Source organism: Geobacillus uzenensis, assembly GCF_002217665.1.
In the GTDB taxonomy this organism is placed as follows: domain Bacteria; phylum Bacillota; class Bacilli; order Bacillales; family Anoxybacillaceae; genus Geobacillus; species Geobacillus subterraneus.
The window spans coordinates 230,306-286,451 of sequence record NZ_NEWL01000010.1 but is presented as its reverse complement, the minus strand read 5'-3'; the positions used below and the strand labels follow the sequence as shown (position 1 = coordinate 286,451).

At 51.2% G+C, this 56,146-nt stretch carries 56 protein-coding genes and 6 pseudogenes (1 of these 62 only partly in view); 9 read left to right on the top strand and 53 right to left on the bottom strand.

Features of this window, described 5'->3' with window-relative positions; all coding sequences use genetic code 11:
* Positions 1 to 214 precede the first annotated feature (214 nt).
* Complete coding sequence (locus B9L21_RS16920; RefSeq protein ID WP_063167241.1) at positions 215 to 712, top strand: L,D-transpeptidase family protein; 498 nt, start codon at positions 215 to 217, stop codon at positions 710 to 712.
* 170 nt (positions 713 to 882) lie between these two features.
* A complete protein-coding gene (locus B9L21_RS16915) occupies positions 883 to 1,788 on the top strand; it encodes a hypothetical protein (protein WP_063167240.1) in 906 nt (301 codons plus the stop codon).
* Positions 1,789 to 1,931: 143 nt separating this feature from the next.
* Here B9L21_RS16915 and B9L21_RS17995 read toward each other — a convergent pair whose 3' ends face one another.
* Complete coding sequence (locus B9L21_RS17995; RefSeq protein WP_225995682.1) at positions 1,932 to 2,312, bottom strand: hypothetical protein; 381 nt, start codon at positions 2,310 to 2,312, stop codon at positions 1,932 to 1,934.
* Positions 2,313 to 2,604: 292 nt separating this feature from the next.
* The gene (locus tag B9L21_RS16905; RefSeq protein WP_063167239.1) at positions 2,605 to 4,371 is read right to left on the bottom strand and encodes a DUF262 domain-containing protein; all 1,767 of its coding nucleotides are present in this window, start codon (positions 4,369 to 4,371) and stop codon (positions 2,605 to 2,607) included.
* A 253-nt stretch (positions 4,372 to 4,624) separates the two neighbouring features.
* Between B9L21_RS16905 and B9L21_RS16900 the strand changes: the two genes are divergently transcribed.
* Complete coding sequence (locus tag B9L21_RS16900; protein WP_063167238.1) at positions 4,625 to 5,077, top strand: N-acetyltransferase; 453 nt, start codon at positions 4,625 to 4,627, stop codon at positions 5,075 to 5,077.
* Between the two features lie 464 nt (positions 5,078 to 5,541).
* Here the strand turns inward: B9L21_RS16900 and B9L21_RS16895 are convergent, their stop codons facing one another.
* The 4 genes and pseudogenes from B9L21_RS16895 to B9L21_RS18215 form a co-directional block, all read right to left on the bottom strand.
* Positions 5,542 to 5,799, bottom strand: coding sequence for a DUF2283 domain-containing protein (locus B9L21_RS16895; RefSeq protein ID WP_011888351.1), 258 nt, complete (start codon positions 5,797 to 5,799; stop codon positions 5,542 to 5,544).
* Positions 5,768 to 6,019 carry a hypothetical protein gene (locus B9L21_RS16890; RefSeq protein ID WP_225995681.1) on the bottom strand — a complete coding sequence of 84 codons (252 nt, stop codon included), beginning with the start codon at positions 6,017 to 6,019 and terminating at the stop codon, positions 5,768 to 5,770. Before B9L21_RS16890 ends, B9L21_RS16895 begins: the two co-directional genes overlap by 32 nt.
* Before the next feature lie 259 nt (positions 6,020 to 6,278).
* On the bottom strand, positions 6,279 to 7,538 hold the full coding sequence (gene ltrA, locus B9L21_RS16885; RefSeq protein WP_020961418.1) for a group II intron reverse transcriptase/maturase: 1,260 nt from the start codon (positions 7,536 to 7,538) through the stop codon (positions 6,279 to 6,281).
* A 549-nt stretch (positions 7,539 to 8,087) separates the two neighbouring features.
* Positions 8,088 to 8,234 (bottom strand): annotated as a pseudogene (locus tag B9L21_RS18215) (RNA-guided endonuclease TnpB family protein); the annotation flags it as partial.
* A 126-nt stretch (positions 8,235 to 8,360) separates the two neighbouring features.
* Here B9L21_RS18215 and B9L21_RS16875 point away from each other — a divergent pair.
* Positions 8,361 to 8,771 (top strand): annotated as a pseudogene (locus B9L21_RS16875) (transposase); the annotation flags it as partial.
* A 64-nt stretch (positions 8,772 to 8,835) separates the two neighbouring features.
* On the opposite strand, the pseudogene B9L21_RS16870 reads toward B9L21_RS16875, so the two are convergent.
* The 7 genes and pseudogenes from B9L21_RS16870 to B9L21_RS16840 all read right to left on the bottom strand — a co-directional run.
* Positions 8,836 to 8,952 (bottom strand): annotated as a pseudogene (locus tag B9L21_RS16870) (glycosyltransferase); the annotation flags it as partial.
* Between the two features lie 17 nt (positions 8,953 to 8,969).
* Positions 8,970 to 9,830, bottom strand: coding sequence for a dTDP-4-dehydrorhamnose reductase (gene rfbD, locus B9L21_RS16865; RefSeq protein ID WP_063164747.1), 861 nt, complete (start codon positions 9,828 to 9,830; stop codon positions 8,970 to 8,972).
* Positions 9,827 to 10,840 carry a dTDP-glucose 4,6-dehydratase gene (gene rfbB / locus B9L21_RS16860; RefSeq protein ID WP_063164746.1) on the bottom strand — a complete coding sequence of 338 codons (1,014 nt, stop codon included), beginning with the start codon at positions 10,838 to 10,840 and terminating at the stop codon, positions 9,827 to 9,829. The genes rfbD and rfbB overlap by 4 nt, the downstream gene beginning before the upstream one ends.
* On the bottom strand, positions 10,837 to 11,400 hold the full coding sequence (gene rfbC / locus B9L21_RS16855) for a dTDP-4-dehydrorhamnose 3,5-epimerase (protein ID WP_063164745.1): 564 nt from the start codon (positions 11,398 to 11,400) through the stop codon (positions 10,837 to 10,839). The genes rfbB and rfbC overlap by 4 nt, the downstream gene beginning before the upstream one ends.
* A 6-nt stretch (positions 11,401 to 11,406) precedes the next feature.
* Positions 11,407 to 12,162, bottom strand: coding sequence for a sugar phosphate nucleotidyltransferase (locus B9L21_RS16850; protein WP_063164744.1), 756 nt, complete (start codon positions 12,160 to 12,162; stop codon positions 11,407 to 11,409).
* Between the two features lie 24 nt (positions 12,163 to 12,186).
* The gene (locus B9L21_RS16845) at positions 12,187 to 13,299 is read right to left on the bottom strand and encodes an aminotransferase class I/II-fold pyridoxal phosphate-dependent enzyme (protein WP_063164743.1); all 1,113 of its coding nucleotides are present in this window, start codon (positions 13,297 to 13,299) and stop codon (positions 12,187 to 12,189) included.
* 195 nt (positions 13,300 to 13,494) lie between these two features.
* Positions 13,495 to 14,127, bottom strand: a pseudogene (locus B9L21_RS16840) (IS21 family transposase); the annotation flags it as partial.
* An 83-nt stretch (positions 14,128 to 14,210) separates the two neighbouring features.
* Here B9L21_RS16840 and B9L21_RS16835 point away from each other — a divergent pair.
* Positions 14,211 to 15,159, top strand: a pseudogene (locus B9L21_RS16835) (transposase).
* A 60-nt stretch (positions 15,160 to 15,219) separates the two neighbouring features.
* Here the strand turns inward: B9L21_RS16835 and B9L21_RS16830 are convergent.
* Positions 15,220 to 16,044 (bottom strand): annotated as a pseudogene (locus B9L21_RS16830) (RNA-guided endonuclease InsQ/TnpB family protein); the annotation flags it as partial.
* A 175-nt stretch (positions 16,045 to 16,219) separates the two neighbouring features.
* Here B9L21_RS16830 and B9L21_RS16825 point away from each other — a divergent pair.
* Positions 16,220 to 17,410 (top strand): ISL3 family transposase, encoded by a 1,191-nt coding sequence (locus B9L21_RS16825; protein ID WP_063167236.1) that lies wholly within the window; start codon positions 16,220 to 16,222, stop codon positions 17,408 to 17,410.
* A gap of 167 nt (positions 17,411 to 17,577) precedes the next feature.
* On the opposite strand, the gene B9L21_RS16820 is transcribed toward B9L21_RS16825, so the two are convergent.
* The 6 genes from B9L21_RS16820 to B9L21_RS16795 all read right to left on the bottom strand — a co-directional run bounded on the left by B9L21_RS16820 (position 17,578) and on the right by B9L21_RS16795 (position 23,533).
* A complete protein-coding gene (locus B9L21_RS16820) occupies positions 17,578 to 18,228 on the bottom strand; it encodes a sugar transferase (RefSeq protein WP_063167235.1) in 651 nt (216 codons plus the stop codon).
* 14 nt (positions 18,229 to 18,242) lie between these two features.
* Positions 18,243 to 19,127, bottom strand: a complete 885-nt coding sequence (galU, locus tag B9L21_RS16815; protein ID WP_063167234.1) for a UTP--glucose-1-phosphate uridylyltransferase GalU — start codon at positions 19,125 to 19,127, stop codon at positions 18,243 to 18,245.
* Positions 19,128 to 19,646: 519 nt separating this feature from the next.
* Positions 19,647 to 20,327 (bottom strand): hypothetical protein, encoded by a 681-nt coding sequence (locus tag B9L21_RS16810; RefSeq protein ID WP_063167233.1) that lies wholly within the window; start codon positions 20,325 to 20,327, stop codon positions 19,647 to 19,649.
* A 47-nt stretch (positions 20,328 to 20,374) separates the two neighbouring features.
* The gene (locus tag B9L21_RS16805) at positions 20,375 to 20,938 is read right to left on the bottom strand and encodes a hypothetical protein (protein ID WP_013146577.1); all 564 of its coding nucleotides are present in this window, start codon (positions 20,936 to 20,938) and stop codon (positions 20,375 to 20,377) included.
* Positions 20,931 to 22,301: an AAA family ATPase gene (locus B9L21_RS16800; protein ID WP_063167232.1), complete on the bottom strand. Its 1,371-nt coding sequence runs from the start codon at positions 22,299 to 22,301 to the stop codon at positions 20,931 to 20,933. The genes B9L21_RS16805 and B9L21_RS16800 overlap by 8 nt, the downstream gene beginning before the upstream one ends.
* 467 nt (positions 22,302 to 22,768) lie before the next feature.
* Positions 22,769 to 23,533, bottom strand: a complete 765-nt coding sequence (locus B9L21_RS16795; RefSeq protein ID WP_063167231.1) for a tyrosine-protein phosphatase — start codon at positions 23,531 to 23,533, stop codon at positions 22,769 to 22,771.
* Between B9L21_RS16795 and B9L21_RS17460 the strand changes: the two genes are divergently transcribed.
* Both B9L21_RS17460 and B9L21_RS16790 read left to right on the top strand, forming a co-directional pair.
* Positions 23,523 to 23,753 (top strand): hypothetical protein, encoded by a 231-nt coding sequence (locus tag B9L21_RS17460; protein ID WP_143424864.1) that lies wholly within the window; start codon positions 23,523 to 23,525, stop codon positions 23,751 to 23,753. The genes B9L21_RS16795 and B9L21_RS17460 overlap by 11 nt on opposite strands.
* Positions 23,754 to 23,766: 13 nt before the next feature.
* Positions 23,767 to 24,705 (top strand): LytR family transcriptional regulator, encoded by a 939-nt coding sequence (locus tag B9L21_RS16790; protein WP_063167230.1) that lies wholly within the window; start codon positions 23,767 to 23,769, stop codon positions 24,703 to 24,705.
* A 33-nt stretch (positions 24,706 to 24,738) separates the two neighbouring features.
* Here B9L21_RS16790 and B9L21_RS16785 read toward each other — a convergent pair whose 3' ends face one another.
* The 10 genes from B9L21_RS16785 to spoIIID form a co-directional block, all read right to left on the bottom strand.
* A complete protein-coding gene (locus B9L21_RS16785; RefSeq protein ID WP_063167229.1) occupies positions 24,739 to 25,524 on the bottom strand; it encodes an SGNH/GDSL hydrolase family protein in 786 nt (261 codons plus the stop codon).
* Positions 25,525 to 25,588: 64 nt separating this feature from the next.
* A complete protein-coding gene (locus B9L21_RS16780; protein ID WP_063167228.1) occupies positions 25,589 to 26,281 on the bottom strand; it encodes a CpsD/CapB family tyrosine-protein kinase in 693 nt (230 codons plus the stop codon).
* The gene (locus B9L21_RS16775) at positions 26,271 to 27,014 is read right to left on the bottom strand and encodes a YveK family protein (RefSeq protein ID WP_063167227.1); all 744 of its coding nucleotides are present in this window, start codon (positions 27,012 to 27,014) and stop codon (positions 26,271 to 26,273) included. The genes B9L21_RS16780 and B9L21_RS16775 overlap by 11 nt, the downstream gene beginning before the upstream one ends.
* A gap of 146 nt (positions 27,015 to 27,160) precedes the next feature.
* A complete protein-coding gene (locus tag B9L21_RS16770) occupies positions 27,161 to 27,559 on the bottom strand; it encodes a hypothetical protein (protein WP_063167226.1) in 399 nt (132 codons plus the stop codon).
* Positions 27,560 to 27,718: 159 nt separating this feature from the next.
* Positions 27,719 to 28,156, bottom strand: coding sequence for a 3-hydroxyacyl-ACP dehydratase FabZ (gene fabZ, locus B9L21_RS16765; RefSeq protein WP_063167225.1), 438 nt, complete (start codon positions 28,154 to 28,156; stop codon positions 27,719 to 27,721).
* Between the two features lie 47 nt (positions 28,157 to 28,203).
* Complete coding sequence (locus B9L21_RS16760) at positions 28,204 to 28,575, bottom strand: DNA-directed RNA polymerase subunit beta (protein ID WP_063167224.1); 372 nt, start codon at positions 28,573 to 28,575, stop codon at positions 28,204 to 28,206.
* 12 nt (positions 28,576 to 28,587) lie between these two features.
* Positions 28,588 to 29,409 carry a flagellar hook-basal body protein gene (locus B9L21_RS16755; RefSeq protein ID WP_063167223.1) on the bottom strand — a complete coding sequence of 274 codons (822 nt, stop codon included), beginning with the start codon at positions 29,407 to 29,409 and terminating at the stop codon, positions 28,588 to 28,590.
* 18 nt (positions 29,410 to 29,427) lie between these two features.
* Positions 29,428 to 30,258, bottom strand: coding sequence for a flagellar hook-basal body protein (locus B9L21_RS16750; RefSeq protein WP_063167444.1), 831 nt, complete (start codon positions 30,256 to 30,258; stop codon positions 29,428 to 29,430).
* A 275-nt stretch (positions 30,259 to 30,533) separates the two neighbouring features.
* Entirely contained in the window at positions 30,534 to 31,535 is a 1,002-nt protein-coding gene (locus B9L21_RS16745) for a rod shape-determining protein (RefSeq protein ID WP_063167222.1), read from the bottom strand.
* Between the two features lie 104 nt (positions 31,536 to 31,639).
* Positions 31,640 to 31,903, bottom strand: a complete 264-nt coding sequence (gene spoIIID, locus B9L21_RS16740; protein WP_008880665.1) for a sporulation transcriptional regulator SpoIIID — start codon at positions 31,901 to 31,903, stop codon at positions 31,640 to 31,642.
* Positions 31,904 to 32,212: 309 nt separating this feature from the next.
* Here spoIIID and B9L21_RS16735 point away from each other — a divergent pair, with 309 nt between their 5' ends.
* On the top strand, positions 32,213 to 32,722 hold the full coding sequence (locus B9L21_RS16735; protein ID WP_063167221.1) for a BsuPI-related putative proteinase inhibitor: 510 nt from the start codon (positions 32,213 to 32,215) through the stop codon (positions 32,720 to 32,722).
* Positions 32,723 to 33,002: 280 nt separating this feature from the next.
* On the opposite strand, the gene B9L21_RS16725 is transcribed toward B9L21_RS16735, so the two are convergent.
* From B9L21_RS16725 to B9L21_RS16615, 23 genes are all read right to left on the bottom strand, one after another.
* Positions 33,003 to 33,536 carry a chromate transporter gene (locus tag B9L21_RS16725; RefSeq protein WP_063167220.1) on the bottom strand — a complete coding sequence of 178 codons (534 nt, stop codon included), beginning with the start codon at positions 33,534 to 33,536 and terminating at the stop codon, positions 33,003 to 33,005.
* The gene (locus B9L21_RS16720; protein ID WP_063167219.1) at positions 33,533 to 34,117 is read right to left on the bottom strand and encodes a chromate transporter; all 585 of its coding nucleotides are present in this window, start codon (positions 34,115 to 34,117) and stop codon (positions 33,533 to 33,535) included. The genes B9L21_RS16725 and B9L21_RS16720 overlap by 4 nt, the downstream gene beginning before the upstream one ends.
* A gap of 25 nt (positions 34,118 to 34,142) precedes the next feature.
* Positions 34,143 to 35,747 carry a gamma-glutamyltransferase family protein gene (locus tag B9L21_RS16715; protein ID WP_063167218.1) on the bottom strand — a complete coding sequence of 535 codons (1,605 nt, stop codon included), beginning with the start codon at positions 35,745 to 35,747 and terminating at the stop codon, positions 34,143 to 34,145.
* 12 nt (positions 35,748 to 35,759) lie between these two features.
* Positions 35,760 to 36,737: an ABC transporter ATP-binding protein gene (locus B9L21_RS16710; protein ID WP_063167217.1), complete on the bottom strand. Its 978-nt coding sequence runs from the start codon at positions 36,735 to 36,737 to the stop codon at positions 35,760 to 35,762.
* A complete protein-coding gene (locus tag B9L21_RS16705; protein WP_063167216.1) occupies positions 36,709 to 37,713 on the bottom strand; it encodes an ABC transporter ATP-binding protein in 1,005 nt (334 codons plus the stop codon). The genes B9L21_RS16710 and B9L21_RS16705 overlap by 29 nt, the downstream gene beginning before the upstream one ends.
* Before the next feature lie 8 nt (positions 37,714 to 37,721).
* A complete protein-coding gene (locus B9L21_RS16700; RefSeq protein WP_020961484.1) occupies positions 37,722 to 39,281 on the bottom strand; it encodes a glutathione ABC transporter substrate-binding protein in 1,560 nt (519 codons plus the stop codon).
* A 28-nt stretch (positions 39,282 to 39,309) separates the two neighbouring features.
* On the bottom strand, positions 39,310 to 40,212 hold the full coding sequence (locus B9L21_RS16695; RefSeq protein WP_063167215.1) for an ABC transporter permease: 903 nt from the start codon (positions 40,210 to 40,212) through the stop codon (positions 39,310 to 39,312).
* 25 nt (positions 40,213 to 40,237) lie between these two features.
* Complete coding sequence (gene nikB / locus B9L21_RS16690) at positions 40,238 to 41,179, bottom strand: nickel ABC transporter permease (protein WP_089135021.1); 942 nt, start codon at positions 41,177 to 41,179, stop codon at positions 40,238 to 40,240.
* A gap of 232 nt (positions 41,180 to 41,411) precedes the next feature.
* Positions 41,412 to 41,861, bottom strand: a complete 450-nt coding sequence (locus B9L21_RS16685; protein WP_063167213.1) for an Lrp/AsnC family transcriptional regulator — start codon at positions 41,859 to 41,861, stop codon at positions 41,412 to 41,414.
* A 177-nt stretch (positions 41,862 to 42,038) separates the two neighbouring features.
* Positions 42,039 to 42,932, bottom strand: a complete 894-nt coding sequence (locus B9L21_RS16680; RefSeq protein ID WP_063167212.1) for a M23 family metallopeptidase — start codon at positions 42,930 to 42,932, stop codon at positions 42,039 to 42,041.
* A 128-nt stretch (positions 42,933 to 43,060) separates the two neighbouring features.
* Positions 43,061 to 44,089 carry a stage II sporulation protein D gene (gene spoIID, locus B9L21_RS16675; RefSeq protein WP_063167211.1) on the bottom strand — a complete coding sequence of 343 codons (1,029 nt, stop codon included), beginning with the start codon at positions 44,087 to 44,089 and terminating at the stop codon, positions 43,061 to 43,063.
* Positions 44,090 to 44,472: 383 nt separating this feature from the next.
* Complete coding sequence (gene murA, locus B9L21_RS16670) at positions 44,473 to 45,777, bottom strand: UDP-N-acetylglucosamine 1-carboxyvinyltransferase (RefSeq protein ID WP_063167210.1); 1,305 nt, start codon at positions 45,775 to 45,777, stop codon at positions 44,473 to 44,475.
* A gap of 31 nt (positions 45,778 to 45,808) precedes the next feature.
* The gene (locus B9L21_RS16665; protein WP_063167443.1) at positions 45,809 to 46,564 is read right to left on the bottom strand and encodes a YwmB family TATA-box binding protein; all 756 of its coding nucleotides are present in this window, start codon (positions 46,562 to 46,564) and stop codon (positions 45,809 to 45,811) included.
* A gap of 311 nt (positions 46,565 to 46,875) precedes the next feature.
* Positions 46,876 to 47,115, bottom strand: coding sequence for a DUF1146 family protein (locus B9L21_RS16660; RefSeq protein WP_063167209.1), 240 nt, complete (start codon positions 47,113 to 47,115; stop codon positions 46,876 to 46,878).
* Between the two features lie 137 nt (positions 47,116 to 47,252).
* Entirely contained in the window at positions 47,253 to 48,746 is a 1,494-nt protein-coding gene (gene nuoN, locus B9L21_RS16655) for an NADH-quinone oxidoreductase subunit NuoN (RefSeq protein WP_063167208.1), read from the bottom strand.
* A 5-nt stretch (positions 48,747 to 48,751) separates the two neighbouring features.
* Positions 48,752 to 50,329, bottom strand: coding sequence for an NADH-quinone oxidoreductase subunit M (locus B9L21_RS16650; protein WP_063167207.1), 1,578 nt, complete (start codon positions 50,327 to 50,329; stop codon positions 48,752 to 48,754).
* Positions 50,326 to 52,185 (bottom strand): NADH-quinone oxidoreductase subunit L, encoded by a 1,860-nt coding sequence (gene nuoL / locus B9L21_RS16645; RefSeq protein ID WP_063167206.1) that lies wholly within the window; start codon positions 52,183 to 52,185, stop codon positions 50,326 to 50,328. The genes B9L21_RS16650 and nuoL overlap by 4 nt, the downstream gene beginning before the upstream one ends.
* Positions 52,186 to 52,203: 18 nt before the next feature.
* The gene (nuoK, locus tag B9L21_RS16640; RefSeq protein ID WP_020961496.1) at positions 52,204 to 52,509 is read right to left on the bottom strand and encodes an NADH-quinone oxidoreductase subunit NuoK; all 306 of its coding nucleotides are present in this window, start codon (positions 52,507 to 52,509) and stop codon (positions 52,204 to 52,206) included.
* Positions 52,506 to 53,027: an NADH-quinone oxidoreductase subunit J gene (locus B9L21_RS16635; protein ID WP_063167205.1), complete on the bottom strand. Its 522-nt coding sequence runs from the start codon at positions 53,025 to 53,027 to the stop codon at positions 52,506 to 52,508. Before B9L21_RS16635 ends, nuoK begins: the two co-directional genes overlap by 4 nt.
* Positions 53,024 to 53,443 carry an NADH-quinone oxidoreductase subunit NuoI gene (gene nuoI, locus B9L21_RS16630; protein WP_063167204.1) on the bottom strand — a complete coding sequence of 140 codons (420 nt, stop codon included), beginning with the start codon at positions 53,441 to 53,443 and terminating at the stop codon, positions 53,024 to 53,026. The genes B9L21_RS16635 and nuoI overlap by 4 nt, the downstream gene beginning before the upstream one ends.
* A 116-nt stretch (positions 53,444 to 53,559) precedes the next feature.
* Positions 53,560 to 54,561, bottom strand: a complete 1,002-nt coding sequence (nuoH, locus tag B9L21_RS16625; RefSeq protein ID WP_063167203.1) for an NADH-quinone oxidoreductase subunit NuoH — start codon at positions 54,559 to 54,561, stop codon at positions 53,560 to 53,562.
* Positions 54,558 to 55,658, bottom strand: coding sequence for an NADH-quinone oxidoreductase subunit D (locus B9L21_RS16620; protein WP_063167202.1), 1,101 nt, complete (start codon positions 55,656 to 55,658; stop codon positions 54,558 to 54,560). The genes nuoH and B9L21_RS16620 overlap by 4 nt, the downstream gene beginning before the upstream one ends.
* Before the next feature lie 3 nt (positions 55,659 to 55,661).
* Positions 55,662 to 56,146: the final stretch of an NADH-quinone oxidoreductase subunit C gene (locus B9L21_RS16615; RefSeq protein ID WP_063167201.1), read on the bottom strand. It continues 1,165 nt past the right edge of the window; 485 of the gene's 1,650 nt are visible here — the last part of the coding sequence; its start codon lies beyond the right edge, outside the window — the gene reads right to left on this strand; the stop codon is at positions 55,662 to 55,664.

Sequence of the window (56,146 nt, the reverse complement as noted above, 5' to 3'; positions counted from 1 at the left end):
CGTTTTGACAAGAAACACCCGTTAGGCAGCGCTCCCTGTCAAGTATAGACTAACACACAGCACGTTCATGCGCCTAGCAGCCGCACCGTATTCCCATGCCATGCACATGAGACTCTCTTCCTATTGCAGCAACCTCATCCGAATCTTCTCATACACTAATGTATCATCAATCGGAGCTGGTTTCTCCATCCAGCGAAAAAAGGAGCGAACTGCCATGTACGCACATATCGTCAAACGTGGGGAAACGATCGCTTCCATCGCCCGCGACTACCGTACATCTGTTGAGGCGCTCCTTCGCGCCAATGGGTTGACCGCCGCGTCCGTCATCTTCCCTGGCCAAGGGATCGTCATCCCCCACCTTCCGCCGAAAGGATCGATTCCGTACACGATCCACATTTCGATCAGCCGCCGCCAGCTGACGTTAAAACACCAAGGGCGGACGATCCGCACGTATCCCGTCGGCGTCGGGAAAATGGTCACCGCCACCCCCGTCGGCGACTTTGTCATCGTCAACCGCCAGCCAAACCCAGGCGGGCCGTTCGGCGCGATGTGGCTCAGCTTATCCAAACTCCATTACGGCATCCACGGCACGAACGACCCGTCCTCGATCGGCAAATACGTATCCAAAGGCTGCATCCGCATGCATAATAAAGACGTGCTCGAACTCGCCTCCATCGTTCCGAACGGAACGGAAGTGTTTATCCGGCCGTGAGGGCAAAACAGCGTCATTCATCCGTCTGTTCTGAGTCACAACCCGTTTTATTTTTCAAGAAGATGTCATTCACTCCCACCGAACGAACACCGTGTTTCCGCTCACGATGGCAGCTGACAATCGATCGGGCAAGTAGTATAATTAGGTCAAAAGCGAATGGAGTGAAGACGATGCCAGGCGGGATCTCGCATCACGCCAAAGACATTTTGTTCAAGTCGCTGAGCGCATTGTACCAAAACCAAGCCCTCGATGTATACGGACTTCACGGACTCCCGCGGATCAAAGCAGTGCTGCCAACCGAATTTCCGTCTGTTCGGGCGGACGAACGGCGCGCCGACACCGTGTTTCTTCTCGAAGACGATTCCATTTTGCTTCTGGAATACGAAAGCAACGAACGATTTCTCGACAACCATTTGAAGTATCTCGATTATGCCTGTCGACTCCTCCACACATACTATCAACAGGAAAAACGAATCCGCCCGATTCGCATCGTTGTGATCTACACAAGCGATGTCACGAGCGCCCGCGAACAGCTTGACGCCGGCGATGTGCTTCTTTCATCCAAAGCGGTGCTGCTTGGCGAATTCAACGGCGATGCCATTTTCCATGCCATTGAAGAAAAAGTCCACAACGGCGAACCGCTCACTCCGGAAGAAACGATGAAACTCATCCTCGTGCCGCTCATGCACACCCGCTTCGACCGGCAAACGATGATCGAAAAAACGATCGAGCTGGCGAAAGCGATCGGCGACGAACCGAAACAGCTGCACATCATCGCTGGCGTTCTGACCGCCACAGACAAATTCATCGACCGGTCATACGCCGAAAAAGTAAAGGAGTGGATCAAAATGAACAAAGTGTTTCGCCTGTTAGTCGAAGAACTTGAACAAGAAAGAGAAGAAATGTTGAAGAAAGTGATGCAGGAAAAAGAGCAAGCGGTTAAGCAAGCCGAAAAACAGAAAGCCATTGAAATCGCCAAAAACTTCCTTGATGTCTTGCCCATCCACGAAGTGGCGAAACGGACCGGACTGACCGTCGCCGAAGTCGCCGATCTCGCGAAGGAAATGGACAAATAGGCAGCACAAAAGAGCCGCAACCGCGCGGCTCTTATCACTGGTCTTTTCCCTATGGCTCTTGGCGTGTGGAACAAGCAACAGTCGGACTTTTCCCTTGGCCTTTGGCCGCCAAAGCGAGCGCACTTCCCAGTGTGTCAATCCCTCTACTCGCCGCTTGCCAATCGCTGACGGGCTTCATCCGTTAACAACAAATACGGACGGCGTTTCCCCTCCTCCTGGCGCACCACTTTCTCCGTCCACGGGTGAAGCAAAAACAGCCCTAACTTTAGACGGAATTCCGGGTCCACCATTTTTTTCCGCACGCCATCTTCATGGGCGATGAGCTTCTCAATCACATTGACCATCGCCTTCTTGCTTAGAAACACATCCTTCTCCTTCGAACTCAATCGCACAATAACCCCCTCATCGGAAAACGAAACAACGCGAAACGCTTCCTTCCCTTTGAACGTCGATACCATTTTTCCTTCGTACAGCTTATCCAGCAACGACTTCCACATTTCCTCCGCAAACAGCCGTTGGTTCATGCCCTCTCCCCAACGATAACAAGTGCCTTTTTCCGTCCCCCTACCCCTGCACAGCTTCCGATCCAAACGAACTTCGCATATCGGCCAGTTGCACCGCCAGTTTTTCCAATTCATAAATATTCTATTTCCATTTGTCTGCTGTCCAGCAGCCAATGTATCTGTTCCTGTTTTTCCACCAAGTTTTCCCCCTTTGATCTCCCTGCGAATACGTCGTTCCAAGGCATTTGTTCCTTTTCCTTGAAACTTGAAATATAAACCAAAACCTCTCCCCTACAACATCCTCCCGTCCCGCTCACTCCACTTTCTTACCCATCACCCGCTCGATCATCGCAAGCAGAGCCAGCCTTCTTTTTTCAAAAAACTGGTCAAAATCATCCGCTCTTATGGATGCCACATCAATAACATGCGTTTGCAGGATGTCATCCAACACCGCTGCCGAAACGCCTTTCCTCTCCTCTAGTTTCTTCAAATATACACTTGGAGCATCACGGCCAATCATCCGATTCGTTTTATAGGACAATGGGGTTTTATTCATAATGCAATCGTACTTCGCTTTCTCAATCCCCCGTTTTTCGCAATAGTCACGAGGGAAAATATGGTGAATATCAATCGATTCGCCGTAATACGTCTGAATATCGATCGGCACCCCAGATAAGAAATCCCGCGCCCCTTCCCTCATGAGCAATGCGTGCAACCCTTTATAAGCGGCGCTGTTTCGCGTGCGCAGCGTGAAGAGGCGATCAGCGGCGAAATGGGCATCCCGCACCGTCGTCGGCTCCGCACCGCCGCGAATCCATTCGACGACTTCCACCACGTCACGGGCAATCCGCGTCTCCGTCGCTCCTCCATACAATTCACCCAATACACCGCACCAATACCAACGGGCGATTCGGTCACGGACACAAACATTGTGCGCCTCTTTTCCCAGCTCGACAAAAATGGCCGCCAGCGGGATCAACTGGGTGCCGTACGGCAAGTCGCGCGCGGAAAACACATGTTGCTCATGCAAAAATTGAGCCGCCTGAATAAACCCTTCCGTCACCCGATCCGCCCATCTTTGGTAATCCGCCAACGTCAACTGCAAGATGTCGCGCCGCTTGCAGCTGACCGCCACGCCGTCCCCCGCTTTTCGTCGATTGTACGTGGCCAACAACGCAACTGCCTGCAGGAAGTCGGTGCTGCTGATATCGGCCAACACTTTGTTGTAAATTTCTCCAGATCTCTTTAATTTTGCTTCCTTCTCTTCCCAATCATCCCTCAGCTTGAAATCTTCCGCCGCAAATGTGGCGGTAAGAAGCTCGAAGACGGTCAGAGAGACGCCCCCCGTGTTTACATTCTCAAAAACTTGGCAAACCGCCTCTTTCGGAGTCGGCTTCCGAAGCATAATAACAGGCACTTGATATTGCTGAAAACGGGGAAATACGTCCGTCATCAACTTTTGCCACTTCAATGACCGTTCCGCAATTTTCGTTGAATCCGAAAAATAGCGCGTCTGCCACGCCAACAACCCCGCAGGATCGAAAAACAAATTCACCGGAAGCATTCCCGCTTCGCATTCTTTCTCCAAGTCAGAACAATCAAGAACAACCCTCCCTCCCGGTCCGCGAATGATCCGGTCTTCCGGAACACTGACGATCGTCTCTTCTCGGTCGACGTTCGGATCTAACATTTTGTCAATGTCAATATAGTAGAACCGTTTGATTGCCTTGTCTCTCTTGTCTCTTGTCGCTACAGGCGCTTTCAATTTCAATGATTGAAACAACGCCGTCAGCCGCTGTTGACCGTCAAGAATCAGCCGTTCCGGTTCCACTTGGTTCACGTTATCGACCCCTTCGATCGGCCTTGAGGCAAAACGGACATTCGGATTTCCCGTCTGGAGCATCATCACCGCACCGATCGGATAAGAGAGAGAAACACTGATCAACAAATTCCGAATCCGCTCGTCATCCCAAACCCAGCCTCTCTGAAAATCAGGAAGCTGTGTTCGACATTCCTGAATGCTTTCAAGCAAATCAAGCAAACTTTCGACCGTACTGTCAAACGTGGTAATCGTGCTCATATCCTTCCCCCTCGTTTCATGAAAAACCCTACACTTCCATACGATTCAATCGACCAATATGCCATCATCCAATGCATATTCCTGTTGCTTTCCAAAAAACACTTTATTCTTTCGACAATGGCATTCTTTTTCCTCCTGCCGCGCAGCGTTTGACAGAAACATCCCCCAGCCAACGAAAATCCGTAGTTGAATATAAAAACAAAATATTGTATATTTATAAATATACAATGACGATTGATCGCGAGGGATCCCAATGCAAATCGACCATGCCGTCACGAGCGATGTCAAAGACATGCACGCGCTCATCCAACACTATGCAAAAAAAGGACTCGTGCTGCCCCGCTCGCTGCTGTCCATCTACCAGCACTTGCAATGCATGTATGTCGCCAGGGAGAACAGCCAAATCGTCGGCACCGCCGGGCTGCATATCCTGGGGCACGATCTCGGGGAAGTGCGTTCGCTCGTCGTATCTCCTGACCATATGGGGAAAGGAATCGGCCGCCTGCTCGTCCACCATATTGCCGACGAGGCGGCCAGACTCGGGGTGAAGCGGTTAATATCCTTTACTTACCAAGTCGAGTTTTTTCGAAAATGCGGGTTTGAGATCGTGGACAAATCAACACTGCCGGAAAAAGTGTGGATTGATTGCGTCAACTGCCCGAAACTGGACTGTTGCGATGAAACGGCGATGATAAAATACATTTGATCCCCTCCCACCCGCATCACGGGGAAGGGGGAGATCCCTTGGAAAAACCTTTTCCCTTCGCTGTTTCGTTCTCCATACCCTTCACTAGAAAAGCGAATGTTCGAAACTGACAAGCCATCTTTTTTATGCCCTGAAGTTCCGCGGCTGCGCAGAACGGTTGTGTTCGTTTTGCATCAAACATCAGCCCTGCCCCCCCCATTCAGGAGGAGATAATGCGCGTTTGTTTCAATTGTTCAATCAAATGTTGCACCTCATATTTTGCAACCTTTGCATAATATACAAAAAATAACGAAAATATTCGCATAAAATCAAGTCCTAATGTTTATGTCAAATACGGCTCCCATCCAGTGCACTTAAGCTCTAGAAAATAGAACCGCTTTGCCCCCGGCTCGTGCGCCCCATCCGCATTAAAGTAGCGAAGGATGATATAGTTGAGTCCATGCCAGAGGCAAAATCGGCCAAAACTAATGGATTTGTTCGTTAATCATATGAAAATTAATATTCACCGGTATAAACTTCTTTATACGCTCAATATCCCGCTTCTTGTAGTCCATAATCACAATGCCAGTAATGACCTCATCCTCTTCAGAAAACCGGATAAACACACCAGGAGCTGCTTCGTCATCGTACGACACTTTTGGTTCGCCCAAATAAATATAAAGAACATCGTGATCATAGTCATAGGAGTATTTAACGTTTTCCTGTAAATTTTGGACGAACATAAATCGCACCTCCTGTCTCTTGGTTTAACCTGCTTTTGGCGATGACGGTAACAACGTCACCATACGCTTCATCTTCATGGTCGACAATAACGACCAATGCCTTTAGCGACTTAAACTTAGGCAATTGCACAAGATCTATATATTTTTGTCTTGTATCATGCTGATCGTCCGGATTATTTGGCAATATAAAACAAGGATCTTGAATGACGCTCTTGACCATATCTTCTTGGCCTGTGAACTACCCCCACTTAATTTTCTAGCGAAAATTTGAAGTGGAGGCTTCCAAAGAAGTTTGACTGCTTCAAGCAATCCTTATTCTTTGAGGCGTGTCCACTTCGCCGCTAGAGCATAAGACACTCAGGTCTACAGCTTTACTTTTCTTTAAGATGTTTAATGCGCCATTGAATCGAGTAGGAGAGGGTGACTAACCCTCGTCCTCTCACACCACCGTACGTACCGTTCGGTATACGGCGGTTCCATTAAGTCTGACGCAGAGATTCATATCGTTGATAAAGACTCTTCAGCCCTTGGCTCTCCCAATAGGAGTTGCCAAGGGCTTTATGCAAGATGGGACTAGCGGCCACTCTCCAATATTTCTTCCGAGTGTTTCCCCATTCATATGCTTTCCGCTTGGGCACTCCTAAACTTTGCAGTTTTCGGACTCTGGTTCTCGGAAGTTTCCACTCTTTCCATTGGCACATGCGCAGCCTTCGTCGAATCCATCCATCTAGTTCTTTGAACACACTTGGAGTCTCTGCTAACGAGAAGTATCCACACCATCCCAGAATGTACTGGTTGAGCTGTTCGATTCGCTCGGGCATGGGAATCGGTTTCGATCGACTCGTCATGGTGCGTATCCTTTGCTTCATGCGCCGAATACTTTCCTTTGCGATCCGGATTTTTGGCTCCTTATTTGGGGTGAAGCTAAAACCGAGGAATTTTCTCCTCCACGGTCGATCCACTGCCGATTTGGTTTCATTGACTTTCAGCCGGAGTTTCTTTTCAATGAATGCCGTGATCGATTTCATCACCCGTTCCCCGGCCTTCTTCGTCCTTACGTAGATATTGCAGTCATCCGCATACCGTACAAATTTGTGCCCTCGTTTTTCCAATTCTTTGTCCAGCTCATCCAAGAGAATGTTGGACAAAAGTGGACTGAGCGGCCCTCCTTGTGGAGTCCCCTCTTGTGTTTCCATGACCACCCCGTTGATCATGACCCCTGCCTGTAGATACTTCCGTATCAACTTTAGGAGGATTTTGTCTGGAATTCGTTTCGCTAATATCCCCATCAGTTTGTCATGGTTGACTCGATCAAAGAACTTTTCCAAGTCGATATCTACCACCCATGTATATCCTTCCTGAATATACTGCTTCGCCTTTTTCACCGCGTCGTGTCCTCTTCGACCGGGACGAAACCCGTAGCTGTGTTCCGAAAAGGATGGGTCAAAGATCGGCGTGAGCACTTGGGCGATGGCCTGTTGGATGAACCGGTCTGTCACGGTCGGGATTCCTAGTAACCTGACTCCTCCGTTCGGTTTCGGGATTTCGACCCGTCGGACCGGGCAAGGTTCGTAGGTCCCTTCTTCCAAAGCGCGCCGTATCACGTCCCAATGTTCCACGAGGTGTCTTCGCAGGTCTTTGACGGACATTCCATCGGTTCCATGGGACCCTTTATTCTTTTCCACTTGTTTGAGTGCTCGCAGGAGATTCTCCCGTGACAGTACCTGTTTCATCCACATTCCGATTCTTCCTCTCTACGTGAACGATCCGTTCTATTTGTGCCATCTTCTTCTCCACCCTCTTGAGGTCCCCCATGGACTTCACCATTTCCTCCCTCAAGCAGGCCCTTTCGGGTTGTCTGCTTCATCAAAGAAGATGAACGCCTAGTGGCCGTTCTCCTTCATGGTTCGGTCCTTCCCCTTCTATCTTAAGCTAGACGGGTACTATGACCTCTGCTGACTTCTGTCCGTTCAGCGTTGGATCGCTCCAACGGTTGCCAAGCGCACTTGGCTTCCCGGACAGACCTCCCCGGGTAAGAGTGCAGTCTTTCCTTCCATCTATCTGCTTCATTTACTCGGTATCACCTTCGGCAGAAAGGGCTTCGTTTTGTCGTGCAAACTCACCCAATGATACCCAGCCTCCTATGAAGTTCGTGTTCCTCAGACCGGAAGTTTGCCGCCCGCTTCCTTCAGATTCTGCGTCGCCGCAGACACCCTTGCGTTAAGCTAACTGCTACTTCTGCCTTCGCAGTTCGGGACTTTCACCCTATAGACTGCACCCATGCCGGGCGCACGAGACGTATATGATTCTTCCTGTTTCAAGAATTCAATGCCGTAAAATTCACAAAGATATTCTAGTTTTTCTTTTATGTTACCGAGAGGAATATTGACAAAGTTTTGATTTGTCTTTTTTCCTAGATTAATATTGCGTTTCCACTGTTTTGTTCTTCACAACCTTAACAGTAGAGGGAATTTTAGGAGCTGGCAAGCCTTTTTTTATGCCATGAAGCTCTGCACTTTTTTGTTGCAGAACTCTGTACTTTCATTTTGCACTAAACATATGGGGCCATCCATGGCCTCGATGACGCGGTGGTGCTGCTGGCTTGGAAGGCGGATCAGCCGATGGCGCCGGAACATCTTCATTGCATCTTGAGCACCGACCGGGAACTCGGGGACGAAGACATCTTGCGTTACTACGCCCAGCGCTGGACGATCGAGTGCTTTTTCCGGCAGGCGAAAGATCAACTGAAGCTGGATGGATACCGCGTTCGCCACATTCGGGCGGTGAAACGGTATTGGGCGGTGGTGCTGTTGGCCTGCGTGTACAGCATCGCCGAATCCCGACAAAACCTCTCCACCGGGCTGGAGCTTCTTCGGTCGCGGAAAGACCACAGCGTCGTCGAGTTCATTTATGACGCTGCAAAGCAAGAGATTCCCATTGATGTGATCAAAAAACAGCTCCGTATCGCGTAAGGGGTGCCCTGTTTGTCTCTCTAACCATGGAAATTATTGTAATGAAAAATGCTCATCTACAGTATGCTATTTCCTTTGTGCGATCTGTAGATCCTGTATCTACAATAACCAGCTCATCGACAATATCTTTGACACTTTGCAGACAGCGGCTAAGATTCCGTTCTTCATTTTTTACAATCATGACTAACGCTAATGTTATCAAGGTTTCATCCCATAAACTTTAATAAATTCCTTTAACGCCTCTCGCCAATGCCTTAATTCCTTAAAGCCATTTAATCGTAGAGCCATATGATCTAATACAGAATACGGAGGGCGTTGAGCAGGTCTTGGATAATCTTTTGTTTTACATGGATTAACTACTATATTAACATTAGCCTCTTCGAAAATGGCTTTGGCAAATTCATACCAAGAGCAATGGCCTGAATTAGAAATATGGTAGACTCCATATTTTTCAGTCTGAATAAGTTGAAAAATGCAGCTAGCTAAATCAACTGCATAAGTTGGACATCCAATTTGATCATCAACGACAAACAATTCTTTTTGTTCTTGTGCAAGTTTTAACATTGTTTTCACAAAATTATTTCCATGTTTCCCGTAAACCCACGATGTTCGAATAATAAAAAATTTAGAGTGAAAGTCTCTTACAAAATGTTCACCAGCTAGTTTACTTCTTCCATATACGCTTATCGGATTCGTAACAGCAAACTCGTTATAAGGTACGTTTGCGGTGCCGTCAAACACATAATCGGTACTTATATAAACCAACTTAGCACCTATATGTTCTGACGCTACGACTATGTTTCTTGTTCCGTATGCATTCACTAAAAATGCTTGATCTGGTTTGGACTCTGCTGCATCTACCTTTGTATAGGCAGCAGTGTGAATAACAACATTAGGATGGATATGGTCAATAACACTTTTCACTTGCTGAAAATCCGTTATATCGAGTTCTGCTCGTCCATATCCATATACTTCATATTCCATGTCTTTTAACAATTTGACCATTTCTGTGCCTAATTGCCCTTTCGCACCAGTAACTAATATTTTTTGTTTACTCATTCTCTTTCACCATATTGCTTTTGATAATAAGCCATGTACTCTCCGGACTTAATGCGTTTCCACCAATCTTTATTATTGATATACCATTGAATCGTTTCCTCAATTCCCTTGTCAAACGTATATTGTGGTTTCCATCCGAGTTCTGTCATAATTTTTGTAGGATCGATTGCATAGCGACGGTCATGCCCTGGGCGATCGCTTACATATTTAATTAACGACTTTGAAACCCCAAGTTTTTCAACAATTAAATGGACTATTTCGTCATTTGTCCGCTCATTATGCCCGCCGATATTATATACTTCTCCGGGCTTTCCTTTATGAATAACTAAATCAATAGCGGTACAGTGGTCTTCAACATGAAGCCAATCACGAATATGTTGACCATCACCGTAAATAGGAAGCTCTTTTCCTTCTAATGCGTTTGTTATGATTAAAGGGATTAGCTTTTCAGGAAAATGGTATGGTCCATAGTTATTCGAGCAACGTGTAATATTCACATTTAATCCATATGTTTCACGATATGCCCTTACAAGCAAATCTGCACTAGCCTTACTTGCTGAGTAAGGGCTGTTTGGAGCAAGCGGCGTTTCTTCGGTAAAATACCCTGTATCTCCTAAACTGCCATACACTTCATCGGTAGAAATTTGAACATATTTTTGGATATTGTTCGCCTTCGCGACATCCAACAATACCTGAGTCCCCAATACATTTGTTTTAACAAAAATATTTGGGTCAGAAATACTGCGATCCACATGCGATTCAGCAGCGAAATTAACAATCACATCAATATGATGAAACTTTACAATATAATCAACGAGTTGATAGTTTCTAATATCACCTTTAATAAAGACATACTGTGGATTTTCTTGAATATCTTTCAAATTTTCCAAATTACCAGCATAAGTTAACAAGTCGTAATTAACGATTTTATATTCAGGATATTTATTCAACATATAATGCACAAAATTGCTACCGATAAAACCTGCTCCGCCAGTTACTAAAAGATTCATAGAGTTCTCTCCCACACAAAATTAATTTCTGCATCCGCTAACAATGGATGATTTGCATCTTTTTCCGAAAGAATAGGATCAGTTACTGGCCAATCAATCCCTAACGCCGGATCATTCCAAAGAATTCCCCGATCATGCTCAGGTGAATAATATTCGTCGACTTTATATTGAACTTCTGTGTTCTCTACCAATGTACAAAAACCGTGTGCGAATCCTTTAGGAACTAACAATTGTCGTTTATTGTCCGCACTCAAAATAAAGCCTTGCCATTTTCCAAACGTCGGTGAACCTTTCCGAATATCAACGATCACATCATAAATCGCACCGCGGGTAACACGAACAAGTTTTGTTTGGGCTTTTGGATTTAGTTGATAGTGCAATCCACGAATCGTTCCCGCTTTTACGGAAAGAGAATGGTTATCTTGCACAAATCGGAGATCGAAACCTAATTGACGAAATGTTTGTTCATTATAACTTTCCATAAAAAAACCACGCTCATCTTTATGTACGATAGGCTCAAATATAATCGCTCCATCCAATTCGGTTTGAATAATCCTCATATGGGTTCATCCTTCAATTATTTTCATATTCTTATTAAACAAGCTACCGAAATCGACATCTTTAGCAAGTTCATTGGCCCGCAAATAGGATGCATGCGTACCGGCATCCGTCCACCATCCGTCCAAAATATCATACGTCAGTTCATTTCGTTCAATGTAAGCATTATTCACATCCGTAATTTCTAACTCTCCTCGTGCGGACGGCTTTAACGTTTTAATAATGTCAAATACCTTAGCGTCATACATATAAATTCCTGTAACCGCATAACGGCTTTTCGGATTCTTTGGCTTTTCTTCAATACTCTTAATTCGATTACCTTCGAGTTCAGGAACGCCAAATCGTTCAGGGTCCTCAACTTCTTTAATTAAAATTTTCGCTCCTGCTGCCTGTTTTTTAAAGTTTTCAACATAAGGAACAATGCTGTCAGAAAATACATTATCCCCTAAAATAACCGTCATTAAATCATTACCAACAAACGCTTCACATAAACCTAATGCTTGCGCAATTCCACCCGCTTGATCCTGTACTTTATATGTAAACTCAACATCAAATTCAGAACCACTGCCTAAAAGATTCACAACATCCCCCATATGTTCACGACCAGTCACAATTAAAATGTCAGTAATATTAGCCTCTTTCAGTTTATAAATTGCATGGTAAATCATCGGATATTTGCCGACTGGCAACAAATGTTTATTCGTTACTTTAGTAAGAGGATAAAGGCGGGAGCCTGTCCCACCTGCGAGGATGATGCCTTTCATTTAAGTAATCCTCCTACAAATTATTTAAGAAATTAGTGAACTTACAATGTATCTAACAATATCTCTACTCATATCTTCCCAAAATGGAAGACTTAATACTCGTTTTGTAAGTTCATCAGTTACAGAAAGAGTAGAATGAGGACAATTTAAAAATTGTTTTTGCTGATGACAGGCAGGTGAAAAATATGAAACAGCCTGGATGCTTTTTTCTTCCAATTTTTTTAAATAATATGTATTAAATTCATCCTCAGGACAAAGAATGGAGAAAAACTGAAACGGTATTTTCCCTCTTGTTTTTTGAACTTGCCATCCTTGTTCCAATAAACCTACATTTGTTATTTCTTCTAAGTAAACATTATAAAGTTGTTCCCGTTTTAAAATTTTTTCTTTATACACATCAAGTGTAGCTAATCCAATCGCTGCAAAATACTCCGACATTTTTGCATTAATTCCTAATGTAATAGACTCTCTTTTACCATAATAACCAAAATTAGCAGCGGTTCTTATGTTTTTTATTAATTCTTCATCCTGGCTATAAACTAATCCACCTTCACCAATTCCAAAAGATTTTGTTGCATGAAAACTAAAAACTATGGCTCCCTTAAATCCTTGACCAATATGTTGTCCATTATAAGTCGTTCCGAAACAAGGAGCAGCATCTAAAACTACTGGTATTCCTGACTCATGCAACTTTTGATAGTATGAAAGATCTAAATAGTTACCAAACGTAGCATATGGCACAACAACAGCCACTTCATCCCCTAATTGATTTAAAACTTCTTCCAACTGCTCCTGATTCATAAACCAATCATCTTCATTTATATCAATAAAATAAGGCTCTAAACCACACCACATAGCGGCTAAGGGAGTCGCAGAAAATGTAAAGCTGGGCATAACCGCATATTTTCCTTTAGGGCGTTTCATTTCAGAAATAGCCAAAATTAGTCCTAATGTAGCATTACTAACAGTCGTTACTGCTCCTACATTATCGAAATATTCACTCAGTATCCTTTCTTCAAATTTATTATTTAATGGACCATAGTTAGTATAAATTTTCGATTTATCTATTTCTTGGATATATTTTTTATATGACTGAAATGTTACTAGATTAGGTTTCATAAAGGGTATTTTTTCCATACCAATTTATTCCCCACTGTTGTGTAAAATATAATTTCTTTTAAAAATCACTACACAAAAATTTTAATAACTGTAGATGAGCAAATTTGCTAACATAAATTTACAAACTAAACAAAAAAGGAGACATGAACCCGATTCCTTGGTTAGAATAGATGTGCTACCAACTACCCACAAGGAGGTTCATGTCTCATGAATACCTCCTTTTCGAATCGAAACCACCGCCGCCGCCAAATTGTCGATGCGCAGTTTTCTCGGGACGCCTCCGGCTTGGCGAAACAGCTGAGTGAGCCCGTAAAGAAAACATTCGCTGTTTTCCGCCGGCAATGGATACGCATACGCGGCGTTGCTGTACGGAAAGCTCAAAATCAGAATTGATCGGTCTTCCTCTTTTCCTTCCTTCGTCACAACGGACATGGTGCCGAAATCCACCTGCGCTTCCCCCGGAGGGTGTTCCAGCCTCTCGTAACGCCGTTCCTTCTCCAGCTTAAGCTGAGGTCTTCGTTTTTGAACGTAGGCGCAAACCGTTCGATAAGACCCTTTAAAGCCATGTTCCTGCTTTAATTGTTCGTACATCTTCTTGCTTGTCCGCTGTTGTTTTCTTGGCAGTTTGGCGTCCTCCTCCAGCCAGTCATCAATGATTTGACCGTATCCTTCTTCCTCCATCATTCCCCGTTTTCTCTTTATTTTTTGTCTGACCGAAATGTCTCCATCCGCATATTTCTTGACTGTTCTCCAGTTAAATCCCGTCCTGCGGACAATTTCGGAAAGCGATAACCCTTTCTTTTCACGCAAATGTTTGATATGATGAATTTCAGGCATTGCTAGCATCCTTTCTTTACCTCCACTGTTTTGTTCTTCACAACCTTAACAGTAGAGGGAATTTTAGGAGCTGGCAAGCCTTTTTTTATGCCATGAAGCTCTGCACTTTTTTGTTGCAGAACTCTGTACTTTCATTTTGCACTAAACAGACGACCAAGGGATGTTCGGGGACATTGACGGATGTCCGGTACTGGAGTTTTCATCCGAATCATCGAACCACGCTCAGCCACTTTTTCACGAAAAGCCCTTGGAACGAGGAAAAACTGCTTGAGAAGCTTCAGGAGTGGGTTCTTCGCCAGATCGAACGCCTGGCCAAACGGACGAATCAACCCCTGTTCCTTTCGATTGATGATACCATTTGCCAAAAAACGAAGCCTTCGTCACGGGCAACGCACGCGGAAGCGGGCTCAGCCGGTGTATGTGCTCGTGGATTCATGGTATCCGTCCCAAGCGCTCATCGAAGCCTGTCTGAAACAAGGATTCCATGTCATCGCCATGCTCAAGACGAACCGGATTCTCTACCCGAAAGGTATCGCCATCCAAGCGAAGGAGTTTGCCCGCTATATCGAGCCAAACGACACCCGCCTCGTCACGGTGGGGAACGAGCGCTATCGTGTCTACCGCTACGAAGGCGCGCTCAACGGTCTTGATGACGCGGTGGTGCTGCTGGCTTGGAAGGCGGATCAACCGATGACGCCGGATCATCTCCATGTCATATTGAGCACCGACCGGGAGCTGAGTGACGAAGACATCTTGCGTTACTATGCCCAGCGCTGGACGATCGAATGCTTTTTCCGGCAGGCAAAAGACCAGCTGAAGCTCGATGGGTACCGTGTTCGCCACGTTCGGGCGGTGAAACGGTATTGGGTCGTGGTGCTGTTAGCCTGCGTATACAGCATCGCGGAATCTCAACAAGACATCTCTTCCGGCCTGGAGCTTCTTCGGTCTCGGAAAGGGCACAGCGTCGTCGAGTTCATCTATGACGCCGCAAAGCAAGATATTCCCATTGATGTGATCAAAAAACAGCTCCATGTCGCCTAAGGGGTCCCCTGTTTGTCTCTTAGGGAATGGAAATTACTGTAATGAAAAATACTCATCTACAGCATAGCCAATGACAAGTTTGCCAATTTGATTTTCAATACAGTAGTTAATGATGTAACGGCAAGTCTTGTTGATATAATCATTCACTTTATTATTGCGATTCATAGCAAGCAACGCCTGTTTACGAGTGGTGCCTTTGATTTTTTGCTTATCTTTTATGCTTTGAAGTCTGGCATTTTCTTTGTTAAACCATTGATTTATACTTTTTAATCTCCGCCCATCAATGATGAATGATCTGCCGTCAATTGCCAGTGCTTTTTGGTCATTTAATTCTCTTTGATCTTCAGGCATTTCATATTTGTACTGAATCTCAAAGAACCTGGCATGATGCTTAGGAATGATTTCAATCTGCTTAATCTTTTTGTCCAGCAACACAGGCGGAATCGTTATCGTGATGGGCTTGTGAGTCTTTTTAAATAGGCGAGAATACGGTATCGTGAATTTGTTGCCGTCTATACGAATCTGGCCAATGATCAGTGAATGAAAGCCATCTTTTTTAAGATATTTTGGAATACTGATAGCCTTGTGGTCATATTTTCCTTGTTTGGCAAGACTGATCAAACCAAAGAAAGATTTAAAGGCTTCATTGACCTTTTTTAAAATTTGCTGTGCCATGTTGCTGTTTAACAGCTTATAGTTTTCGTTAGTTTTTGCAAGATGATAGTTTTTCTCATAATTAAGAAATTCCTTGTGTTCAAAATAGTATTGTCTGACATGGTACAATCCGACGTTGTACATGTTCTTGGCAATATGGCACAGTTCTCGAAGAGTCAAGTATTCTTCTTTGGTCAAACCATTTAGCTGTTGTTTGATACAAAAATACATTTTTTCACCTCCCATCTAACTATATTATACTATATTTTACTGAATCTATCCTATTTTCAGCAAAATATAGTGGTTCATCACCAAATTTTGTGATTTAGTGACAAAAAAGAGAAAGCACTGACGAGATCCTGGCAATAATGTTAGCGGTGAAATAAACATTAAGGAGGTCTCGTAAGTGCTTTCTATACCACTAGGATTGCCAGAATTTAAAGTGATTAAACAAGAACTTCTTTCCTATGGTTATGCGATTCATGTAGAGAAAACAGAGACACAGGAACGTTGCCCTCATTGTGGGTTTGCCACTTCCTCTGTCCACGACAGACGGACAAGAAAAGTACGGGATTTGGCGATTTTCCATCAACCGGTGTACTTGTTCGTAAAGGTAAAGCGCTATCGGTGCTGGAATTGTTCCCAAGTGTTTTCCGCCTCTTTGGAATCGATTCAACCCAATCGACACTACACCAATCGATTTTGTGAGTACTTGTATGAACTTTGTGAAGGCTCCACCATTCAAGAGGTTAGTCGAAAGCACCGTATTCCATATACAACATTGGAACGCATTTATTACTCCATCGCATCGAAAAAAGCAAAAGAGCGTCAAACAGCGATAGAAGCATCTTCTCAAGAAGGAATGGTGCTTAGTTTAGATGAAATCGCGGTAAAAAAGGGACATCAGTATGAAACTGTATTGATGGATGCCAAAGCCGGATCGGTCATGGGAATGCATGCCGATCGCCAATGTGACTCCGCCATCAACTTGTTGAGCCAAAATATCCTGTCGAAAGAAATGGTCCAAACGGTGATTCTTGACATGTGGGAACCTTATCATAAGGCGGTTCGCGCCCTGTTTCCATCTGCTTCGATTGTCATCGATAAGTACCATGTGGTTCAAAAAGTGACACAAGCCTTGGATCAAGCAAGAAAGGAATTTTCTCCATTGAAAAAGGCTCGATATCTTCTCTTAAAAGGCTGTGAAAAGCTTCGTAAGGACCAACGGCTTCGATTAGACGATATCTTGGAGGAGTATCCGGCACTTTCCATTGCTTATTATCTAAAAGAGTTGTTTCGGGATTTTTACCGAACCGATGGATATAACGAAGCAAAGGAACGCTTGGAAGAATGGATTAAGTTAGCCAAACAGAGCCCTTTTGCTTCTTTTCAGGAAGCAGCCAACACGCTTGAAAGGTGGAAGGAGCCTATTCTTTCCTACTTTTTGTGCCCATATACGAATGCCCGGATCGAGGGGACGAATCACAAGATCAAAAACATCAAACGCCGGGCATATGGCTATCGAAATCTAGAACGGTTTCGTTTGCGTGTATTTCTGGAGTGTACAGGGAACACTACAGGCAGTCAGGCTGCTTAAGCGCTCCCTTCTTCCGCTATCGGTATGATAGTTGGTAGAATGGAACCCGTCAAGGAAAGCACTTGACTGTTTCCATTCTACCAACTTCGTGGTCTGTATGCGGAAGAAGGATCCTGACTGATGAACCTATTTCATCCAGCTAACATGTCTCTAGGATTGAGTAGAAATCACAGAAAATGGTGAAGACCCATAATCTTTATATCATATAATAGTGATCTTTCACGAATATATTTCAAATCTAACTCAACCATTTCATCAAATCCTAAATCATTTCTCCCACTCACTTGCCAAAGTCCTGTACATCCCGGTGTCACAAGCAATCGCTGTTTATCATACTCCGTATACTGTGCTACTTCCCTTGGTAGCGGCGGTCTTGGGCCAACTAGACTCATATCCCCTTTTAATACATTCCATAATTGAGGAAGTTCATCAATACTAGTTTTACGAATGAACTTCCCCACTTTCGTGACACGTGGATCATTTTTCATTTTGAACATCGCGCCGGTTGTTTCGTTTAAAGGAAGCAATGATTCTAGCAATTCTTCCGCATTGGTCACCATCGAGCGGAATTTATACATATAAAATTCTTTTCCGTCTTTGCCGACGCGGACTTGTTTAAAAAATACGGGACCTTTTGGGTCTTCTAGTTTGATGAGAAGCGCGACAATAAGAAATAGCCATGACAAACAAATAAGTCCTGCTAGCGCTCCGCATATATCCATGATTCGCTTGGCGATTAAATATCCCTTTTTATCGTTTACAGCAACTCGATGGTGACGTTTGATTTCGACAGTCGCGGTACTGCCTGGTTTCGCCAACTCCCCGCCCTCCTTTATTTCTCTTCTACTTTCACATCATTTAATAGTTTTTCCATGAATTGAATAAGGTCTTCTCTTAATTCATCATGCTGCAACGCAAACTCAATCGTCGTTTTGATAAATCCGATCTTTTCTCCGACGTCGTAGCGCTTTCCTTCGAATTCATAGGCAAACACCCGCTGGATTTCGTTCAATTTTTGAATTGCATCCGTGAGTTGGATTTCGCCGCCAGCGCCGGCTTCTTGTTTTTCAAGGAATAAGAAGATTTCCGGCGTGAGTATGTATCGTCCCATAATCGCTAAGTTGGACGGCGCGGTGCCTGGTGCTGGTTTTTCGACGAATTGGCGGACTTGGTAACGGCGTCCGTGTTGTTCAATTGGATCGATGATGCCGTAACGGTGCGTTTCGTTATCAGGCACTCTTTTGACACCAATAACGGAACTGAGAGTTTGTTCATATTGGTCAATTAATTGTTTTAAGCATGGTGTTTCCGCTTGGACGATGTCGTCACCAAGCAGAACGGCAAACGGTTCGTCGCCGATGAAGTTGCGTGCGCACCAAACGGCGTGGCCAAGTCCTTTCGGTTCTTTTTGGCGAATGTAGTGAATGTCGACTTTCGATGGTTCTTTTACTTTTTCGAGTAAGTCGTATTTGCCTTTTTGAATTAAGTTTTGTTCAAGCTCAAAAGCGTTGTCGAAATGGTCCTCGATCGCGCGTTTCCCTTTCCCCGTGACGATGATGATATCTTCGATGCCGGAGGCGACCGCTTCTTCGACGATGTATTGAATTGTTGGTTTATCGACAATCGGGAGCATTTCTTTCGGCATCGCTTTCGTCGCCGGCAAAAATCGTGTGCCGAGCCCCGCTGCTGGAATGATCGCTTTGCGTACTTTTTTCATCCTATTTCGCGCAGGAGACTCCCACTTCAACGACCAAAGGGAGTAAGTGGGAGAGGAATGCGCGTTCCCCCCTTTCTTTTGTGTATGATATAATAAAGGCGTGGAGAAAACCGTTCAATAAAGGCACTCCAATCACGGCTACTCGATGTATGGAGTTGGTTACAGGAAACGTTGTAACCGTAAAACATCGAGCGTAGGTCCGTCTGTTGTGTGTGGAAGCCAAGTACTGCCAACAGACACACCGAGAGAATCGGTAACGATGCAGGCATGACCTGCGTCGTTGGGTAGTCGTCAACCTGCCCCCTGATGCAACCCCAAGTCAAGGAAGGAGGACGAAGTCCGTTTGCACTTCTGGGGAGTTGCAAGCCCCCACTTCAAGCGTTAGCGAAGTGGGGGTAGTTGACGTGGTACGTAACCCCCTATGTATAGTTGGCCCCTATGCCCCCGCGCATCGGTGCAACCGTAGCTGCGCCGATGCGCCGATGCATATGGGCATAAAAAACAGCCCCTTTTCGGGACTTAGTTTGGCATTTTTGATTTCAGATTCAAGATTTCTTTTTCATGATCGATCAGTTTGTCGAACATCACATCGGATCGGCGCTGCAAGTACGAGACGGTGACATCGACGGATTTTCTTATGCTGGTGACATCGTTTAAAATGAGTGCTTGATTGTGTTTGGAAATACGCAGCTCTTCGAGGATTCGCTCTTGCATCTGCTTCATGCCGGCCATCTCGTGTTCTACTATTTGTTGGCCTTGTTGCAGCTGGGTGATGTCTTTTTGGATTTGAGAGACCGTCGTTTCCAATGTCCGTTGGCCTTCTTGGAGCTGGACGATCTCACGCTGCAATGCATTCTGGCCTTCTTGCAACTGGATAATGTCTTTTTGAATTTGGGAAACCGTCGTTTCCAATGTCCGTTGGCCTTCTTGCAGTTGGGCGACATCACGCTGCAACGCATTCTGGCCTTCTTGGAGCTGGGCAACGTCCTTTTGAATTTGGGAAACCGTGGTTTCTAATGTCCGTTGACCTTCTTGCAGTTGGGTGACTTCCTTCTGAAGCTGGGATACATCTTGCTGCAGCTGCGATACGTCTTGACGAATGTGCCCGACTGCGCCTTCCAACCGTTCGAGCCTGTCGTGGACTGGTTTCAGTTCTTCTTGCAAGACGGAACGAAGCAATTCTTTCAGCTCTTGGCTCATGGCTTCACCTCCTTGACGCCATTATAGCATGGCGCGGCAGGGAAACGTTACAACGTGTATTCTCCTTGTCCGGAGTCATTCAGTGGAATGCGTTGATGAGGAACTTCATGCCCCAAAATGACAAGGCTTGGATCATCCCAGTCCGCATACGGCGGCTTCTTCACAGGTTTGCCCACCGGCTGCCGAAACAAAGCTGGATCTGGCGAGTTTTTCGATAAATGGTCATCCTGGTAGGCCGTGTATACACATATTTTTGAAAAAGGCGGAAGATCCAAAAGCCCTCGTAACATATAGGCATGAAGCATGCCTCCTTCAAACTGCTGTTTCGCCTTTTCCCAACTCTTCACTCTTACTGTTTTTTTACATTCAAAAATGTGCAGTTCCCAACATTGCTTCTCTCTTCTGACAAAGACGATGCCATCGGGTGTGTTTTTGGTTCGAAGATAAGGGAATCCGTTGTTAGGCTTGATCGAAAACACTACGGCTTCGTTGGAACAGTGGAGCGTTACTTGTGCTTCTCCCGATTTTTCCTGCTCGATCACATATAACGTTCCGCCTGTTTCCCCCGTTTTCTCATAAAAGCTTCGCTCAAGGTATTCGAGGTTATTCATCCTCTCCATCCTCTTCCCCGATCTGGAATGCATACGTCTCTTCATTCAACTGCCAAATGACTTCATTGAACGTTTCCGTCGAAAAGCCGTTTTCGGTCGGAATGAGCGGCGTGATGATCGTGTCTTGGCCTTGCATGCGGAACTGGTACGCCCTCACCTTTTTCGGATCAATCGCGTCCTCATCGACATAGCCATACGTTTTCATCAACTGTTCTCTCTTTGGATGCTGGTGAAGTTTGATCAAATTGTTCACCTGTTGGAACAAAATATCGCTATGGGTGGTCAACCACACCGGCATGCCTCGGTTGGCCAACTTGACAAGCGCTGTCGCTAATATGCGCTGGACGCGTGGATGCAGATGCGCTTCTGCCTCTTCAAAAAAGAGTGAACGGTACGTTGCTTTTGATTTTAAAAACAAAATGAGCGGCGACAGTTCAGTTACAAGCGACGATGTGACGTATAACGGCAAGCGCTCTTGTTTGCCTTGTGGGCAATAGTAGAACGATGGAATCGGTCCTTTTTCTTGGTCCATGGTTCCGTTGGCAATCTCGGTTTCAATAAATCGTCCGATGTCCGCATATTTCGACTGTCCGCTTTCCTCCAAACGCAACAACGCTTGCAAGAATCGATAGACAGGCAACGTGAAGTCAAGGGATGGTTCCTCATGTTCTTCGTTGATCATCCGTTCCATCATCTCTTGCACCAGCGCCTTGTAAGACAACATGAACCCTGTTCTCGAAGCGGGCAAATACAGCGCTTCGCCAATGGCCCGCCCTTGGATGCCGCCTTGTCTGGATGGTGGGTAAAACGGCGATGTAAGTCCATCCATCAGCAAATTCCACGTAATGTATTGAGCCATGCGATACCGCTCTGTCGCTTGTCCCTTGCTTCGATCCGTATACGGGATGCGAATATAGTGTTTCCCCGTCGAAAAACGAGCGCCTTGGAGCGAATCTTTCTTTTCAAAGATGATTCGCAGCGGTTCAGAACGGCGGTACCGCTCGATGCTTAACGAACCGATCGGGATTTTGCGCCGAAAAATCGTTCTAACCAACTCGCTTTTTTTGTTTCTGAGAACATCATTAAACCATTGGACAAACAGTTGCGCTTCACGGTCTTGGATGAGGCAGTCATCGCCGATAGACGATTCAAGAAAGCGATCGATTTCCTTGTACGTGGACGTGTTCGGAGGGTCTTTTGGAAACAGCTTGCGCCCCTCGGACAACACCCCCCAAAGAAGCGACATCAGATAGCTTTTCCCACTGTTGTTGTCGCCGACAAACAACATCAACGGGGCAATATCGATTTCCCCCTGTTTGATCTTTCCAAATCGCTCAACCTTTAACGCCCAAGTTTGTTCCATGCGCGTATCGCCTCTTTTCACAGATTACGGATCCTCTATCTTTCTATTATAAACGATACGCCTGACTCATAATCACTGAATTAGATAAAAACGAGTGAAAAATCGGGCATCTAACCCGCCCTCACGCCACACCCTCGACGACGGGCGTCTAAGGTGCCGGGACCGTCATCGTCCCCACCCACGGCATGGCCGAGTGCCTCCGTTGATAACGGTAAGGAGACATCACCGAAACAAAGAATGAAGAAAACGGCCTATCTTTAAGACACGAGAAACCGCCGCGATGCCTCTAGCCGTGCGAATCCAATCGTCTTAAAGAAAGAGCCGATCTCCATATCGGGCACAAGCTTTCGCTGCCCTTCGACATCGTTGTCGATCGTTCCCTAAGAATTTTACCTTGTTTCGACAAAGAAAAGGCAAAAAGAAAAGAAGTATTTCTCATACTTGTTATACCATGCGACTGATCGCTTTTAAAAGAGACCAAGGAACTTTTTCTTTTTCACCCGTTCTGGCTCGTCGCGGAAGACAGCCTGGCCGCGGATGAGCAGCTCGGCGTTTTCTTGGAAGTAGTAGACCATGTCGGTGCCGTATTCATTGCGAATGGCGTCGTACGCCTGGCGCAGGCGAAACGGGCGAGTTTTTACGTTATGAGCGTCCGAGGCGATGAAATGGGCTAAGTTCGCCTCGATGAGTTGAAACGAGAACGTTTTGATTTTCTTGCCGAACTGCCCCGTGACGCTGGACGCCGTCAGCTGGGCGAAGGCGCCGCGTTTGACGAGCTGGTAGAGCCGCTCGGGGGTTTCGATGATTTCGGCGTTTCGCTCGGGATGGGCGATGATGGGCATCAAGCCCTTCAGCTGCACGTCAAACAGCAGCTGTTCGGCGTATTTCGGCACATGATCTGGTGGAAACTCGATCAGTATGTATGGCGTATCGGCGAGCGTCATCACCTCGTGCCGCGCCAAGCCGTCAAGCAAGTCGCCGTGGAGACGCACTTCTTGCCCAGGGAACACTGTCAAGGCGATGTCACGCCGTTTCAGTTCGTCGTTCAGCTCCGCTGCCAGCGCGAGGATCGACGGTTTCGGATTGTCGTAGTTTCCGTTTTGGTGATGGGGAGTGGCGATGATCGTTGTGATTCCTTCCTTGACCGCAGCTTGCGCCATGGCAATGGCGTCTTCTACGGTTGCCGCTCCGTCGTCGATGCCGGGCAAAATGTGGGTATGGATGTCGATCATCGTCACTCCTCCTCGCTTTTTCGTTCTACTAAACAACTATTATGGTAACATAGGAAAAACGGGCTATCAATGGGTGGAGTTTGTCGAACAATGTCGAAATGGAAATAAAATTCCACCTTTGGAGGGGCAAAGTGGAAATGGCGCAAAGCGGCTTCCAGTTGTCTTCTCGTCAAAAACGGTCTATAATCGAGATGATATGAGTGAACATTTTTTATTGTAAAGGAAGAGGATCCATGAGGGCAAAACGTCGAAAAAAGAAGAGATGGCTCCGCTGGTTGGCGGGGGTGTGTATTGTGTTATTGGCAGGAGTAGGATTGTTTTCCTATTCCGTTTACCATAATGTCAAACGAACCGCCAATGAAATGCATGAACAAGTAAATTGGAAGTCGGAAAAACGACAAGACGACGTGTCGTTCGAGCGGAAGACACCGATTTCGATTTTGTTAATTGGCGTCGATGAACGGAAAGGGGATAAGGGACGCGCCGATACGCTCATCGTCATGACGGTGAATCCGAACAAGCAGTCGATTGAGATGGTGAGCGTGCCGCGCGATACGAGAACAGAGATCGTCGGGAAAGGGACGAAAGATAAAATCAACCACTCATACGCCTTTGGCGGAGTGGAGATGACGATGGCGACGGTCGAGCATTTCTTAGATATTCCGATCGATTATTACATTAAAGTCAATATGGAAAGCTTCCGCGATATCGTGGATGCCGTTGGCGGGGTGACAGTGAACAACCCGTTTGCCTTTACGTATGAAGGAACGTACTTCCCGAAAGGGGAAATTACGCTAAACGGGGAAGAGGCGCTGAAATATTCGCGTATGCGTTATGACGACCCGCGCGGCGATTTCGGGCGCCAAGACCGCCAGAAACAAATCATTCAAGCCATTATTGAGAAAGGGGCGAGCTTCTCATCGCTCACGAACTATAGCGATGTGCTCGCGGCGATCGGGAAAAACATTAAGACGAACTTAACATTTGAGGAAATGAAAGACATCCAAGAGAATTACAAAGACGCCCGCAAGCAAATTAAGCAGCTGCACATTACCGGCCAAGGGACGAAAATGAACGGCACGTATTACCTAATCGTGCCGGATAGCGAGCGAACGGCGATTTCGAATGAGTTGAAAGAACATTTAGAGCTGTCGGCGACAGCGTCGCGGTAAACGGGACGCGCACCCGATTGAGGTGCGCGTGTTTTATTGGGCGATGAAATGCTCGGCGAGCGCGTCGGCCCATCGTTTGGCACCTTCCTCTGTCGGGAGGTCGCTTTCTGGGTCGATGTATTTATTTAGTTCTTCGCTTTGATTGTCGGGCCACGCGGGCCAATGGTTGATGTAAGGGTAGCCGTTCTCTTTGGCGAACGCTTCGAGTTCTTCGACTTGTTCTGGATAGTATGTAGCGTTGTAAATCGGGTTCGGCGGCTGCAACATCACGACCGCATCGGGTGCGGCAGATTTGAGCTGGTCGATGATCGACTGAATATGGGTAAGCGTGTCATCAATCGTAATCACACCGTTGTCATTTAACAAAAATGGCTCGAGTAAGACAAGATCCGGTTTATCACTGGCCCAGTCGGCGGCGATGCGCTGCCTGTCAGCAGCGGCGGTCGTCAAGCCTTCGTATTCATGGACGGTGATTTGGAACGTCCCCTCCCCGTATGCTTCGTCGAGCGCCTGTTTCAATAGGTCGGGCCAGCCGCCTTTCTCGGGTGTCGATTCCGAGCCGGCGATCACAAGGCGGATCGGGCGGTTTTCCTCGACAGCCCGTTTAATGGCAGCTTGAGCATCGGCAGGCAGCCGTTTGGCGCGGGCAAGGGCCGCCTCCGTTTGATTTGCTTTCTCTTCTTGCTCGGCGAACGTTTCCATTTTCGCCCGCGCTGCTTGCACCGTCGCGTCGATCGTTTGTTTCCAGTACACGTGTCCGGCAATGGCAAAGGCTAGGCAAGCGACAGCGATCAAAAGGATCAGGACGAAGTTTCTCAACGATCTCTCCCCTTTCTTTCTCTCTTACATAAACGGCTTCCCGCCGTTGGGAAGCCGCTTGTTGTTATTTGTATTGGTAGTAGTAATAATAGCCGCCGTCACGATGTTTCCGTTTGTTCAACACAACGCCGAGCAGCTTGGCGTTCGCTGCTTCGAGCAGCTCTTTCGCCTTGACGGCCGCTTCGATGTCGGTTCGGCCGCTTTCGATCACGAGCACCGTGCCGTCGCATTGGTTCGCTAAAATTTGCGCATCGGTCACTGCCAAGACGGGCGGGGTGTCAAAGATGACAAGGTCAAACGTCTCATACAGTTGTTCAAGACACTGAGCCATCGCTTTCGAGCTGAGCAGCTCGGCCGGGTTCGGCGGGATCGGGCCGGATGATAGGACGAATAAGTTGTCGATGTCCGTTTCTTGGCACGTCGGCAAAAGCGGGGCCGAGCCTGTTAAGACGTTGGTGAACCCCATGTAGTTGTTGAGGCGGAACGTGTAATGGACGGTCGGCTTGCGCAAGTCAGCGTCAATGAGCAACGTCTTTTTCCCTTGTTGGGCGAAGACGACCGCCAAGTTGGCCACCGTGGTGGATTTTCCTTCACCCGGGCCAGTGGAAGTCACGATCAAGGAGCGGAGCGGCGCATCAATGAATGAAAATTGAATATTCGTCCGGATCGTCCGGTATTGTTCGGCGATCGGGGATTTTGAATTATCAACGGTGATCAGTCTTCGTTCCGCTTTGCGGATCTGTTTTTTACGAGCCAATGGTTTCACCTCTCGCTTGCGGAAGAGCCGGTTCGTGTTTCTTCTTTTGGCTGCCGTCGGCGGTGATCAAGCTGACCGCACCGAGCACCGGCAGGCCGAGATGACGTTCGACATCCTCTTCCGTTTTGATCGTGTTGTCCAAGTACTCAAGCAGGAAGGCAAGTCCGACACCCGTCATGAGGCCGACGACGAAGGCGATGGCCATATTCAGAAGCGGCTTCGGTTTGACCGGGGCTTGGTGTTCTTTCACTTCCGCTTTCGAGAGAATCGTCACGTTGTCGATGTTCATGATTTTGACGATTTCGTTTTTGAACACTTCGGCCGTTTTATTGGCGATCTTAGCCGCCATGGCGGGATCCGGGTCTTGGACGGTGACGGAGAACACTTGCGAGTCTTTTTCGCTCGACACTTGAATTTGTTCGTTCAGCTCGTCGAACGTCTGATCGAGTTGCAGCTCACCTTTCACCTTTTCTAAAATCGTCGGGCTTTTGATGATGACGCTGTACGTGTTAATGAGCTGCACGTTCGTTTGGATTTCGTTAAAATTGTAGAACTGCTGCTCGGATTTGGCTTGGTTGACGAGAATTTGCGTGGACGCTTGGTAAATCGGCGTCAGTATAAAATAGCTGACCACACCGCTCACGACGGTGGCAAGCGCGGTGATCAAGACGATCAGCCAAAGCCGTTTGCGCAATGTGTCAAACAGTTCACGCAGGCTGATAGTTTCTTCCATTCTGTACCCCCCTATGATCGCCTGTCTGCATGTTTCGACAATAAATGGACATTCCCATTATAGCGGATAGGAAGAAGCATATCTAGCCAAAATCGGTACTAATTTTCTCCAACCAAAAAGGCTGCCTAGCCGGCAGCCTCTTTGCATTATTCATCTTTATTATCGCGGTCGTTGGCGTCTTGCGGGTCTTCAATCGGATCTTCCGGATCCGGGTTTCGGTCGTTTTCATCGTCGCCCACGTCGTTGCCCGGCGCTAAGTCGTTGTCATTGTCGCCCGGGACAAGGTCGCCGTTGTTGTCGTTGCCATTGTTGTCACCGTTATCCCCTGGCACAACGTCGTTGTCGGCGTTATCGTCTTGGTTGATGTCATCGGCCGGGTTCATGTCCATGTCATTGACGCCGTTGTCACCATTGTCATTGACATCGTTTTGTTCGTTGTTTGGCGGCGGCGGATTGTCGTTGTCGTTGTCACCGTTGCATCCGGCCGCTAAAAAGAGGGCGACGACGGCGCTGAACAGTTTGAACAGCAGCGTTTTGTTTTTCATTGCACCTTCTCCTTTCTTCGTGTTGTTGTGACCTTATGTAAGACCGGTCCTTGTTTATCTTTCCCAGAAGAGCGCATTTCATGCAAGGGGAATGAAACAAATGCGGAGGTGGCGTTTAGGGGAATGAACATACGCGCCCCGCAAAGGAGCGCGCGTTGGTCAGCCGTTTGTTTTCTCACCGAGGGCGAACATGAGCTCTGTTTCGCAGACGAGTTCGCCGTCGACAGTGGCGACGCCTTTGCCTTTGCCGATGGCGCCGCGGGCGCGGAGAATTTCGACTTCGAGGCGGAGCTGGTCGCCTGGTTTGACTTGGCGCTTAAAGCGGCAGTTGTCGATGCCGGCGAAAAAGGCGAGGCGGCCGCGGTTGTCCTCGCTTTGCAGGAGGACGACGGCGCCGACTTGGGCGAGCGCCTCAACGATTAAGACGCCGGGCATGACGGGGTATTCCGGGAAATGGCCGGCGAAAAACGCTTCGTTGGCGCTGACGTTTTTGATGCCGACGGCACGTTTTCCTTCCTCAATTTCAACAATGCGGTCGACAAGCAAAAACGGGTAGCGGTGCGGGATGATCGCTTGAATTTGTTGGATGTCGAGCATAGCGACACTCCTTTCTGTTGGAATCAAACATGCAGCTCACTGGCTTTCTATGTCCCTTTTTCTACAAAGTCAATGATGTGCTGCCACGTTGACGGGCGGAACACGTCCAGCCACTGTCCGTCGCCGATGGCGCTGTAGCCGACGACCGCGCCCGCCGCAAGGCAGATCGCCATGAGAACGGTGACGATTACGAGCCGAAGCCAGATCGGAATGAGCCGCGTGCGCACGAAGCGGCGCTTGCTCTCCGTCGGTTCAGCTTCAGATGGCGGTTCGTTTGGCGGTTCGTTCGCTTCCGTCGGCTGTTCTTTATGCAAGGCAGCGGCTTCGCCGATATCGCTTGGGCTGGCGGCGGAATGTTGTTCTTGCTTTTTTCGCCGCGCGATGCGGGAGAGCGGTTCGTTTTTCGTTTCCTTGCTCATGTGGATCTCTCCTTATGAGGAGCGCAAGTTGTTAATGAGCCCGAGCATTTGTTCAGAAATGGAAATGGCGCGGGCGTTCAGCTGATAGGCACGACTAGTTGTCATCAAACCGGTGAGTTCTTCACCGAGGTCCACGTTCGCCTGTTCGAGCGCCCCTTGTTTCATGGCGATTCGGCCGCGCCCGTTGCCGTTCAGCTCCTCAGCGGCGCCCGGAACGGCGGGAAGGGCGAAGACGTTGTCGCCGAATGCTTCAAGGAGCTGCGGGCGGCGGATCACCGTGACACCCAGGTTGACGCGGGCGACGACCGCCCCGTTGGCATCGGTGGCCGTCAACGTCCCGGTCGGGGACAGCTGGAAGCCGGTGGCCTCGGCAGGCAGCTCGATCGGGGCGTTCGCTTCATCCAGCACCGGGCGGCCGTCGCTTGTCACGAGAGCGAGCCGGCCGCCGGTGGGCGTCAATGAAAAGTTGCCGGCGCGCGTGTAGCCGATCGTTGCGGCGCCGTTGGCGGCGGTGACTCGGACGCGAAACCATTGGTTGGCGGCGGTGAAGGCGAAATCGAGCGCGCGGCCGGTTTCCGTAAGCGGCCCTTGGGCGGTGACGAGCATCGTCGACGCGAGGCCCGCCCCGTTGCCGTAGCGCACGCCCGCCGGCGTCTGCCGGGGCGCTTCGTCGTCTGGCAGGCGGTCGACTTGCTGGGTCAACAGCTCGGCGAAGCTCGCTTCGCGCCGTTTAAACCCGGTCGTGTTGCTGTTGGCGATGTTATGGCTTAGTGTATCGAGCCGCTGCTGCAATGCGTTCATCGTGTTGGCGGCGGTGTGCATCGAGCGGAGCAAGGGCTTGTCCCCCTTTCATCATTTCAGGCGGCCGACTTCGTTGACGGCCTTGTCTAAACTGCGGTCGTACGCTTGGACGATTTTTTGGTTCGCTTCAAAGGCGCGGTAGGCGGCGAGCAAGTCGGTCATCGTCCGTTCGATGTCGACGTTGGACCGCTCGATGAAGCGCTGTTTGACCGTATACGTCACATTGCCCGGCGCCTGCGGCAACAGCCCAGCCGTGCTGCGGAAGAGGCCGTTCCCTTCTTTCACTAGCGTTTTCGGATTGGCGGCGAATACGACGCCTAAGCGGGCGGTCGCACCGTTTTCTGCCATAATCGTCCCGTCGTCGCGGACGGTGAACGATTCGCTCGGGATGGCGATGCGTTCGCCGTTGTCATCCAGCACATACCAGCCGTCTTGCGTCGTCAAATAGCCGTCCGGGCTCAAGGTGAAATGGCCGTTTCTTGTATAGCGCCTCTCGCCTTGGCCGTTTTCGACGGCAAAAAAGAGCGCGCCGCGTTCTCCGCTTGCCGGGTCGACCGGGACTTGTCCATCGACTAAGGCGACATCGGTGGAAAGACCGGTTTCTTTCATATCCCCTTGGCGGAAGTTCGGGATGAGCTCTTGCACATATACGCCGGTGTTGAGCGGCCCGATCGCCGTTTGCGCCGGGATGGCGCGCCGCGGGGCGGCCGGGATCGGCTCGTCCTCGAGCCGGTGCATCAACAGTTCCGGAAACGCTCTCATCGTTCCTGCGTCGGCTTTATACCCTGGCGTCTCGGCATTTGCCAAATTGTTGGTGAGCCAATCGACGCGCCGCTGCTGCGCCAGCATGCCGCTCGCAGCCGTATACAGTCCCCTTAGCATGACGATCACCTCGCTTGTCCCATTGTTGGCCATTGCCATAGAATCATGACCTGTCATGATGAACGATCCACCTTCATTCAGGCGATCGCATTTCCATTCCTCTCCGTACTTAAAGGAACGATTTTTCCAAAAACCGCTGCTGGCTCGAGGCAGCGATGGTTTCTGTCTCTTCCTACATTATAGGCGAGCGGAAGCGGCCGCCGCATCCCCCGCCTTTCTTTTTTTTTTCGCGCAAACACGAAGCGCCGTTCATTTGGCTTCCGCTGGCGAAACGATCAAACGAACTGCGTTTTCGGCGCGCGGTCGATGTTCTCGAGCATCAGCCCGGTGCCGATGGCGACGCAGTCCATCGGATTTTCAGCGATAAACACCGGCAGCTTTAGCTCTTCGGCCAACAGCAGATCGATGCCATGAAGCAGCGCGCCGCCGCCCGTTAAAATGACGCCGCGGTCGATAATATCCGCCGACAGTTCCGGCGGCGTGCGCTCGAGCACGCTTTTGGCGGCTTGTACAATTAAAGACACCGGCTCGCGAAGCGCCCGTTCGATTTCTTCTGAACGAACGGTGATCGTGCGCGGCAGCCCGGTGACGAGATCGCGGCCGCGGACGTCGATTTCCTCGGTCCGTGCGCCTGGGAATACCGTTGCGACTTTGATTTTAATTTCTTCGGCCGTTCGTTCCCCGATGAGCAGCTTATATTCACGCTTAATGTAATGTAAGATTTCCATGTCGAACTTGTCCCCAGCCATCTTAATGGAAGAGGCGGTGACAATGTCCCCCATCGAGAGAACCGCGACATCGGTTGTGCCACCGCCAATATCGACGACCATGTTTCCGCACGGCTGGAAAATGTCCATTCCGGCGCCAATGGCTGCGACTTTCGGCTCTTCCTCTAAGTACACTTTTTTGCCGCCGCTTTTTTCCGCTGCCTCTTTGATCGCTTTCCGTTCGACAGACGTCGTGTTCGTCGGGCAACAAATTAAAATGCGCGGTTTGGCGAAAAAGCCTTTTAGGTCGAGCTTGCTTAAAAAGTGCCTAAGCATTGCTTCCGTAATGTCAAAATCGGCAATGACGCCGTCTTTGAGCGGCCGAATGGCAACAATATTCCCAGGAGTACGTCCGACCATTCGTCGTGCTTCTTCGCCGACTGCGAGCACTTTGTTCGTGTTTTTATCGATCGCCACGACGGACGGCTCATTGAGCACAATGCCTTTGCCTTTGACGAAAATGAGGACGTTCGCCGTGCCTAGGTCAATGCCGATATCTCGTGAAAACATACATTGCTCCTCCTTGCCTCTGCCCTGAAATCATTCCTAATTGGTTATTTTACCATATTCCGCAGCCGGAATGATACTGCCAACGGCAGATGGCAAGGAAAAAGTTAGTTGTTTTTCACCGCTTGCTTTTTGTATTTTTTCTTCGTCGCTTCGCCGCCGCGCAAATGGCGGATCGATTTATGGTAATCGAGAATTTGTTTTACTTCTTGGGCCAGCTCCGGATTGATCTCCGGCAGCCGCTCGGTCAAGTCTTTATGCACGGTGCTTTTCGACACGCCAAACTCTTTCGCGATGACGCGAACGGTTTTCCTCGTCTCCACGATATACTTGCCAATCTTGATCGTACGCTCTTTGATGTAATCGTGCACACCACTCGCCCTCCCTAAGTTGGATGTGAGAAGTGAGAAGTGTGAAATGAGACTCGTCTTGCCAATGATGAGCGCCGCTTTCGCTGGATGTCTTGGAAGCGTCTTCGCCGCGTCGCTTGCCGGTTGTGAACGATCCCCACCTCAACCACTCTCATTGCTGTTCAATTTGTAACATTTTATTAGACAAATCGGGCATATATACCAGAAATATCAAGGCGGACAACGGTTTTTTCACAATTTTTTCGCGGTTTGTAACGGGAGGGAAACGGGAAACGACTATAATAGAAAGAGACAAAAGGAGGGTCCGATATGGGCAAAGGAAAAGCGATCGGCATCGCCGCGGTGCTGGCTGGGGTGGCGGCGGCGAGCGCGTTGTTTATGTATACAAACGGCAGCGAGCGCCCGCAGGCAAAGGATGACTTGCTTGGCCCCGCCCCGGCGGGCAAACCGGCGCAAGCGGATGGAAAAGGAATGATCGCCGGCACGCTTGCGCCGTCGTTGACGTACAAAAAGGAAAACGGCGCCTACGTGTTTACGTTTACGGTCAAAAACCAAACCGAACGCGTGCAGACGGTGACGTTCACGAGTTCGAAAAAGTATGACTACATTTTGTACCGCGACGGCAAAAAGGTGAAGCAGTTCAGCGAAGGGAAGATGTTTGCGCAAATTTACGAAGAGCGGACGTTAAAACAAGGCGAAGAGCTGTCCTTTCAGGAGACGTTCCGCGACTTAGCGCCCGGGACGTACACGCTTGAGTGGTGGCTCGCCGACAAAAACTGGCCGAACGCCCGGGCGAGCGTGACGTTTACCGTGGAATAGACAACGTGCCTGTATCGCCGGCACGTTTTTTTTTGCGCCGGCGCACGCTCGGGGAAGCGGGCAGAACGTTTTTTCCACGGAGCGAGCGATCCTTTTCGAGCATGATGCGCCATGTTCGGATCTTGCGTGCAGGCGGCCTGTTTGGCCCGGACATCCTGCTGTTTCTCCGAGTGAACAACAGGATGAAGGCGACCCTTCCTTTTGGCTGTTTTCTGTTCCGCTAAAGAAAAACGAGGCTTCGTATACGTGAAGCCTCGGTTCGTTAGAGTGAATTCATGTTCTAGGACAAGAAGACAGCTCCGTACACAAGCGCCAAGACGATGACGTACGCCGGGTGGATACGCCATTTGCCCAGCAGCAAAAAAGCGCTCGCGGCGGTGAGAAACGCCGTTTGGCCGAGCCCGGCCCCTTCGTACGATTCGCGGAAAAAGTCGATCGCCATAATCCCGAGCATGACGGCGATCGCCGGGCGGATGTAGGCGGTGAGCCGCTTTACTTGCGGCGCGTCTTTCCATTTGTACAAGAGCTGCAAGAGCGCGAGCAACAAAATGAGCGACGGGGCGACGCTCGCAAACACGGCGACAGCGGCGCCGAGGAGGCCGGCTTGTTCGTAGCCGATGTACCCGGCCATTTTCGTCGCGATCGGGCCGGGCAGTGAGTTGCCGATCGCCAGCACTTCACTGAATTCATTGACCGTCATCCATTGGTAGCGGTCGACGACTTCGTGCTCGACGAGCGGGATCGAGGCCGGGCCGCCGCCGTAGCCGAGGATGCCGGGCCAAAAAAAGGCGAGAAACAAATGCCAGTAAATCATGGCGACACCTTCCTCCTTTCACCGCGCTCGTTTCCATTCGCCGCTTCCGGTTGTCTCCGCCCGACAAACGCCGCCACAAGCAACAGGGCGACGACAAGCGCCGGGTGAAGCCCGAGCCACTGCAAGGCGACAAAGCAAGCGGCAAGAAGCAAGGCCGCCGGCCAGATGCCGAGGGCGGCGCGCGCCTGTTTGGTGAACTGCCACGTCATCTCGGCAAGCATAACCGCGACAACAGGGACGACCGCTTTCGTCATCCCGGCGACCCACGGCGTGTCCTTGAACGATGACAGCACCGCCAACAGCACGATCATTAGCACCACCGTCGGGGCGGTCGTCGCTACGACGGCGTTCAAAAGCCCAAACGCACCGCCTACGCGGTAGCCGATATAGCCGGCGAGCTTCGTCGCGATCGGGCCGGGCAAGGCGTTGGCGATGGCCAAAATCTCGGCGAATTCTTCGTCCGTCATCCAGCGGTATTTTGTCACCACTTCGGCGCGCACGAGCGGGATCGAGGACGGACCGCCCCCGTACCCGAGCATGCCGACACGAAAAAAGGCGAGAAACAAGTGCCATTGATTCATCGTTGTCATTCCTTTATCGCTAGTTTCACCAAGCGGCGACCGCTCCATCCGTGCGCGGCTCCGTCCCGGCAGCGAGCACGCCGGTGTGAGGATCGCGCCAAACGATTTGCCCGCGGCCGAACGGGCCGCCGTCTAACGCCACACGGATGTCGTGCCCTTTGCGGGCGAGCGCTTCGGCAATATGGCGCGGGAAGCGCGGCTCGACGAGCACGGTTTTCCCTTCCATCCACTGCCAACGGGGCGCATCGAGCGCCGCTTGCGGATTCAGCGCGAAATCGACCGTGTTCATGATCACTTGCATATGCCCTTGCGGCTGCATGAACCCGCCCATGACGCCAAACGGGCCGATCGGTGTGCCGCCTTTCGTCAAAAAGCCGGGGATGATCGTATGGTACGGCTTTTTCCTTGGTGCGAGCCCGTTCGGATGGCCGTCATCAAAGGCGAAGTTATGGCCGCGGTTGTGCAGGGCGATCCCTGTGCCCGGCACAACGAGGCCGGATCCGAAGCCCATATAGTTGCTTTGGATGAACGACACCATATTGCCTTCACCGTCAGCGGCAGCCAAATAGACCGTTCCGCCTTTTGGCGGCGTTCCCGGCTCCGGCGTGAGCGCCTCCTCACCGATTTGCGCCCGGCGCATGGCGGCAAACGATTCGGATAACAGCTCATCGACGCGATAGTCCATATAGCGGCGGTCGGCGATATACGCTTTCCCGTCGGCAAAGGCCAGCTTCATCGCCTCGATTTGCCGGTGGCATGTCTCAACGTCCGGAACGTTTGGCACGTCAAACCCGTTCATGATGTTGAGCGCCATCAACGCGACAAGCCCTTGGCCGTTCGGCGGGATTTCCCATACGTCATAGCCGCGGTAGGAGACAGAAATCGGCTCAACCCATTCCGGTTCATACTCGGCGAGATCCTCGAGCGTCAAAAAGCCGTCGTATTGCTTCGAGAAGGCGGCGATTTTTTCCGCCAGCTCGCCGCGGTAAAAGCTTTCCGCTTCCGTTTCCGCGATGGAGCGAAGCGTCGCCGCATGATCAGGCGACGCCCATACTTCCCCGATCTTCGGGGCGCGGCCGCCCGGCGCAAACGTCGCAAACCACGAAGCGAACTCCGGCCCGCGGAGCGCTTCTTTGTACACTCGGTAGGCGTTCGCCCAGTACTTCCCGAGCACGGGCGATACCGGGTAGCCGTTTTCAGCATAAGCGATCGCCGGCGCGAGCGTGTCGGCAAGCGGCAGGCGGCCGAAGCGCTTCGACAGCGCCGCCCACGCCGCCGGTGCGCCCGGGACCGTCACCGGGGCGAAGCCGTACTTCGGCATTTCCGTATAGCCGCGCTCTTTTAGCGCGTCAAGCGAAATGGCAGCCGGCGCATAGCCGCTCGCGTTTAAGCCGTACAACTTCCCGTTCGTCCAGACGAGGGCGAACGCATCGCCGCCGATGCCGTTCGATGTCGGCTCGACGACCGTCAGGCAGGCCGCGGCGGCGACCGCCGCATCGATGGCGTTGCCGCCTTTTTTCAGCACCTCAAGCCCCGCCTGGGCAGCGAGCGGCTGTGATGTCGCCACAACGCCGTTTTTGGCAAACACCGTCATCCGCTGCGACGGGTATGGGTGGTATAAGTAGTCCATCGCAACCCCTCCTCACTTCACTTCATGACAAGCGACAAAATGACCTGGAGCCGCTTCTTTCCACTCCGGCCGTTCTTGTTTGCATCGTTCGGTCGCCACCGGGCAGCGCGTATGGAACGGGCAGCCTTTCGGCGGATTGGCCGGGTTCGGCAAGTCGCCTTCAAGGCGAATACGCTCCCGCCTAGCGCCCGGCTTCGGCCGCGGAATGGCGGACAATAACGCCTTCGTATACGGATGCAGCGGATTGGCGTACAATTCCCGCGACGGCGCAAGCTCGACTGCATGGCCTAAATACATGACGAGCACCCGGTTGCAAAAATGGCGCACGACCCCTAAATCGTGGGAGATGAATAAATACGTCAGCTCATGTTTTTCTTGAATGTCTTTTAGCAGTTTAATGATTTGTGCTTGGACAGATACGTCTAGCGCGGAGACGGCCTCATCGCAAATGACGAGCGATGGATTCAAGGCAATCGCCCGGGCGATGCCGATCCGCTGCCGCTGGCCGCCGCTGAATTCATGCGGATAGCGGTCGTAATGTTCCGGACGGAGCCCGACTTCTTGGAGCAGCTGCAACACGCGCTCCTCGCGCTCGGCCTTTGTCATGTCCGTATGGATGACAAACGCTTCCTCGAGCGCGTGGCCGATGCGTTGACGGGGGTTCAGCGAGGCGTACGGATCTTGGAATACCATCTGCATTTCTTTTTTCCACCGTTTGCGCTGCCGTTCCGGCAAGCGGCTGATTTCTTCGCCTTGGAAAAAGATCGATCCGTCCGTTGCCTCTTCTAAACCGAGAATCGTCCGGCCAAGGGTCGACTTCCCACAGCCTGATTCACCGACGATGCCGATGCTCTCTCCGGCAAACACGTCAAGGGAAACGTTCTCGACCGCCTTTACGTAGCCTTGAACGCGCCGCAACAGTCCCCCCCTGATCGGGTAATACTTTTTCACGCTTTCCAACTTAAGAAGTGGCTGCTTTGACTTGCTCATCGTTGTGAACCCCCTCTTCTAACCAGCAGCGGACGGAATGGCTGGCGCTGATCGTTCTCTCCGGCGGCGGTGCCGTCCGGCATTGATCAGTCGCAAACGGGCAGCGCGGGTGGAACCGGCAGCCGTCAATTTGTTCGTTTAAACTCGGCAGCGTGCCTGGAATCGGTTCGAGTGAATACTCCTCGTCATCAACGCTCGGCACGGATTGCAGCAGCCCTTTTGTATACGGATGGCGCGGATTGGCGAAAATGCTTTCGACATCGCCTTCCTCCACTTTCTCCCCGGCGTACATGACCATCACCCGGTCGGCCATTTCGGCGACAACCCCCATATCGTGGGTAATTAAAATGACGGCCATGTTCAATTTTTGCTTTAGCTCGTTCATCAAGTCGAGAATTTGCGCCTGAATCGTCACATCAAGGGCCGTCGTCGGCTCATCGGCGATGAGCAGGCTCGGATGACAGGCAAGCGCCATAGCGATCATGACGCGCTGTCTCATCCCGCCGCTTAGCTCATGCGGGTATTGCTTCATCCGCTTTTCCGGAAACGGAATGCCGACTTGCTTGAGCAGCGCAATGCCCCGCTCGTGCGCTTCCTGTTTCGACAACTTTTGATGGAGCATGAGCGGTTCGCGAAGTTGATAACCGATCGTGAAAACCGGGTTAAGCGCCGTCATCGGCTCTTGAAAAATCATCGACATTTCGTTTCCGCGAATGCGGCGCAACTCCTCTTTCGACAGTTTCGTCAAATCGCGGCCGGCAAACTCAATCGACCCGCTCTCTACCTTGCCGTTGCTCGGAAGCAAGCCCATGATCGACAGCGAGGTGATGCTTTTCCCACACCCTGATTCACCGACAATGCAAAGCGTCTCCCCTTTGCGAACGGAAAAAGAAACCCCCCGCACAGCGGAGAGTTTTCCCTCCGCCGTGCTGAAGGTCGTGACAAGGTTCTCGACACGCAGCAATGTTTCAGCCATGCTATCCCCTACTCTCTATGAACGTGATAGAGCGACCATTGTCCTGTGGCATCGATCTCTAACCCTTTCACCGATTTGTCGACAGCTGCCGTCACAACGCCATGGTTCATGACAACAACGGCGGCATCTTTCAATAGAAATTCATTTGCCTCTTTCAGCTTTTGTTTCCGCACTTCCGGATCAATAGCGGTGCGCGATTCTTCGACAAGCTTGTCGAAGGTTGGATTGTTGTAAAATATCCGGTTTGTTGCACCGGCATTTTTTGAATGGAAGTTCGGGTAAAATAACTCACTGCCGTCAGCTGTGAGGTTCGCCCAGCTAAGAAATGTAATATCATACTTCCCTTGTCTCGCCGAATCTAGGAAAGTCCCCCACTCCATCGACTCAATTTCAGCGTTAATACCGACTTCTTTCAATTGCGCTTGGACGATCTCAGCCATTTTCATCTGAGCCGGTGTGTTAGGAACAAGCATTTTAAGTGTTGTTCCTTTATAACCATGTTCCTCAACGAGTTGTTTCGCCTTTTCCGGATCGTAGGTGTAGGCGACATTTTCCGACGCTTCATCATAGCCGAACACTTTCGGGCCGATGACGCTGTTTGATTTCACGCCGAGGCCTTTTAACTGTTGAATGTACTCGTCTTTGTTAATGGCGTAAGAAACTGCCTGGCGGAACGCAAGCTCGTTCATCGGCGCCTTTTTCATGTTAAACCCTAAGTAATAGACTGGCGTGCCTTCTTTTTTGATCAGTTGGACGTTTTTCATCGATTCAATGCGGGAAAGCTGTTCAGCCGGTATACTGTCGATCAATTGCACTTGGCCAGTTTGCAACATTGAAATGGCCGTCGTCACTTCCGGAACGACTTTGAACGTCACTTTCTCCAGCGTCGGCGCCCCTTGCCAATACTGTTCATTCTTCTCTAACGTCACATGGTCCCCCGGCACCCATTCAACAAATTTGAACGGACCAGTGCCGACTGGCTGTTTCATTAAATCTTGCTTTTGGTCGGCCGTCGGGCTGACGATCGCAGCATTTGAGTGTGCTAAAGCAGCCAACATCGGACCGTACGGGTATTTCGTTTTGATGACAACCGTATACTCGTCCTTCACTTCCACCGATTCGACCGGCTCAAGAAGTGAAGCCCGCGGCGCTGCTGTTTTCGGATCTCTTAACTTGTCGAACGTATATTTGACCGCTTCGGCGTTGAAGTCGGTGCCGTCGTGGAACTTAATGCCTTGTTTCAATTTAATGACCCACGTTTTATCGTCCGGGTTTTCGTACGATTCTGCCAAGTGCGGCTTAATTTCCATCGTTTCCGGGTCGCGGACAAACAACGTTTCATATACTTGATCAATCACTGTCGATGATACGGAGTCATTCGTTAAAATCGGCGACAGGCCGACGACATCAGACGTTGTCGCATACGTCAACTCTTGGGCGACGTTCCCTTTCCCTTGCGAGCCGGACGAAGCGTTGTTGGAAGCCGACTTGCCTCCACATCCGGCCAACGCCATCGAAATAGCAAGGACAAGAGCGAGCAGTCCGTAGGACCAATACTTCTTTTTCACTGTTTTTCCCCCCAATAGGTATGTTGAGTTAGTTGATATCCATGTTCGGATCAAGCGCATCGCGCAATCCGTCGCCCACGACGTTAAAAGCAAAGACGACAAGCATAATCGCGATGCCTGGGACGATCGTCATATGCGGCGATGTCCACATAAACGCCTGTCCGGCGGCGATCATCGCCCCCCACTCCGGCGTCGGCGGCTGGGCGCCTAGCCCTAGATAGCTGAGCGAAGCGGTCGACAAAATGGCGGTCGCCATGCGCATCGTCGCAAAAACGATAATCGGCGCCAGACAGTTTGGCAAAATATGCTTGATGATGATGCGGGCGTTGCTCGCCCCGAGCGCTTTCATCGCCAAAATGTACTCGCGGTTTTTCACGGACAAGACGCTGCCGCGGACGATGCGGGCGCATGTCGGGATCGACCAAATACTGATGGCGATCGCCACATTGATTAGACCTGTGCCTAAAATCGCGATGATAAGCATGGCGAGCAAAATGCCCGGAAACGCAAACAGCAAATCGACAATCCGCATGATCAGTCCATCAAGCTTTTTGTAATATCCCGCCAACAACCCGAGCGCCACCCCGCCGATCAGCCCTAAGCTGACGGAAACGATGCCGACAACGAGAGAAATGCGGGCGCCATATACGATGCGGCTCCAAATGTCCCGCCCATAGTTATCGGTTCCAAGCCAGTGGCCGTCGGAGAAGGCAGGCAGTTCGGCAGCTGCCAAGTTTTGCTTCACCGGGTCATGGGTGGCCAGCCACGGGGCAAAGATGGCCATCAGCACTTGAATGGCGATAATGAGAAGCCCTACGACCGCTAATCGGTTTTTCAGCAGCCGCTTGATCGTGGTGACATACATTTTTTCCTTTTTGCGCCCAAGGCCGGCTGTCGCATGGCCTGTGTTCACCGCTGCACCGGTTTCCATCGTTTTCCCCCTCTCTATCCTTCATTTAATCGTAGCTGATGCGCGGATCAATAAACGTATAGATGATGTCAACAATCAAGTTGACTAAAACAAACAACGTAGCGACAAGCAAAACAGAACCTTGCACCATCGGAAAATCCCTAGCGGCGATGGCCTGCACCATCAGACGGCCGACACCGTTAATGGCGAAAACTTGCTCGGTAATGATCGTGCCGCCGAGCAAAAAGCCAAAGTTCAAGCCGATGACGGTGATGACCGGAATCATCGCATTGCGCAAGGCGTGCACCCAAATGACCGTCCGCTCTCGCAGCCCTTTCGCCCGCGCCGTCCGGATAAAGTCGGCCCGGATGACCTCAAGCATCGATGAGCGGCTCATCCTTGCGATCATCGCCGCCGATCCGGTCCCGAGCGTAATGGCCGGCAGCACGAGTTGCTTCAACCCTTCTGCCGTGTAAAACGGCGCGTCCAACCCACCGACTGGCAGTAATTGCAAGTTGACGGCAAAGATTAAAATGAGCACAGTGCCAAGCCAAAAGTTCGGGATCGAAATCCCCGCCAAGGCAAAAACAGTGCTGGAAACGTCAAACCATGAATTTTGCCGGATGGCGGAGATAATGCCGGCAACCACGCCGATGATCACGGCGACAATAATGCTGGCGACAGCGAGTTTCAGCGTGTTCGGAAACCTCGTTGCGATCGCGTCCCACACCGGCTGTTTCGTCTGGTATGAGTACCCGAGATCACCGTGAAGCAGCCCGTTCATGTAACGGCCATACTGGACGAGAAACGGGTCGTTGAGCCCTAAATCGTCGCGGATGGCGTCAATGTCTGACTGCGATGCGGTCGGGCCGGCAATGATCGCTGCCGGGTCTCCTGGAGCGATGTACATGCTCGTAAATACGAGAAACGAGATACCGACGAGCAACAAGACAAGCTGAAAAAATCTTCTGACAATCATTCCTGCCACCTTGTTCACCCCTTTTCTGTTGTTTGTATAAAAGAGAATTTTGTATACGTTTGTTAATGAAAATTGAATGATTATTTAACAAAGTTAATTTCCATTTCGTTTTTTATGATTATATAGGAATTCAAATCATTTTTCTACACAATTCTCTAAAAAAAACGAATTTTTTTAGTTAAACAAAAAAACGCCCTTTTACAGGGCGTTGGACAATGCTTTTTCGTCCCGCTCCAGCCGGCTACAACTTCAACCCCGTCCGGCTTTTGAAGCGGCGCAGCAAAATATGGCTTTCCACTCTCGTAATGCCTTCGAGCGCGTATAGCTCGTTGTTGATGAATTTCTCGAGGGCGGTGAAGTCTTCGACAAGCACGTGCATATGGAGCGTGCTCGGGCCGGTCATTTGGTAGCAGCTCGCTACATTCGGATTTTCCGCCAGCTTTTGCGCCACTTCGACCAAATACGCCGGCTCGCAGTCAACCTCGAAAAACGCCGACACTTGTTTGCCGAACTTCTCCGAGTTGATGACGACAGTAAATTTTTCGATAATGCCATGTTTGACGAGCTGGTTCACCCGTTCGCGGACAGCGACGCGGGAAAGATTCAGTCGTTTGCCGATGTCGACATACGACATGCGTCCATCTTCAATCAACATTTCAAGAATTTTGCGGTCGATCTCATCGATTTTCATTCGCTAGTCACCCCGCCTCACACCCGTTTTCTATCATTCATTATATCGGCTCAAGCGGCGTATTGGAAACCACTTTCTCTTTCACCTTCAATAAAATGGAAAAAGCCCGCTGTTTGCTTTGGCAAACGGACGGGCCTTTTCCTTGTCGTTCGTTTCCTCTATGAAGCGCTTTGTTCGTTACGCTCTTGCCATGCCGATCGAGGCGTCTGGCGTTTTGTAGGAAGACGTGTCTTGATTTTGGTCTTGGCTGTTGGTGCTTGGCGCCGTTGTGTTGTCATCAGCCGGCGTTTGTTCAGTTTCGTTCGCCGGATGGTTTTCGGTCGGCGCTGTTTCGTCGCTTGGCGTCGTTTCCTTCTCTTCGCTTACGTTGGCGTTATTGGTTCCTGCGTCATCTCCCGCTTTGTCGGTCAATGCGGTCAACGGTTTGTCGACATAATCGATCGGATTAACCGGCTTGCCGTCTTTGCGAATTTCAAAGTGGACGTGGATGCCGGCTTCTTTATTAAATTCGCTTTGCCCCGCCTTGCCGATCACTTCGCCTTGTTTCACCGTATCGCCTGCTTCCACTTTCACATCAGCGAGCGACTGATAGACGGTCGTGACCCCTTGTTCATGGTTGATTTCCACAACGTAGCCTAAAATCGGGTCTTTTTCCGCTTTTGTCACCGTGCCGCTTAACGATGCGGTGACGTCAAACGTTTTGCCGTCCTGGCGCACAAGGTCGATGCCTTGGTTCGGATGGTACGTATGATCATAAAAGACGAGGGCTGCTTCCTGTTCTTGTTCTGATGCGTTTTCGTCATAGAACGGGGTTTTCACCTGCACCGCGTTCGGATCGAGCACAGGCATCGCAATGTTTTCGACCGTTTCATTGACCGGGATCGCCGGGTTTTCTTGCTGGGCGGTGCCGTTTTTCGCCACGTCGTTTTCGCCCGCGTTCTCCTGTTTGCCCGCTTGGAACCAAAGCGCGCCGGCGACAATCAATGCCGCGCAAGATAGATAAATAGCCGGAAATACCCAACGTTTGCGGAAGAAACGCTTCAGCGACGGTTGTTTTTGTTCCTCTCTCATGTTCATCACCTCAGCAACCATTTTGAACAGAAAGAGGGAAAGATATACACGCCGCAAACAATTTTTTTTGCTTATTTTTTGCCGTTCGGCCTCGTTTTATGCAAAAAAAAGCCGGAGCAGATGCTCCGTTATTTTTTCACCGTCAACTTGTTTAAAAAAGCGGTCGCCGAGGAGATGCGGACACCGCGGTAATAATGTTTGACGATGTCGGCGTACGTTTTTCCTTCTTTCGCCATGAAGTTGGCGCCATATTGGCTCATGCCGACGCCATGTCCGTAGCCTTTCGTCGTGATGATGATTTCATCGCCTTTGCGCACCCATGTAAAGTCGGTCGACGGCAAGCCGAGCCGTTCGCGCACCTCGCGGCCGGTGAGTGTCTTGCCGCCCACTTTCACCTCACCGACACGGTGGCCGGGCGTACGCGATAAAATGACGCCGACCGAACCGTCGGCAGATAGCTCCACCCCAAGACGGCGCTCAAATTCCGCCACCGTCATCGTTTTTCGCTGGTAAAACTTTGGTGATTGTTTGTCCCACGGGCTGGCGACGCTTTTTAAATACGGAAACGCGTTTTGCCAGTATGCCTCTGAATTTTCCGTATACCCGTTGCTTGTGGAAAAAAAGAGCGCTTCGATCGGCTCGTTGTTATACGTTAAAATTTGTCCGCGCGTATCAAGAACCGCTTTCGTGATTTTTTTCATTTTCCAATCGTAGTCGCTTCCCCATAACTTTCGCAATTCGTCATCGCTGTAATACACTTGATGCGTCACCGTATCCGTCACGTTTGCGCCTTCCGGCAGGCGAAACGGCTGGTTGGCGAGCAGCTGTTTGACGATGTACGTTCTTGCCGTCAGCGCTTGTGCCTTTAACGCCTCCAGTTCAAACTCAGCCGGCATTTCCGCCGCCACAACGCCAATGACATATTGCTCGAGGGGAATTTTTTCGACGCGTTGCTCTTTGCTTCGGTAGACCGCCACGTCAACGGACGGCCCTTCGGCTGCCTGCGAACGTTGGATTTGTTCTTGCTTGTGCAGTTGTTCCGCCAATTTGGCCACCTTCCCGTCGTAAAAAGGTAAAACGAGTGCCGCCGGAATGACGAGAATGGCGACAAACAGGCATAGTGCGAGTACGATGACTGGTTTCAGTCGTTTCACCATAGCCGAGCCCCCAATATGCATTTTTCGAGCACAAGCGGACATTACGAATCAATGCCTGCTCGGTTCGTTACTATAGTTATGGGCTCGGACAAGTATATATGACAGTTTTCTTTCGCGTGTCATCCCGTCTTAAATAAAGACCACGAGTTCGCACGTTTTCTTGCGAATCGTCAAGCCGGATAAGGGGACACGTATGGTTGGGAAACGAGATGCCTGTCTCCACGTGATAAGGAAAAAACCAGACATTCAGAAGTTTTGATCGGCTTTTTCTAGCGGAGTTGTGCTCCCGATGGGGATGATGTTCGCTGGCAAGTCGGAGCGCAGGCGAGGATAAAAAAACGACCATTCCCTACCAAAGGTAGTTCACGGTCGTTTTTTCGCCATTATCCATTCCATTCGATCGCTTCAACTTGGTCGAGTTGTTCCGTTTCTTCGCGGACGCGTTCAATGTCGGCCCCAAGCGCAGCCAACTTTTCATGGAAGCGGACATAGCCGCGGTCAAGATGGCGCAGCTCAGTCACGCGCGTATAACCGTCCGCTGCGAGGCCGGCCAAAATCAAAGCGGCAGCGGCGCGCAAATCGGTGGCCGCCACTTCGGCGCCTTGCAGCTGGCACGGGCCGTTAATAATAACGGAGCGCCCTTCAATTTTAATATCCGCGTTCATCCGGCGGAATTCTTCCACATGCATGAAGCGATTTTCAAATACCGTCTCGGTGATCATGCTTGTGCCTTCGGCTTTTAACAAGAGAGCCATCATTTGCGATTGCATGTCGGTCGGAAACCCTGGGTATGGCATCGTTTTGATGTCGACTGCTTTCAACGTTTCCGGTCCGATGACACGAACGCCGTTTTCCTCTTCAATGACCGTCACGCCCATTTCTTCCAACTTGGCAATGAGCGAGCTTAAATGTTCGGGAACCGCTCCTTGCACGAGGACATTGCCGCCGGTGATGGCCGCTGCGACCATAAACGTGCCGGCTTCGATGCGGTCCGGGATGACTGTATGCGCCGTGCCGACAAGCTCGTCGACCCCTTCGATGCGGATCGTTCCGGTGCCGGCGCCGCGTATTTTCGCACCCATCGCGTTCAAAAAGTTCGCCAAATCAACGATTTCCGGCTCCTTGGCGCAGTTTTCAATCACGGTCGTGCCTTCAGCGAGCACAGCCGCCATCATAATATTTTCTGTCGCTCCGACGCTCGGGAAGTCTAAATATACTTTCGCGCCGCGGAGACGGCCGTTCACTTCTGCATCAATAAAGCCGTTGCCGACTTTCACGGAGGCGCCCATCGCTTCAAAGCCTTTTAAATGTTGATCAATCGGGCGCGAACCAATGGCGCAACCGCCCGGCAGCGCAACGCGGGCCCGGCCGTTGCGCGCCAACAGCGGCCCCATCACGAGCACAGAAGCGCGCATTTTCCGGACGTACTCAAACGGCGCTTCCACCGTTAACGGACCGGTGGCATCGACCATCACGGCATTGCCGGCGATGCGCACATCGGCGCCTAAATAGCGGAGCACTTCACTGATCGTATATACATCGGAAAGAGCAGGCACATCATGAATCGTACTAGTTCCTTTCGTCGCTAATAAGGTGGCAGCGATGACGGGCAAAACGGCATTTTTTGCGCCTTCCACTTTGACGGTGCCGCTCAACCGGTTTCCGCCACGGACGATGATCTTTTCCAAGGTATTCCCCTCCGCGTCCAATTTCTCTATATTAATATTCAATGGTAATGATTGGGGTTCCAACAACGACGCGCGTCTTGCCGCCCAATCTTTCTCTCAAGGCGAGCTGAATGTTGATCGGCTGGTGATTGGCGGCCGGGAGAACGTTCTTCCACTGCCCAGTATATGCAGACAGGGAGACGAATGACTCTTCCCGCAACCACTCGACAGGCGTCGCTTGAAAGTCTCGCAGCAATTGAGAAGCTTGGTCAAACAAACCACCTTTCATATTATCATTGAACTCGCCTTCAATACAAGCATAAAATGTAGGATCGTTCACAAATAATCCGTTCGTCTTTGTCTGGATGTGTTGTGCTGCTTCTTTCCACCTAGATTGGCTCCATGTTGGGCCGGTTGCTTCATAGAGGATATACGTTTGCGGCGTCCCGTTTGTGACGGTCATCACGAGCTGAATTTCTTCTTGAAAGAAGGGGTGTTCATTTGTGCCGATCGCTTTTTGCCAATGGCTTGTTTTGTCCAACGACCAGCGAAACGAACGATACGTTTGTTTCAATTCGGCCATTTTTTTGTAAAAGTCCGCATCATTTTGAATATCGTGGGCATACTCTCTTGTGTAAATGACCCAGCGGCCGAGCGAAGCACCGTGTTGCGTTAATGTGTGCGCCATCGTTTCCAACGGTCTCGACCATTCGTCTCCCCGCGCGCCTTCCGTCCGATAGTGCCATGCGGCCAAAAACAGGCTCGTGAGCATAAGCGCCGCCAGCCATTTCATCTGGTTTTTTCTCATCTTTCTCATCTCCGTTCCCTTCCTCTCCTTAGTTGTTATTGTTGCCACCAGACAAGGGAACATACGTCAAAAAAATCGACAACGAACGATTTTTGAAATCGTTTTCATACATAAAAAAGAGCGGGCGGACAACGCCGCTCACTACGGTGGAAAGCGCCCATGGCCGGGCGCACGGCGGAAGGCAGATGGGAGGCCGGGCGTCAAACTGTGTCGGCCATCGAGCGCGGACACAGATGGTCAAGACTGCTGTGGGGCAAAAGCATCACCGGGCGGGAGATGGATGGGACGATGCCGCTCCGCCCCCATTCCCCCTACTCGCGGAACAAATACGGCAAATCGGTCGACCACGCCCAATAGTCAAGGAAAAAGTTCGCGACGGTCGAACCGATGGCAATCGTGAGTAAAATGTACAAAAGCCGCCCTTGAACGACGCGGTTCGGCTTCAGCAACACATCAATCCGCACGGCTTGCAGCGTCCACCATGTCACGGCGATAAACGCCAAATGAACGATAATGGAAATTAACGCCTGTTGCCCGACGATCGGCATCATCTTCCTATTCACCTCTTTTCTATCGTCCGCCTCCCCTGATTTTTGTACGGTTGCCATCCCTGCTTCGGTGAAGAGGCTGGGGAGATCTCCGTCCAACAAAAAAGAGGAGAGGCGTTTCCTCTCCCCTTATTGTACCGTTACGGAAAAAAATCGCCAAAGTGGCCGAACTGGGCGAGCACATCGTACGCAAGCCCCGGCGCCCAACCGATCGCCAACGTCCCGAGCGCGCAAACGACTACGGCGGTCGACAGCCCGGCCGGCAAACGCCGCAATGGCGCGAGGGAAGCCGGGCGGAAAAAGAGCTGGACGAGCAAGTTGAAATAGTAGACGTACGAGATGACGGTCGTTACCGCCATCACCGCAGCGAGCACGTAATGGCCCGGCTCGGTGACGACAAGGCCGATGAACAAATAGAGCTTGGCGATAAATCCGGCTGTCCCTGGAATGCCGGCGAGCGAGAGCAAAAACAGCCCGAGCGCTGCAGCCAACAGCGGGCGGTGCCGGTATAAGCCGGCGAGTCCGTCCAAATCATCGGATCCGGTTTCGTTCACAATATGCGCCACGATGGCAAACGCCCCGATGTTCATAAACACGTAAGCAAGCAAGTAAATCCAAAGCGAATCGATCATCGCCCACGACATGGCGGCAAACCCGGCGAGCAAGTAGCCCGCATGGGCGATGCTCGAGTAGGCAAGCAGCCGCTTTAAGCTCCGCTGCCTTAGCGCCACAACGTTGCCGATGATCATCGTCAGCCCGGCCAGCACGGTGATCACTGGCTGCATCGATAACAAGAGCGACGACGGATCCCGGCCTTCTGCCGGCGCGGCGGCAAAAATCGTCACAAACAGGCGGAGGAGAAGAACAAAACCGGCCGTTTTCGACACGACGGAAAAAAACGCTGTCGCCGGAACGGGCGCCCCTTCGTACACGTCCGGCGCCCACATATGGAACGGGACGGTCGCCAGCTTAAACGAAACGCCAATCAGCAATAGAAGGAAGGCCAAACCAAGCATGTACGGCTCGTTCGTCTCTTGCAGCTGGCGCGCGATATCGCCGAGCTTCGTCGTCCCGGTCAAGCCGAACACGTAGCTCATGCCAAACAGCATGATGGCGGTGGCGATGCCGCCGTTAATGACGTATTTCAGCGCGGCCTCGTTTGACGATGTGGCGGTTTTGCGCAAGCCGGCCAAAATGTACGACGATACGGTCAACAGTTCAATGCTGACGAACAAGGTCAGCAAATCGCCGCTTGATGCTGTCATCATCGCTCCAAGCAACGCAAACAGCATCATATAGGCAAATTCCCCGCGGTAGCGGCTCCCTTCTTTCGGCGCCCACTCAGCGACAAGAAGAAGCGCGAGCGCCCCGCCGGCTAATAGGATGAGCTTGAACGCTTTCGCAAACCCATCCAATCGGAACGTATCATGCAAAATCGAAACCGGCTCGGCTGGAATCATCACCGCCGTCGCGATGAGCGCGAGCACCGCGCCAGCGGCGGCGCCCCAGGCGAGCGGACGGCGGCTTCGCTCCTTCGGCATGGCCAAATCAACCAACAGCAGCACAACCGCCGCCGCGAGGACGATCCATTCGGGTGCCATCATGCTCCAATTCGCTTGCCATACATCATTCATGTCGATCAACCCCCTAACCCGTTCATCATCGTCTCTATCACGGCAGCAAGCGGCCCAGCCAATAGCTGCGGATACACGCCGACCACCACGATCAAGGCGACGAGGACGAACGCCGGCACGGCTTCTTTCGCTTGCAAATCGATGGCGGTCCCCCGCGGCTCGCTTAAACTCGCTGCAGATTCTTGCGGTCCGCGCAGATTGAACGGCGATTCATATCGCTCGCGGGCGCGGCCGAATGTGATGTCAAGAATGGCCCGCAGCGAATAAACGGCCGCGAAAATCAACCCGAGTGCCCCAGCCGCCGCGAGGGCCGGCTTCGTTTCAAACAGTCCAAGGAAAGCGGTAAATTCGCCGACAAATCCGGCAAGCCCCGGCAAACCGAGCAAGGCGAGCGCCGCCGTTAACAAATATCCGGAAAAAAGCGGCATCGCTTTCGCCAGCCCGCCAAGGCGGCGAATGTCGGTCGTGCCGACCCGGTTGGCGAGAACGCCGACGAGTAAAAACGACAAGGCGGCGATGAGCCCGTGGGCGACCGACTGGAACACCGCCCCTTGAATGCCGGCCTCATTGAGTGCGCCAAGGCCGACGAGCACGACCCCCATATGCGATACGCTCGAATAGGCCAGCACATGTTTCAGCTCGCGCTGCCGAAGCGCCAACAGCGCGCCGTATAGAATGTTAATGACCCCGAGCACGGCGATGGCGCCGGCAAACGCGCGAAACTCATCCGGAAACAGGCCGATCCCGAAACGAATCATCCCGTATGCCGCAATTTTCAACAATACTCCGGCGTGAAGCATCACGACCGGCGGCGGCGCTTCAACGTGAACGCGGATGAGCCAGCGATGAAGCGGAACGGCTGGCAGCTTGAAGGCGAACGCCAGCAGCAACCCGCCAAGCAGCCAGTGCCGCGCCTCTGACGTCAGCGGGGCGATCAGCTGCCCTTCGGCGATCGGATTATGTAACATGTCACGGAGCAACGCGAAATTCGCCGTTCCGGTGCGGGCGACAAGCACGGCGATCACCACGAGCAACAGCGCCGAGCCGAGCCCGTTGTACAGCAAATAGCTGTACGCCGCCCGTTCGCGCTCAAAGCCGCCCCATTTGCCGACGAGCAAAAACATAGCGACAAGCGTCACCTCTAAGAAGAGGAAAAACCAGATGAAATTGGCGGCGGCAAACACGCCCAGCATGCCGATCTCCAGCGCAAGCAGCCACATAAAATATCCTTTTTTCTCCACTTTGACAAGCAAGGACGCGACAGCGGCCAACGTCCCGAGCACGGCGGTCAGGACGATAAACAGAAGCGACAGTCCGTCGATGCCAAGCTCATAGCGGATCACATACGCCGCGTCCGTGAAAAACGGGAGGTCAGCAAGCCGCACCCAATCGTGCGCTTCATCGAGCTGCTCAAGACGGAAGCCGCGCCCCGCCTGAATGAACGCGAACAACGCCAGCAATAACGGCGGCACGGTGGCAGCCGTCCCGAGCCATTGAATCATTTTTGCATCCGTTCGGCGGACAAACGCCAGCAACATGATGCCTAACAACGGCGAAAAGACGAGCAGCGACAAAAAGCTCATAGCCAGTCCCCCCCTGTCAACGCGAAGATGACGACCAAAATGGCCAATCCGGCCACCGTCACCGCCCCGTACGTCTGCGCTTGCCCGTTTTGCCCGCGCGATCCGGCGGAAGCGGCGGCGCTCACCGTGCCGGTGACAAGCCGAACGAGCCCTTCCACAAGGTAACGGTCGACATACGCCAACAGGCGGCTAATGAATGACACAATCGCCACAACGGTCCACCGGTAAAGGTCGTCAATGTAATAGTGGCGGCGCAACAATTCGTACCCGTGCGGCGCACGTGCGGACAACCAGTCGCGCGGCACGGTCCGCTTTCCGTACATGAGCCAGGCAAGGAAAATTCCCGCAAGCGACACGATCGTCGCCACAACCGCGATCCATCCGGGCGCCGCTTCATGATGGTACGCCCCGTCGGTCAGCCACTCGCCGAGAAACGAGCCAAACCAAGGGGTTTGAATGTACCCGGCAGCGACTGATAATACGCCGAGCACGACCATCGGCCCGACCATCGACATCGGCGCTTCATGGACGTCGCCATCATGGCGATGTCGCGCCTCGCCGGCAAAGACGAGGAAAAAGAGCCGGAACATGTAAAATGACGTCAACAGCGCTGCGGCGACCGCCAGCCAAAAGAGCTCGACCGGTCCGTTCGCCCAAGCGGCGGCTAAAATTTCATCCTTGCTGAAAAAGCCGGCAAACAGCGGAACCCCGCTGATCGACAGCGCCCCGACAAGAAAGAGCGGCGCGGTCCACGGCAACCGCCGCCAAAGCCCGCCCATTTCTTCAATGTTTTGCGTATGGACGGCGTGAATGACGCTGCCGGCGGCCAAAAAGAGCAACGCTTTGAAAAAGGCGTGCGTCGTTAAATGGAAGATGGCGGCGACATAGCTGCCCGAGCCGAGCGCGAGCATCATATAGCCGAGCTGGCTGATCGTCGAATAGGCGAGGACACGTTTAATGTCCGTCTGCACCAGGCCGATCGTCGCGGCAAAAATCGCCGTCCCCCCGCCGATCACCGCCACGGTCATCATAGCAGCTTCGCTTGCCTCATAGAGCGGGAACAGCGCCGCTACGAGGTACACCCCGGCCGCCACCATCGTCGCGGCGTGGATGAGCGCCGACACGGGCGTCGGGCCTTCCATCGCATCCGGAAGCCACGTATGGAGCGGGAACTGCCCGGACTTGCCGATGGCGCCGATGAAAATGAGGATGGCCGTCAGTGCCGTCATGCCGGGCGACAGCGTGCCGTCGCCAACGGCGCGGAAAATGTCGTCGTAATCAAAGCTTTTCGTCTGCCAAAACAAGAGCAGCATGCCGATAAAAAAGCCGACATCACCGATGCGCGTCATAATAAACGCCTTTTTCGCGGCCGCTTTTGCTTCTTCTTTGTAGAAGTAAAACCCGATCAGCAAAAACGACCCGAGCCCGACGAGCTCCCAAAAGATGTACGCCTGCAACAAGTTCGGCGACAGCACAAGCCCAAGCATCGCAAACGTAAATAACCCTAAATACGCATAAAACGTCGAAAACCGCTCATCCCCAGCCATATAACCTTGCGAATAAATGTGAACGAGCCAGCTGACAAAAGCGACGACAACGAGCATCCATGCGTTTAACGCCGTAACGGAAAACCCGACCGTCAACGTCACGTCACCGATCTCCATCCACGTCCAGTTCGCTTCATGCGTCGCTCCGCCGAGGCGGCCGGCCAGCACGCCGAGCGCCGCAAGCAGCGACAGAAACGTGGCAGCGATGCCGACATAGGCGCTCGCTTTCTTCCATTTCCGCCCGAACAACAGCAGCAAAACAAACGAACAAAGCGGGAACAGCGGCACAACCCAAGCCAGGTTCATCATCTTTCCCCATCCCCTTTTCTAATGTTTCAATGAATTGGCTTCATCGACTTGAACCGTTTTGCGGTTGCGGTAAAAGGCGATGAGTGCGGCCAAGCCGACAGCCGCCTCCGCTGCCGCTACGGCGATCGCAAACAACGCGAACACGTGGCCGTGAACGCCGGGATGGGCGCCGTATTTGGCAAAAGCGACGAAATTGATGTTGACCGCATTTAACATCAGCTCGATACAAATGAGCACAATGACCGTATTTCGTTTCGTGAGCGCCCCGTACAGCCCGATGCAAAACAAGATGAGCGCCAACGCCAAATACGCTGATAATGTCATTCGTCTTCCGCCTCCTTGCCGTCTTTTCTCGCCAGCACGATCGCCCCGATCAAGGCGACAAGCAAAATGACGGACACGATTTCAAACGGGATCGTATAATACGAATACAGCCATTTGCCGATCTCCCTCGCGTTATCGGCCGGAAGCGCGCTGCCATCGGCGCCGAAATCGAGGCGGCGGATGCCGAAGTAAACGGCAAGGCCAAAGGCGAGAACCGAGAGGGCGGCGGCCGCTTTATGCCAAATGCCGCCTGTCGTTTGACGCTCCTTGTCATCGGCGTGATGACGCGTCAGCATGATCGCAAACAGCATAATGATCGTGATGGCTCCGGAATAAATGAGCACTTGAACAACGGCGACGAACTCGGCGGAAAGAAGGACGTACAGCCCGGCGATGCCTAAAAACGTCATGACGAGAGCGATGACCATGTGAACGACGTTCGTCAGTTGAAGCATCGTCACCCCGCCGGCAATGGCCGCAAGGGCGAGCAGGAAAAAAGCAATGTCGGTTCCGCTCACGGCTTATTCTCCCTTCTTACGTTCGTGTCGTTTTCATCGAGCCAGGTCAAATCTTTATACAGGGCATCACGGCTGTATTCAGCGAGTTCGAAGTTGTTCGTCATAACAATCGCTTCTGTCGGGCAAACTTCCGTGCATAAATCGCATAAAATGCAAATTTCAAAGTTAATGTTGTACGTCTCAATCACTTTCCCTTTTTTCGTCGGATCAGGATGTTTTTTTCCGGTCAGCTGAATGCATTCCGTCGGACAAATGTTCATGCACTGATTGCAGACGATGCATTTTTCCGGATAAAACTTTTGGATGCCGCGAAACCGGTCCGGGAGCGGGAGCGGCTCGTGCGGGTAATCGTACGTCACCTTTTCGCGCGTCAACTCTTTTAACGTATACGCCAATCCTTTCACTAACCCGATCATCCGTCTACCCCTCTCGTGGGAAAATAGCGTTCCGGCACGGCCTCTTTCTTTAGAGCAGAGAAGCCGTGCCTATGGATAGCGGCCGCCTCCCCAGCCAGGCGGGCGCCTCGTTTCTTCTAGAAGAACAACGATTTTATCACGGCCGTCAACACGATGTTGACGAGCGAAAGCGGGAGCAGCACTTTCCAGGCGAACTCCATCAGCTGATCGGCGCGCACGCGCGGGAACGTCGCGCGAAACCAGATGAGGACAAAGACGATGGCACAAAATTTGAGCGCAAACCAGACTGCGCCGGGAATCCAGCCAAGAAACGCAACCGGGTGCCAGCCGCCCAAAAACAAAATCGTCGTCAAGGCCGACATCGCAAACAAATACACATACTCGGCGAGCATAAAGAACGCCCAGCGGAATCCGGAATATTCGACGTGAAATCCGGCGACAAGCTCGGACTCCGCCTCCGGCAAGTCAAATGGCGTCCGGTTCAATTCAGCCACCGCGGCAATGAGGAAGATCAAAAATGCCAGCGGCTGGGCGAAAAGGAACCAGACGTCTTTTTGCGCGTTGACGATGTCGACCAAGTTCATGCTTCCAGCCAAAAGCACGACGCCAAGCGCCGACATGACGAGCGGAATTTCGTATGAAATCATTTGCGCTGCCGCGCGCATGCCGCCAAGCAGAGCATATTTGTTGTTGGATGCCCAGCCGCCGGCGACAACGCCGACCGTCGTCAAACCGGAAACGGCGATATAATACAAGAGGCCAACACCGATATCGGCAAACCGGAACGCGTCGGTAAACGGCAGCACCGCCAACACCATAAATGACGGCGTAAAGGCGATGATGGGCGCCAACACGTACAGCGGGCGGTCAGCCGCTTTCGGAATCGTATCTTCCTTCAACAGCAGCTTCAATACGTCAGCGACCGTTTGCAGCAATCCAAGGCGGCCGCCCACTTGGTTCGGGCCGATGCGCCCTTGCATAAATCCCATCACTTTCCGTTCCGCTAAAATGCCGTATGTGACGAACCCGAGCACGACCGCCAACAGCAGCGCCCCGAGCCCGAAAAAGACGGCGACATTCGTCCAGCTTGGCGCCGATTCGAGCCATTGTTCCATCATCCGTCGACCTCCCCGAGCACAATGTCAATCGATCCGAGAATGGCGATGACGTTGGCCAAATTTTCCCCTTTCAGCAGCTTCGGGAGTATTTGCAAGTTGTAAAACGACGGGCGCCGGAATTTGAGGCGGTACGGCTCTTTTTTGCCGTCGCTCGCAATATAGCAGCCGATCTCGCCGCGCGGCGCTTCGATGCGGACAAATGTCTCACCCGGCGGCGCCTTAATGATGCGCGGCACTTTGCCTATAATCGGCCCGTCGGCCGGAAACTGCTCGCACGCCTGTTCAATAATGCGAAGGGACTGTTCAATTTCCGCCATCCGGCATTCGTAACGGGCAAGACAGTCGCCGCCCTCGCGCACCGGCACATCGAAATCAAACCGGTCATAGATGGAATACGGCTCATCTTTGCGCAAATCCCATTTGACGCCGGTCGACCGCAAGTTGACCCCGCTTAACGAATAGCTGATCGCTTCTTCTTTCGTGTACCGCCCGACACCGGTGACGCGTTCGCGGAAAATCTCGTTGCCGGTGACAAGGTCATGGTAGCCGGCGAGCTTTTCCCGCATGTACGGGACGAACTGCTTCACTTTGTCGATCCAGCCGTCCGGCGCGTCCCACTTGACGCCGCCAATGCGCATATAGTTGAACGTCAGCCGCGCTCCGGACAGCTCATTTAATAGATTAATAATCATTTCGCGCTCGCGGAATGCGTACAAAAACGGGCTTGTCGCGCCGAGGTCAAGCAAATACGTCCCCCACCAGACGAGGTGGCTGGCAACTCGCCCGAGCTCCATCGCAAGGACGCGCAAATACTCGGCCCGTTCCGGCACTTCAATGCCCATCATCGTTTCGACCGCATGGCAAAGCACATAGTTGTTCGTCATCGCTGACAAATAGTCCATTCGGTCGGTATACGGGATGATTTGCGTGTATTGCAGCCCTTCGGCGATCTTCTCCGTCCCGCGGTGCAAGTAGCCGATGACCGGCGTCGCCTCTTGGATGATTTCGCCGTCAATTTTTAAAATGAGGCGAAACACCCCGTGCGTGCTCGGGTGCTGGGGGCCGACATTTAAAATCATCTCTTCTGTGCGCAGCATCGTTTACACCTCCGCATCATACGGCTCGTAATCTTTGCGCAGCGGATGCCCGACCCATTGCTCTCCTAGGAAGATGCGGATTAAATTCGGGTGGCCGCGGAATCGGATGCCAAGCAAATCGTACGCTTCGCATTCCGGCCAGTTCGCCCCCGGCCAAAGCGGGACGAGCGAATCGATTTCCGGGTTGTCGCGCTCGATTTTCACTTTGAGCGCCACCGGCTGCCGGTTCGGATACGAATACAAGTGGACGTACACTTCCATATGCGTTTGAAAATCGGTTCCGTGCAGCTCGGACAAATAATCAAACCAGAGCTGCTCATTGTATTTCAAAAACTCGGCCACTTTGTAGTACGCCTCTTTGTTAACAACAAGCGTCGGCACGTCTTTCGCCAGCCGGTTGATATAGGCGTCTTCGAGCACATCCGGCCCAAGATGTTCCTGAATGACGCGGACATATTTTTGCAGCAGCGGATCGTTCGGCGACGGGG

What these genes read in the sequence shown, in the direction of transcription:
- B9L21_RS16805 (WP_013146577.1), bottom strand. Translation starts at nt 20,938, where the DNA reads ATGAATAACCTCGAATACCTTGAGCGAAGCTTTTATGAGAAAACGGGG.
- B9L21_RS16745 (WP_063167222.1), bottom strand. Translation starts at nt 31,535, where the DNA reads ATGTTTTCACGAGATATCGGCATTGACCTAGGCACGGCGAACGTCCTC.
- B9L21_RS16725 (WP_063167220.1), bottom strand. Translation starts at nt 33,536, where the DNA reads ATGATTTACTGGCATTTGTTTCTCGCCTTTTTTTGGCCCGGCATCCTC.
- B9L21_RS16850 (WP_063164744.1), bottom strand. Translation starts at nt 12,162, where the DNA reads ATGAAAGGCATCATCCTCGCAGGTGGGACAGGCTCCCGCCTTTATCCT.
- B9L21_RS16735 (WP_063167221.1), top strand. Translation starts at nt 32,213, where the DNA reads ATGGGCAAAGGAAAAGCGATCGGCATCGCCGCGGTGCTGGCTGGGGTG.
- B9L21_RS16915 (WP_063167240.1), top strand. Translation starts at nt 883, where the DNA reads ATGCCAGGCGGGATCTCGCATCACGCCAAAGACATTTTGTTCAAGTCG.
- B9L21_RS17995 (WP_225995682.1), bottom strand. Translation starts at nt 2,312, where the DNA reads ATGAACCAACGGCTGTTTGCGGAGGAAATGTGGAAGTCGTTGCTGGAT.
- B9L21_RS16800 (WP_063167232.1), bottom strand. Translation starts at nt 22,301, where the DNA reads ATGGAACAAACTTGGGCGTTAAAGGTTGAGCGATTTGGAAAGATCAAA.
- B9L21_RS16660 (WP_063167209.1), bottom strand. Translation starts at nt 47,115, where the DNA reads ATGATGCCGATCGTCGGGCAACAGGCGTTAATTTCCATTATCGTTCAT.
- B9L21_RS16770 (WP_063167226.1), bottom strand. Translation starts at nt 27,559, where the DNA reads ATGAAAAACAAAACGCTGCTGTTCAAACTGTTCAGCGCCGTCGTCGCC.
- B9L21_RS16905 (WP_063167239.1), bottom strand. Translation starts at nt 4,371, where the DNA reads ATGAGCACGATTACCACGTTTGACAGTACGGTCGAAAGTTTGCTTGAT.
- B9L21_RS16720 (WP_063167219.1), bottom strand. Translation starts at nt 34,117, where the DNA reads ATGAATCAATGGCACTTGTTTCTCGCCTTTTTTCGTGTCGGCATGCTC.
- B9L21_RS16760 (WP_063167224.1), bottom strand. Translation starts at nt 28,575, where the DNA reads ATGAGCAAGGAAACGAAAAACGAACCGCTCTCCCGCATCGCGCGGCGA.
- B9L21_RS16650 (WP_063167207.1), bottom strand. Translation starts at nt 50,329, where the DNA reads ATGAGCTTTTTGTCGCTGCTCGTCTTTTCGCCGTTGTTAGGCATCATG.
- nuoI (WP_063167204.1), bottom strand. Translation starts at nt 53,443, where the DNA reads ATGATCGGGTTAGTGAAAGGATTGGCGTATACGTTAAAAGAGTTGACG.
- galU (WP_063167234.1), bottom strand. Translation starts at nt 19,127, where the DNA reads ATGAAAAAAGTACGCAAAGCGATCATTCCAGCAGCGGGGCTCGGCACA.
- B9L21_RS17460 (WP_143424864.1), top strand. Translation starts at nt 23,523, where the DNA reads ATGTCGATCATCGTCACTCCTCCTCGCTTTTTCGTTCTACTAAACAAC.
- rfbC (WP_063164745.1), bottom strand. Translation starts at nt 11,400, where the DNA reads ATGAGGATTATTCAAACCGAATTGGATGGAGCGATTATATTTGAGCCT.
- fabZ (WP_063167225.1), bottom strand. Translation starts at nt 28,156, where the DNA reads ATGCTCGACATCCAACAAATTCAAGCGATCATCCCGCACCGCTACCCG.
- B9L21_RS16710 (WP_063167217.1), bottom strand. Translation starts at nt 36,737, where the DNA reads ATGAGCAAGTCAAAGCAGCCACTTCTTAAGTTGGAAAGCGTGAAAAAG.
- B9L21_RS16790 (WP_063167230.1), top strand. Translation starts at nt 23,767, where the DNA reads ATGAGGGCAAAACGTCGAAAAAAGAAGAGATGGCTCCGCTGGTTGGCG.
- B9L21_RS16795 (WP_063167231.1), bottom strand. Translation starts at nt 23,533, where the DNA reads ATGATCGACATCCATACCCACATTTTGCCCGGCATCGACGACGGAGCG.
- B9L21_RS16715 (WP_063167218.1), bottom strand. Translation starts at nt 35,747, where the DNA reads ATGGACTACTTATACCACCCATACCCGTCGCAGCGGATGACGGTGTTT.
- B9L21_RS16665 (WP_063167443.1), bottom strand. Translation starts at nt 46,564, where the DNA reads ATGAGAAAAAACCAGATGAAATGGCTGGCGGCGCTTATGCTCACGAGC.
- B9L21_RS16845 (WP_063164743.1), bottom strand. Translation starts at nt 13,299, where the DNA reads ATGGAAAAAATACCCTTTATGAAACCTAATCTAGTAACATTTCAGTCA.
- B9L21_RS16750 (WP_063167444.1), bottom strand. Translation starts at nt 30,258, where the DNA reads ATGCTAAGGGGACTGTATACGGCTGCGAGCGGCATGCTGGCGCAGCAG.
- B9L21_RS16890 (WP_225995681.1), bottom strand. Translation starts at nt 6,019, where the DNA reads ATGGTCAAGAGCGTCATTCAAGATCCTTGTTTTATATTGCCAAATAAT.
- B9L21_RS16920 (WP_063167241.1), top strand. Translation starts at nt 215, where the DNA reads ATGTACGCACATATCGTCAAACGTGGGGAAACGATCGCTTCCATCGCC.
- nuoN (WP_063167208.1), bottom strand. Translation starts at nt 48,746, where the DNA reads ATGAATGATGTATGGCAAGCGAATTGGAGCATGATGGCACCCGAATGG.
- spoIID (WP_063167211.1), bottom strand. Translation starts at nt 44,089, where the DNA reads ATGGTGAAACGACTGAAACCAGTCATCGTACTCGCACTATGCCTGTTT.
- B9L21_RS16900 (WP_063167238.1), top strand. Translation starts at nt 4,625, where the DNA reads ATGCAAATCGACCATGCCGTCACGAGCGATGTCAAAGACATGCACGCG.
- ltrA (WP_020961418.1), bottom strand. Translation starts at nt 7,538, where the DNA reads ATGTGGATGAAACAGGTACTGTCACGGGAGAATCTCCTGCGAGCACTC.
- rfbD (WP_063164747.1), bottom strand. Translation starts at nt 9,830, where the DNA reads ATGAGTAAACAAAAAATATTAGTTACTGGTGCGAAAGGGCAATTAGGC.
- B9L21_RS16705 (WP_063167216.1), bottom strand. Translation starts at nt 37,713, where the DNA reads ATGGCTGAAACATTGCTGCGTGTCGAGAACCTTGTCACGACCTTCAGC.
- B9L21_RS16895 (WP_011888351.1), bottom strand. Translation starts at nt 5,799, where the DNA reads ATGTTCGTCCAAAATTTACAGGAAAACGTTAAATACTCCTATGACTAT.
- nuoK (WP_020961496.1), bottom strand. Translation starts at nt 52,509, where the DNA reads ATGACATTATCAGCGTATTTGGCGTTGGCGCTCATCTTGTTTTGCATC.
- B9L21_RS16810 (WP_063167233.1), bottom strand. Translation starts at nt 20,327, where the DNA reads ATGAGCCAAGAGCTGAAAGAATTGCTTCGTTCCGTCTTGCAAGAAGAA.
- B9L21_RS16685 (WP_063167213.1), bottom strand. Translation starts at nt 41,861, where the DNA reads ATGAAAATCGATGAGATCGACCGCAAAATTCTTGAAATGTTGATTGAA.
- B9L21_RS16620 (WP_063167202.1), bottom strand. Translation starts at nt 55,658, where the DNA reads ATGCTGCGCACAGAAGAGATGATTTTAAATGTCGGCCCCCAGCACCCG.
- B9L21_RS16680 (WP_063167212.1), bottom strand. Translation starts at nt 42,932, where the DNA reads ATGAGAGAGGAACAAAAACAACCGTCGCTGAAGCGTTTCTTCCGCAAA.
- B9L21_RS16695 (WP_063167215.1), bottom strand. Translation starts at nt 40,212, where the DNA reads ATGGAAACCGGTGCAGCGGTGAACACAGGCCATGCGACAGCCGGCCTT.
- B9L21_RS16775 (WP_063167227.1), bottom strand. Translation starts at nt 27,014, where the DNA reads ATGGAAGAAACTATCAGCCTGCGTGAACTGTTTGACACATTGCGCAAA.
- rfbB (WP_063164746.1), bottom strand. Translation starts at nt 10,840, where the DNA reads ATGAATCTTTTAGTAACTGGCGGAGCAGGTTTTATCGGTAGCAATTTT.
- nuoH (WP_063167203.1), bottom strand. Translation starts at nt 54,561, where the DNA reads ATGATGGAACAATGGCTCGAATCGGCGCCAAGCTGGACGAATGTCGCC.
- nuoL (WP_063167206.1), bottom strand. Translation starts at nt 52,185, where the DNA reads ATGATGAACCTGGCTTGGGTTGTGCCGCTGTTCCCGCTTTGTTCGTTT.